The organism is Streptomyces hirsutus (assembly GCF_001418415.1).
GTDB lineage: Bacteria > Actinomycetota > Actinomycetes > Streptomycetales > Streptomycetaceae > Streptomyces > Streptomyces hirsutus.
Genome location: NZ_LIQT01000287.1, coordinates 1 through 44,123, shown reverse-complemented (window position 1 = coordinate 44,123; position 44,123 = coordinate 1). Strand labels below are relative to the sequence as shown.

Sequence of the window (44,123 nt, the reverse complement as noted above, 5' to 3'; positions counted from 1 at the left end):
CCGGTGCACCGGTGAGACACAGAAGGACGCCGACAGCGCCCGCTACGACTTCACCGTCCAGGGGAACCTGGTGCCCCGGTCCGGCCAGGACCTGGGCCTGGCGCCCGCCGCGACCGACGGCTCGGGCGCTCTCGTCCTCAAGGCCCGCGACGACACGGACGTCCAGCGCTGGGCGATCGACACCTCGGAGCCCGACCTCCAGGTGAAGATCGTCACCTGGGGCCCCGTCGAGAACGGGGAAGAGGACGGGGACGAGGAGAACGACTAGGCGGACCGGGCCGGCCGGACGCTCACAGGTCCTCCGCCGGCCCCAGCTCGGCCCAGATGGTCTTGCCCTCGGCGGTGTGTCTGCTGCCCCACCGCCGGGTGAGCTGGGCGACCAGGAGCAGCCCCCGGCCGCCCTCGTCCCAGGTCTTGGCACGCCGCAGGTGCGGGGCGGTGTGGCTGGCGTCGGACACCTCGCAGATCAGCGTCGACGCGTCGCAGATCAGCCGGAGCCGGATCGGCGGCGCGCCGTAACGGATCGCGTTGGTGACCAGCTCGCTCACCACCAGCTCGACGGTGAACGACATGTCGGTCAGCTCCCACACGCCCAGCTGGTCGAGGACCCGCTTGCGGACCGGCGCGACGAGCGCCGGGTCGGCCGGGATGTCCCAGGTGGCCACCCGGGAGGACGGCAGCCCGCGGGTACGGGTCAGCAGCAGCGCCACGTCGTCCCTGGCGCGACCCGGAGGGAGCATGGCGTGCAGAACACGGTCGCAGGCCTCGTCGAGCGCCCCGGAGGCCGCGTGGGACAGGGCGTCGCAGAGCAGGTGAAGGCCCGCGTCCGTTCCGCCTCCCCGGCCGTCGACAAGACCGTCCGTGTAGAAACCCAGCACACTGCCCTCGGGCAGCTCCAGCTCCACGGACTCGAAGGGCAGCCCGCCCAGGCCCAGCGGAGGCCCGGACGGCATGTCCAGTATGCGGACCGACCCGTCCGGCGGGACCAGGACCGGTGGCGGATGCCCCGCCCTCGACAGGGTGCAGCGCCGTGACACCGGGTCGTACACCGCGTACAGGCAGGTCGCACCGACCTCGCCGGGGCCGGCGTCGCCGCCCGACTCGTGCGAGAGATGCAGGACCAGGTCGTCGAGGTGGGTGAGCAGTTCCTCCGGGGCCAGGTCGATGTCGGCGAGGGTGCGGACGGCCGTACGCAGCCGGCCCGTCGTCGCCGACGCCTGGATGCCGTGGCCGACGACGTCCCCCACCACCATGGCCACCCGCATCCCGGACAGCGGGATCACGTCGAACCAGTCGCCGCCCACGCCGGTGCGCGCGGCCGGCAGATACCGGGAGGCGGCGTCCACCGCCGCGGTCCGGGGCAGGCCGCGGGGGAGCAGACTGCGCTGGAGGGTGAGGGTCGTCTCGCGTTCGCGGGAGTAGCGGCGGGCGTTGTCGATGCAGACGGCCGCACGCGCGGTGATCTCCTCGGCCAGCAGTACGTCGTCGTGGGTGAAGGGCTCGGGATGCCGGAAGCGGGTGAAGGCCGCGACGCCGAGGGTGACACCGCGGGCCCGGAGGGGGACGGACAGGATCGAGTGGACACCGAACTCCCGGACCTGCCGGGCGTGGGCTTCGTCGACCGCGAGCCACGGATCGAGATCACCGGAGGGGACCGAGGCGACGACGCTGTGGCCGGCGATCAGGGAGTCGGCCTGGGGTGCGGCGGCCGGGTAGACGACCACCTCGCCCAGGTCGGTGACCGACTCGGGGTTGCCCGCCGTGCGGGACCGATGGGTGAGCCGGCGCAGCGAGACCGGAAGGATGAGCGGACCGGTGGGGTCGGCACCCTGGTCGTGCTCGAGCAGGTCGACGCTGACGAAGTCGGCGAGCGCGGGAACACAGACCTCTGTCAGTTCCTGCGCCGTCCGGGTGACGTCGAGGGTGGTGCCGATGCGTATGCTGGCCTCGTTGACCAGCTGCAGCCGTGCCCGCGCCCTGTTCTGCTCGGTGAAGTCATGGGCCGTCACGCAGACACCGACGATCCGGCCGGAGTCGTCGGTGAGCGGTGCGATACGGGCCAGCCAGGTGTCCTCGTGGCTCTCTCCGCGGACCCGCAGACGCGTCTGCACGTCGTGGCCCCGGCCCGTCCGCAGCACCTGGCGCATGTGCTGCTCCAGCTCCCTGGCCCGGTGCCGGCCGCCGATGTCGCCGGGCTGCAGACCGCGCAGATGGGTGGCCGGCAGCCCGAGGAGCTCCGCCATCGCGTCGTTGGCACCGCGCAGGCGCAGGTCCTCGCCGAAGACGACGGTGGCGCACGGGGACTGGAGCATGGCCGCCCAGAGCAGCGGATCGCCGACCGGATCGGTGTCGCCGGACCGCAGCGGGGTGACGGCCAGCCAGTCGTCGGCCTCACCGTCCTCCGGCCGGCCGCGGTGGGCGAGCAGCCATACGGTGACGGTGCCGCCGTCCCGGTGCCGGAGCGCGAGCGTGCCGCTCCAACGCCTGTCGCCCGGCGGCCGGGGCGCCTGCGCCCCGTCGGCGAGCAGGCGGGCCGCCGGGCGGCCGACCACGTCCTCGGCCCGGTGGCCCAGCAGCCGCTGGGCGGCCTTGTTCCACCGGGTGACGGTGCCGTCGGCGGCGATGACGGCCCGAGCCGTCACCGGATCGTCGAACGGGTCGTCCGCCCTCATCGTCGCCACTCCATCGCGCACACTCACCGTGAACTGGTCGATCGCCAGAGTTCCACCCTAGTGCGTCCGAGGCGGGTGCGGACCGGAACCCCGTCCGGGCGGAGGGGCACGGGCGGGGCGCGAAGGACGGGAGCGACGCCCGGGACGGCCACCGGGGGAGGCCTGTTCCGGACCTCGGCCCCGGTTCCCGTCCCGGTCTCCGCCCCGACAGGCGCCTGGTGCCCGTTCGGGCGCGTCCGGCGCCGGTCCGGCAGGCAGCCGGCACACGTCCGTCGTCCGACGGCGTCCGTCACCAGTCCCGTCCCGCCTGTTGACGGAGTGTCACATCTGCCACAACGATGTCCCTGTACGGATGGGAGCGCTCCCATCCGTAGTCGCCGCCGTGTCCTCCCACCAGAGGAGCCCAGACGTGAACAGACGCAGAACCGCGCTGCTGTCCCTGACCGGCCTGCTGGCGACCGCGCTCACCGCGCTGCCCGCCGCCCCGGCCGGGGCCGACGAGGTCGAGCAGGTCCGCAACGGCACCTTCGACACCACCACCGAACCCTGGTGGGCCTCCGCCGGTGTCACCACGAGCCTGTCCGACGGCCGCCTGTGCGCCGACGTCCCCGGCGGCACCACCAACCGGTGGGACGCCGCCCTCGGCCAGAACGACATCACCCTCGTGAAGGGGGAGTCCTACCGCTTCTCCTTCGCCGCGACCGGCGCACCCGCGGGCCACGTGGTCCGGGCGGTCGTCGGCCTGTCGGTGGCCCCGTACGACGCCTACTACGAGGTGTCCCCGCAGCTCGGCGTCTCCGGCGACACGTACTCGTACACCTTCACGGCGCCTGCGGACACCGAGCGGGGCCAGGTCGCTCTCCAGCTCGGCGGCAGTCCCGACCCCTGGCGCTTCTGCGTGGACGACGTGTCCCTGCTGGGCGGCGTGGAGCCCGAGCCGTACGAGCCCGACACCGGCCCCCGGGTCCGCGTCAACCAGGTCGCCTACCTCCCCGCCGGCCCGAAGAACGCCACCCTGGTCACCGGGGCGACCGAGCGGCTGCCCTGGCAGCTGAAGGACGCCGGCGGCAGGGTCGTCCGGCAGGGCAGGACCGTGCCGCGCGGCGTGGACGACTCCTCCGGGCAGAACGTCCACTCCATCGACTTCGGCGCCCACCGTGCGCGGGGCACCGGCTACACCCTGGCCGTGGACGGCGAGACCAGCCGGCCCTTCGACATCGACGCCGGCGCCTACGAGCGGCTGCGGCTGGACTCGGCGAAGTACTACTACACCCAGCGCAGCGGCATCGAGATCCGCGACGACCTGCGCCCCGGCTACGCCCGCCCGGCCGGACACGTGGACGCGGCGCCCAACCAGGGCGACGGCAGGGTGCCCTGCCGGCCGGGCGTCTGCGACTACACCCTCGACGTCACCGGCGGCTGGTACGACGCCGGCGACCACGGCAAGTACGTCGTCAACGGCGGCATCAGCACCTGGGAGGTGCTCAGCACCTACGAACGCGCCCGGCACGCCCGCACCGGACAGGCGGACAAGCTGGGCGACGGCACGCTGAACATCCCGGAGAGCGGCAACGGGGTGCCCGACATCCTCGACGAGGCCCGCTGGGAGCTGGAGTTCCTGCTGAAGATGCAGGTGCCCGAGGGAGAGCCGCTGGCCGGGATGGCCCACCACAAGATCCACGACGAGCAGTGGACCGGGCTGCCGCTGCTGCCCGGCGACGACCCGCAGAAGCGCGAACTGCACCCGCCGAGCACCGCCGCCACCCTGAACCTCGCGGCCACGGCCGCCCAGGCGGCCCGTCTGTACCGGCCCTACGACGGGAAGTTCGCGGCCGAGGCCCTGGCCGCCGCGCGCACCGCCTGGACGGCCGCGCTCGCCCATCCCGGGGAGTACGCGAGCCCGGACGACGGCGTCGGCGGCGGCGCCTATCCGGACGACGAGGTGAGCGACGAGTTCTACTGGGCGGCGGCCGAGCTGTATCTCACCACGGGGGAGCGGCGGTTCGAGGAGTACGTCCTGAAGTCCCCGGTGCACACCGCCGACATCTTCGGCCCCCTCGGCTTCGACTGGTCGCGCACCGCGGCGGCCGGCCGGCTCGACCTCGCGACGGTGCCGAACGGGCTCCCGGGCCGGGACAAGGTCCGCAGCTCCGTCGTCAAGGGCGCCGACCGCTACCTGGCCACGCTGACGGCACACCCGTACGGCATGCCGTACGCGCCGGCCGGCAACGTCTACGACTGGGGTTCCAGTCACCAGGTCCTCAACAACGCGGTCGTCCTCGCCACCGCCTACGACCTCACCGGTGCCGCGAAGTACCGGGACGGCGCGCTGCAGAGCATGGACTACATCCTCGGCCGCAACGCCCTGAACATCTCCTACGTCACCGGGTACGGCGAGGTCAGCGCGCAGAACCAGCACAGCCGCTGGTACGCCCGCCAGCTCGACCCGGCGCTGCCGAACCCGCCCGCCGGGACCCTCTCCGGCGGACCCAACTCGAGCATCCAGGACCCCTACGCCCAGTCGATGCTCCAGGGCTGCGTCGGCCAGTTCTGCTTCATCGACGACATCCAGTCCTGGTCCACCAACGAGCACACCGTCAACTGGAACGCGGCCCTGACCCGCATGGCCTCCTTCGTGGCCGACCAGAGGTAGCGGACCGGAGTGCCGCACCGGTGCCGGAGGTGTCGTCCCGAGGAACGGGACGACACCTCCGGCACACCCTTTTCGGTACCGCCGCACACCCGCTCTGAACTGGTGGTATTTACGATCGAGTACCCGAGCGGTACCGTGATGGCATGCCTGCTCTGAATGTGGAGTTCAGTGACCGTGAACTCGAGGACCTGCGGCAGATCGCCAAGGAGCGCGGTACATCGATGAAGGCGCTGGTGCGGGAGGCGGCCGCGGCCGACATCGCCCGCCACCGGGCACTCCAGGAAGGCGCGGAGGCATTCCGCCGGTTCTTCGCCTCGCACGCCGACGAATTCGCCGCCGCCTTCCCGGACGACGAACCGCGGGCCGGGGACGCGGGGCGGGCCGCCTGACCGATGGCATCCGTTCTGCACATCGACGTGCCCTGGCTGCTCCAGCGGCACGAGGAGGTCCTCCCGGACCAGCCCACCGTCAACGACTTCTCGGCGCTGGTCGCCGCCGTCGCCCGGCACCGCGTCGACCCGCCCCGTCTCGGCGTGGACTCGGACGCGGCCTGGCGGGCCGCCGCCCTGCTGCACACTCTCGCCCTGCTCCGCCCCCTGCCGTCGGCCAACGCCCGCTTCGCCTGCGCCACGGCGGTGGCGTACATGTTCGTCAGCGGCGTCGGCATCGACCCGCCCTACGGCGCGATCGTCGACCTCGCCCGCGATCTGATGTCCGGAACGACGGATGTCTACGGAGCCGCGGACCGGCTCCGCTCCTGGCAGATCTGACACCACCACCGGAATGCGAGAACCGGGGAACCCCGGGAAAACGCAGGTGGAAAGCCGATGCGGGCGACTCCGGGCACGTTTTTCCTTTTGACTTCCTGTCAACGAGCGGAGGTTTCCCCGGTGCCTTGTTGGCCGTGCGCCGGTTGTGCGAGAGTGAGCCCCCCGTGAGGGGGTAAAATCCGGGGTTGCACGCGCGTTGATGAACCGGGTCCGCTTTCACCGTCGGTGAATTCGCGCCCTCCCGCGCAACGCCGCCAAAAAGGTATGGACCACGTGGGGCTTCCCTTTTCGGCGTCAGAACTTCTGTGTCACCTGCGTGTGGGAAGGAACCATCTCAGTGCCCACCCCTCATTCCTCCCGGTCTCCTCATCCCCCTCCCGGAGGGGACCCGGGGGAGTCCGACGAGTCCCTCGCCGCACGGTTGCGAGGCAGTCCGGAGGGTGAAGCCACCCACTCCGTCGCGCTGCTGGCGGCACGTCACTGGCGGGCCGTGCACGACTACGCGACCATCTGCCTCGCCTCGTCGGGGCCGACCGCCGCCATGGTCACCGCGGCGGCGCAGCACCGCGTACTGAACCGGGTCGCCCTCGGCGAACCGGCCGTCGCCCTGCGCCCCGTGCTGCTGGTGGCCGTACGGGACACGGTCCGGGAATGGGCTTCGGACGACCGGACCGCCGGTGCCCTGCCGGAGCTGCTGAAACCGGCCGGCGGACGCGGCATGCGCGCGGCCAGGACGATGACGCCGGAGAACCGCACGCTCGCCCAGCGCTCGTTCCGGTCCCTGCCCGCCCTCGCCCGCTGCGTGCTCTGGCACGTCGAGGTAGAGGCCGAACCCGTATCCGTCCCGGCCGGCCTCCTCGGCATCGATCCCGCCGTCGCCTCGGGAACGCTCCAACAGGCGCGTGACACCTTCCGCCAGGGCTGTGTCCACGCCCATCAGGAACTCGCGCCGATGAAGGACTGCCGGTTCTACAACCGGCTCCTCGACGTCCCCATCCGCCGCGGCGGGACCCTGCTCCCCGATGTCCAGCAGCACCTGGCGGAATGCCGCTACTGCCGGAACGCGGCCGAGCAGCTGAGCCATTTCGAGGGCGAGCTCGGCACGCTCATCGCCGAGGCCGTTCTCGGCTGGGGCGCCCGCCGCTACCTCGACTCGCGCCCCGGCCGGGCGACCCCGGGCCCGCGCGGCGGCCGCACCACCCGCCGCGGACACCGGTCGGGCGGCAGCCGGCATCGCCTGCTGTCCCGGATCCCCGCTCCCGCCCGCCTCACCGGTCTCGGACTCCCGGATGCCGTGCGCTCCACCAGGACCCTGCTCACCGGCCTCGGCGCCGTCTCGGCCGGCGTGCTGGTGAGCGTGCTCATCGCCGGGGGCTCCTCACCCGACGGCAGCGGCACCGACCCGACCGGCGCCACCAGCACGGCGGGCGGCCGGGGGGTCGTACCGACCGAGTCCCCGCCGGGCGTGGCCGGACTGCCCACGGGTCCGCAGCCGGCCCTCCTGCGCAACGTCGCCTCCGGCCTGTGCCTCGACACCCGGGGCGAGCCCCAGGACGGCGCCGGCGCCCGGCTCACGGGCTGCTCCTCGGGGCTGAGCCAGCAGTGGACCTACGAGGAGGACGGACTGCTGCGCAGCGTGGCCGACCCGGGCCTGTGCCTGGACGCGCACAAGGACGCCGGGGTCGTCGTCCTCGCCACCTGCGCCGACGCCGGCGAGAACCGCGCCGACGACGTCCGCTACGACCTCACCGGGCAGGGCGAGTTGCTGCCCCGCTGGGACGAACGGCTGGCGCTCACCCCGGTCGCCCCCGATGCGAACGCCGACATCGTCATCAGGGTGCGGGACCGGACCGAGGACCAGCGCTGGGTGACCGAGCCGGTGGCCTCGGCCGAGAAGGCCCTGTCGATCAGCCCCACCCGCACCCCGGCGGCACGGCATCCGGAGCAGGCCGGGCCGGTTGTGTGAACGGCGCGCGGTGCCCGGCCGGGTCAGCCGGTGCCCTCCACGAGGTCGCCGGGCCCGATCGTGGCCGGGGTGGCGTGCCCGGACAGGGCGAGGGTCAGGTCCAGCTCGGCGAGCAGGCAGCGGATCACGTGCTCGACGCCCGCCTGCCCGTCGAGGCCGAGCCCGTAGACGTACGGCCGTCCGACGAGTACGGCCCGCGCGCCGAGGGCGAGCGCCTTGAAGACGTCGTCGCCGGTGCGGACACCGCTGTCGAACAGCACGGTCAGCCGGTCGCCGACGGCGGCCACCACCCCGGGCAGCGCGTCCGCCGCCGCGACGGCCCCGGCCACCTGACGGCCGCCGTGGTTGGACACCACCACCCCGTCCATCCCGGCATCGGCCGCGAGCCGGGCGTCGTCCGGGTGCAGCACACCCTTGAGGAGGATCGGGCCGTCCCAGTTCTCCCGCAGGAACGCGAGGTCGGGCCAGGTCTTGGCGGGGTCGGAGAACATGCCGACGAAATGCATCACCGCCGCGTTCGGATCCTCGTGCACGGGCTTGGCCAGACCGGCCCGGAACGCGGGGTCCGAGAAGTAGTTGGCGGTACCCACCCCGTGCAGGAACGGCAGAAAGGCCTGATCCAGATCGCGCGGCCGCCAGGACAGCAGGGGGGTGTCCAGGGTGACCACCAAAGCCGTGAACCCGGCGGCCCCGGCCCGGCCCAGGAAGCTCCGGGCGACCTCGGGGTCCTTCGGCCAGTACAGCTGGAACCAGCGCTCCGCGTCACCCATCGCCTCCGCGACCTGCTCCATCGGCGTGCTGGACGCGGAGGACAGCACGAACGGCACACCCTGCGCCGCGGCGGCCCGCGCCGCGGCCGGCTCGGCGTCCGGGTGCATCAGCGACAGCACCCCGACCGGCGCCAGCGCGAGCGGCGCCGGCAGCGCGCGGCCGAGCACCTCCACCGACAGATCACGCTCGTGCACGTCCCGCAGCATGCGCGGCACGATCCGGTGGCGGGCGAGAGCCGCCCGGTTGGCGCGCGCGGTACTGCCGTCGCCCGCGCTGCCCGCCACATAACCGACCGGACCCGGCCCGAGCCGCCGCTCGGTCAGCTCCTCCAGCCGGGTCAGGTCCGTGGGCAGCCGGGGCACGGCACCCGTCATCCCGTTCAGGTAGATCTCGTACTGGAAGTCCGCCCAGTTCCCGGCCATACGCCGTCCCCACCTCTCCTCGTCCAGCCGACTGAATCATGAACAGAAGGCGTCGCGGAACGGTCCGTCGGGAACGGAAACGGAATGTTTCAGGCCTATTGCGTAACAGTGGGAATTCGGCCATCTGGCCACTTCGCGCAAGCGCCGCCCGTGCGGTTGCTGGGTTCGCGCTCGCGCATTCCGTGACTTCGCGCCACTGATTCAATACGCAATGTTACCGAAAGCGGCCCGGTCGACGTGTGTTTCCGCGGCGGACTCGGCAGACTCCCGCTCGCCGGTTCGGCACCACCGAGCACGGGCCGGCGACTCGTCGAAACGAGCGGAAGGATGCACACGATGCGGAACACCGCGCGCTGGGCCACCACCATCGGCCTGACCGCCGCAGCCGTCTGCGCACCTCTGTCCGGGGCCGCGTCGGCCGCGCCGGGCGGCGCACCCTCCGCGCTCTACGCCCCGTCGGCCCTGGTGCTCACCATGGGCCACGGAGAGAGCGCCATGACCGTCACACCGGAGCGCGCGGTCACCCTGACCTGTGCCCCCGGCCCCTCCGGCACCCACCCGGCCGCGGCCGCGGCGTGCGGGGAGCTGGCCGAGGTGGACGGCGATCTGCAGGCCCTCACGGTGAGAGACGGCGTGTTCTGCACCCAGCAGTACGACCCGGTCGTCGTCACCGTCGACGGGGTGTGGCAGGGGCAGCGGCTCTCGTACGAGCGCACCTTCGCCAACGAGTGCGTGATGAACGCCCACGGTTCGGGCGTCCTCACGTTCTGAGACCGGGACCGCACGGTTCCCGTGACCGCGTGGCGGTCGGGTACTGGGGAGTGCCGACCTCCTCGCGGAACGTGCGGCCCCGCAAGGGGAGGCCGGCGGGCGGAGTGGGGCCGCCCGCCGGCCTCCGGCGTGTCCGGGGGCGGGTGTCCGGGCCCGTGGCCGCGGTGTCCGCCCGCGTCACGCCAACTGACGCCGCACCAGCTCGTGCAGCCGGCCGCCCGGTTCGGCGAGCAGCCGGGCCGGAGGCCCCTGCTGGACCACCTTGCCCTCCTCCATCACCACCACCCGGTCCGCGTCCAGCACGGTGGACAGCCGGTGGGCGATGACGACCCGGGTCGCCCGGAGCGCCTTGGTGCTCTCGATCACCGTGCGCTGCGTCTCGTTGTCCAGGGCGCTGGTCGCCTCGTCGAAGAAGAGGATGCGCGGCCGGCGGATCAGCGCCTGGGCGATCATCAGCCGCTGCCGCTGGCCGCCGGAGACCGCGCCGCTGCCCGAGACGATGGTGTGCAGTCCCATCGGCATCCGTTTGATGTCCTCGGCGAGCCCCGCCATCTCGGCCGCCGCCATCGCCTCCTCGGGCGTGTACGGCTCGGTGCCGCAGATGACGTCCAGGACGGAGCCGGTGAACGGCTGGGCGTGCTGGAGCACCACCCCGCACTGGCGGCGCACCGCCGACCGGTCGAGCGCGGCCAGGTCCTGACCGTCGTACAGCACACTCCCCGACAGCGGCCGGTCGAAGCCGATGAGCAGCCGCAGCAGCGTGGACTTGCCGCAGCCGCTGGGGCCGACGACCGCCACGAACTCGCCCGGCCGGACCTCGAAGGAGACGTCGTCGAGGACCAGCGGGCCGTCGTCCGAGTACCGGAAGGACACCCGCCGCGCCTCGATCGCCCCGCTCAGCGGGCCCGGCCGGGTACTGGCCGCCCGCACCTCGGGCGTTGCGTCCAGCACCGGCCGGATCTGCTCGAACAGTGGCAACGCGGCCACCCCGGAGACGAACGCGCCGGTCAGCTGGGTGACCGAGGTCAGCACCATCGTCACCGACGTGTTGAAGGTGAGGAACTCGGCCGCCGTCATCGAACCGCGCGCCGGACCCGCCAGCAGCATGAACATCGCCAGCGTGCACAGCGGCAGATAGACCGCGCCCAGCACCGCCGTCAGATTCTTGATCCGGCCGGCCTTCTGCTGGAGCTCCCGGCTGCGGGCGAACTCGGACGCCCACGCCCCGTACGCGTAGTTCTCCGCCGCCGCCACCCGCAGCTTGGGCAGGCCGCGCAGCGTCTGGAAGGCCTGGTTGTTCAGCTTGTTGGTGAGCACCACCAGGCGCCGCTGCCACCGCACCTGCCACAGTCCGAGCCCCGTGAACACCGCGGCGACGGCGAGCAGCATCCCGATCGCGGCCAGGGCCATCGGCACGCTGAACCACAGCAGCAGCCCCAGGTTCACCGCGCCGACGGTGACGGACTGGGCGACCGTCGGTCCGACACCGGCCAGCAGCCGGCGGATGGCGCTGATGCCCATGGCCGCGCTCGCCAGCTCGCCCGTCGAACGCTCGGTGAAGAACGACGTCGGCAGTCGCAGCAGCCTGTCCCACACGGCGGGCTGGAGCGTGGCCTCCACCCGGCCCTCCAGCCGTAGCAGGGTGAGGTTCTGCAGCAGCATGAAGGCGGCGGCGACCACACTGCTGAGGATCACCGCGAGACACACCTGCACGATCAGCCCGGTCTGCGCCTTCGGCACGAACTCACCGAGCACCTTCCCGGTCGCGAGGGGTACAAGGGCCCCGAGCGCCACGGTCACCAGCCCGCTGAGCAGCAGCCCGGTCAGATCGCCCCGGGTGCCCGCCATGCAGAACCGCATCAGCCGCAGCGGACCGAGCCGCCGTTCGGGCAACGGCCGGTAGAACATCACCGCGTGCGGCTCGAACTCCGCGGCGTTGGCCTTCTCCACCGGTGTCTCGCGCCCCGTCGCGGGATGCACCGCGACATAGCCGCCGCGCCGCCACAGCAGCGCCACCGGCGCCCCGGACAGCGCCCGGTGCCCCACCAGCGGCCCGACGTCGTCCCGCCACCAGCGGCCGTCCAGCCGTACGGCGCGCGTGCGCAGCCGGGACGCGAGGGCGATCCGCTCGACCGGATCGAGACGGTCGCCGCCGGTGCCCGACCGGGCCGGCGTGGCGAGCGGGATCCCGGCCGCCTCGGCGACCAGCCTGCAGGCCGCGTACGTGGCGTCCGCGTCGGCCGCGGTCGTCCCCTTCGACGACCGCTTGCCGATCGAGGCGAGCAGCGTCCGGTCGGCCTGGGCGCGGACCGCCTCACCGGCCCTGATGCCCTCCGCGGTCCGCGTCTCGTGGGTGTGCTCGAGCTGCTCGATCCAGCGGTCCAGCGTGGTCATCAGCCGGTACTGCTGCTCGACCAGGCTCTGCCACAACGCGGGGTCCATCAGCAGGTCGGCCGCCGCCTCGGCCCCGTACAGCGAGCCGTACTGCACACTGCCCGGCGGCACCTGCATCCAGAACACGTCGTCGTCGCCGGGCGCGGCGGTCCCCTCGGTGGCCATCGGCGCCTGGAACAGCACCGACAGACTGCGGCCGACACCGAGGGCGAGGGCGTACTCCAGCGGGCTGCTCGTCGGCGGGACGTACTGCGGGGTTCCGTACTCGTCGTACGACCAGGTCTGGGTGCCCGCCCCCCGGTACAGCTCGCGCAGGCCGATCCGGTGCACCACGCAGTCCCGCAGCGGGCGGGCCACCAGCGTGTGCCGCGGCCCCGCCCCCGGACCGAGCAGCAGCGAGCCCGCCTCCAGCCGGCCCAGATGGTGCCAGTGGCCCTGCTCCTCGGCGTCGACCGCGAACAGGTCCACCGAGCCCGAGACGATCAGCCACAGAGTCTGCGGCCCCGTCAGGTCCAGCCGGCCGAACCCGGCACAGTCCACCCGGGTGCCCAGCGCCCCGAGGGCGCCCAGCACGAGGTCGTCCCCGTGCCCCTCCCGCACGGTCGTCGTCATCTCAGCGCTCCCTGACCAGCGCGGCGTACGCGCCACCGCGCGCCACCAACTCCTCGTGCCGCCCGCGCTCCACGACCGTGCCGTGGTCGAGGACGACGATCTCGTCGCTGTCCCGGACCGTGCTCAGCCGGTGCGCGATCACCACACAGGCACAACCGCGGCGGCGCAGGTTGTCCATCACTACCAGCTCGGTCTCGGCGTCCAGCGCGCTGGTCACCTCGTCCAGGACCAGGATGCTCGGCCGCCGCACCAGCGCCCGCGCGATCTCCAGCCGCTGGCGCTGCCCGCCGGAGAAGTTCCGGCCGTCCTGCTCGACCCGGCTGTGGATGCCGCCGGGCCGGCGGGCGATCACGTCGTACAGGGCCGCGTCGCGAAGCGCCTCCACCACCGCCTCGTCCGGGATCGACGGGTCCCACAGCGCCACGTTGTCGCGGACGGTGCCCTCGAAGAGGAACACGTCCTGGTCGACGAAGGACACGGAAGCGGCCAGCGCCCCGCGCGGAATGTCCTCGATGCGCCGGTCGTCGATCCGGATCACTCCTTCCCAGGGCGCGTACAGCCCCGAGATCAGGCGCGACACCGTCGACTTGCCGCTGCCGGAGCCGCCGACCAGCGCCACCTGCCGGCCGGGGCCGACCGTCAGGTCGAAACCGGTCAGCAGCGGCTTGTCCAGCGGGTTGTAGCCGAAGGTGATGTTCTGCAGCTCCACATGCCCGTGCAGCCGGCGCGTCGAGTCGCCGGCGCCGGCACGGTCGTGGAGCGGGTCGGCCCGGAAGTTCTCCACGTCCTTCAGCCGGGCCACGTCGGCCGCGAAGTCCTGGATGCGGCCCGCGACCCCGTTCAGCCGGGTCAGCGGTGCCGTGAACCGGGCGACCAGCGCCTGGAAGGCGACCAGCAGACCGACCGTGATGTGCCCCTCGACCGCCCGCATGCCGCCGATCCACAGGATCAGCGCGCTGTTCAGGGTGGCGAGCGTCGGCGCGACCACGCCGAGCCAGGCGGTCGGCACCCCGAGCCGCTGCTGCTCCTCCAGCGTGGTGGCGTGCTGTCCCGCCCACTTGCGGAAGTAGCCGTCCTCACCGCCGGTCGCCTTCATCGTCTCGATCAGCTGCAGACCGGTGTACGCCGTGTTGGTGAGCCGCGCGGTGTCCGCGCGCAGTTTCGCCGTACGGGTCGCGCGCAGCCGGATGACGATCCGCATCGCCAGGACGTTCAGCAGCGCCACCCCCACCCCGACGAAGGTCAGCTGCGGGTCGTACGTGTACAGCAGCACCGCGTACAGCACGACCACCACCACGTCCACGCCGGCCGCCGAGAGGTCGCGGGACAGCGTCTCGGCCACGGCGTCGTTGGACTGCAGCCGCTGCACCAGGTCCGCCGGACTGCGCTGGCCGAAGAACGTCACCGGCAGCCGCAGCAGATGCCGCAGGAAGCGGGCGCTGGACAGGGTGGAGGAGATGATCCGGCCGCGCAGCAGATTGGCCTGCTGGAGCCAGGTCAGCACCAGGGTGAGCAGGACGCAGGCACCCATCGACGTGAACAGCACGCCCAGCATCGACGTCCGCCGGCCGATCAGGAACTCGTCGATGAAGGTGCGGCTGAGCCCGGGGACCGCCGCGCCGACCGCCACCAGCAGCAGGCTCGACAGCACCACCGCGGGCATCGTCCCCGCGGTGCCGCGCAGCCGGGCCGGCATCGCGCCGAGGACGCCCGGCCTGCGGCCGCCCCGGGTGAACTGCGGCCCGGGTTCCAGGACCAGGACGACACCGGTGAAACTTCCGTCGAACTCCTCCAGCGGCACGAAGCGGCGGCCCTTGCCCGGGTCGTTGACGAACACTCCGCGCCGTCCGAACCGGCGGCCCATGCCGTCGTAGACGACGTAGTGGTTGAACTCCCAGAAGAGGATGGCCGGCGCCGCGACCTCGGCGAGCGCGGCCAGGTCCATCTGCATGCCCTTGGCGGTCAGCCCGTAACTGCGGGCCGCCTTCAGCAGGTTGCCGGCCCGGGAGCCGTCCCGGGAGACACCGCAGGCGATCCGCAGTTCCTCCAGCGGGACATGGCGGCCGTAGTGGCCGAGCACCATCGCCAGCGAGGCGGCGCCGCACTCCACGGCCTCCATCTGGAGCACGGTGGGTGTCCGTACGGTTCTTCCGCGCGCCGTGGGCACCTTGCGCCGGGCCGGGGCGGCCCGCCGGCGGCCGCGGGTCTCCTGGGGGGTCGTCGTCATGGCAGCAGCCAGTCGACGGGGCGTTCGTCGGACAGCCGGACGGAGCCCGAGGCCAGGGTCATCGAAGTCAGGGGGAACGGCGGGCCGTCCGCCGAGGACCACGTGTAACCGCTCTTCGTGGCGGACGACTTCTCCAGTTCGACCGTGACGGCCACCGGCCTGCCCCTCTCCGTGAACTGTTCGCCCAGCTGACCGTCCCCGAGGAAGGCGGCGATCTGCCGGGCCGACTGCCCGGTGCGGTCCACCGACTTCACTCTGCCGCGCAGCACCCCGTACTCCTGGCTCGGCACCGACTGCACGGTGAGATCGACGGCCGCGCGCGCGGGGATGCCGGCCGCGCTCTCGGCGGGGACGTACACCGTCGCGTACAACGGGTCGTCGGACCCGGAGACCTTCTCCACGGCGGCGACGTCCGCGCCGGTCCGGATGATCTGCCCGACGTCGGCGGCGAGCGTGGTGACCCGGCCCGCGTCGAGGGTCCGGACGACCGTGTCACCCCGCTCGGTACGGATTTCGAGGACGGGGGATTCGGCGGGCAGCCGCTCGCCCTGCTTCACGAGGACCGCGGTGACCTGGCCGGCGACCGGGCTCTGCAGTACGTAACTGCCCTGCCCGTGCGTCAGGACGGCGGGTGCGGTCACCGTGGAGGTCACCGATCCGGTCACCGCCCACACCGAGGCGGCGGCCATGGCGACCACGGTCACGGCGAGCACGAGCCAGCCCTGCGGCCGGGCGAAGCGCACCGGGAGGTCGAGCTCCTCGGGCGACTGGAGCTTGGCGAGGGCCTGTTGGCGGAACTGCACGGTTCTTCCCTCACCTGTGTGAACTCTGCGAAGGACGGAGACGGACTGCGAGGACCGGGACGGACTGCGAGGACCGGGGCGGGCTGCGAAGGGCCGCCGAGGACGGCGGGGCATGACGGAGGCAACGCCGAGCCCCGGAGCCGGGGGGCGGCTCCGGGGCTCGGCGGCGCAAGGGCGCGATCAGAGACCGGCGACCAGGTTCGTGACCGGAGCGGTGTTCAGGCCGGTCACACCCTCCACGGTGCCGACGGCCGTGTCGACCAGGCCGGAGACCGGGGCGATGCCGTCCACCGCGCCCGTGAGGGTGTTCACGGCGTTCACGGACAGGCCGCCGGAGACGTTGTCGAGCTCGGCGTCGGAGATCTCGACGGTCTCGACCTGGGGGGTGGAGTTCATGATGGAACTTCCCTTCGTATGGATATGTCACAAGGGGGAGCGGCCCTCCGGGGACAGAGCGAAGGCCGCGGCCGCGGGCACCGGACCCCCGTCACCGGGTGTCCGGAACGGCCCTGCGGTGCGATGGATCAAAGCACGCCCCGGCTCCGGCCCTCCACTCGGCCAAACCCCTCACCAGGCACTTTGTGGCCGTGTCACGCCCAAGAGTGCAGACAGGGCAACGGCCCGGTGGCGACTTCTTCACAGGGGTCACCGCATCGCCCCCTCCTACGGGTTGCGCCCCTCGGGAGGGAATCCGGCACAACGGCCCCAAAGGCATGAGTGGGACGGCCGGCTTGTGGAGGGCTCCCGGCTCCGGTGACCGGGCTGGGCATGCGATGTGCAGATTCGCCGAAGCCGGGATTCCGCATCCCGGGAGGGACGGAGCGTGCGTGTCCGGTCGCGGTGCGTGTCGCCTCTGGGGGAGGCGCCCTATGCCGGGCCGGACGCGCCGGTCGGCCGATTCCGTGTCCCAAACCGGTTGACCGCAAACGGATTTGAACGCCCGGCGGGACCCGTGCGTACCAACAGCCATCCAGGCGCCCCCGACAGCCGCCGGACGGCGGCACGACTCCGGTCCCCCCAGGAGGTCGAGAAGTTTGAGTCACAAGCGAATTCCGAAGCGCAAGGCCGCGATAGCGGTGGGCGGTGCGGTGGCGCTCGGCGCCGCCGTGATCCTGCTCCCCCACGCCAACGCGTCACAGGACGGCGCGTCGAGCGACGCGGCGACCGCGCCGAAGACCCTCAAGGCGACGGATGCCTCGGACCTCGCCTCACAGCTCGCCGGGCTCCTCGGCGACGCGTTCGCCGGCTCCTACTACGACGGCGACAAGCAGCAGCTCGTCGTCAACGTCGTACCCGGCGACAACAACAACGTGATCGTGCAGGCGAAGAAGGCGGGCGCGACCGTCCGCGAGGTCGACAACAGCATGACCGAACTGGCCGAGGGCAAGCGGACGCTGAAGACCGAGGCCACCATCCCCGGCACCTCGTGGGCCGTCGACCCGCGCACCAACAAGATCCTGGTCACCGCCGACTCCACGGTGACCGGCGAGAAGTGGGACAGACTGGAGTCCACCGTGCAGGGCCTCGGCTCCGGCATGGCGACCATCAAGAAGTCCGAGGGCACGTTCAGGACCTTCGCCTCGGGCGGGGACGCGATCTTCTCCGGCGGCGCACGCTGCTCGCTCGGCTTCAACGTCACCGCGGACGACGGCGCGCCCGCCTTCCTGACCGCAGGTCACTGCGCGGTCGCGGCCGACGAGTGGTCCGACGCGCAGAACGGTCAGCCGATCGCCACCGTCGACCAGGCGGTCTTCCCCGGCGAGGGCGACTTCGCACTCGTCCGGTACGACGACCCGGCCACCGAGGCGCCGAGCGACGTCGACGTGGGCGGCCAGACGGTCCAGATCACCGAGGCCGCGGAAGCCACCGTCGGTCAGGAGGTGTTCCGGATGGGAAGCACCACCGGGCTCGCCGACGGCCAGGTCCTCGGACTCGACGCCACGGTGAACTACCCGGAGGGCACGGTCACCGGTCTCATCCAGACCGACGTCTGTGCCGAGCCCGGTGACAGCGGCGGCTCGATGTTCACCCAGGACGGTCTCGCGATCGGTCTGACCTCGGGCGGCAGCGGCGACTGCACCGTCGGCGGCGAGACCTTCTTCCAGCCGGTCACCACCGCCCTGGCGGCGGTCGGCGCGACCCTCGGCGAGGCCGGCGCGGGCGCCGGAGCCGGCGACCAGGCGGGTGGCGAAGAGGCCGGTGGTGAGGACGCCGGAGCCGGCGAGGCCGGAGGAGAGGGCGCCGGTGCGGACGACCAGGCCGGCGAAGTCGGCGGCGAGGAAGCGGGCCAGGACGACGGAACCGGTTACGGTGCCGGCCAGGGCGCCGAGGACGGCGCGGGCGACGACGGCCTGACCGAGACCCACTGACCGGATCCCGTCGACGGCCCCCCGGCGTTCCTGCCCCCAGCCCTGAACGCCCCCGGCACAGCCGAGGACGGGCCGAAGACGGGCCGGCCGGACCGGGCCCACCTCCGCCCCCGGTCCACCACGGCACACCGTGGTGGACCGGGGGCGGCGGCACGCCATACGCACAGGCGTCCCGCACGCCGACGGCCGAGGCGCGCAGCACCTGGCTGCCGGCGGCGCGGCCGGCGGATCCGGCTCCGAAGGCGGCGGATGCCCCCCGGACACGTCGGCCGCCTCCTCGCACGGCCACGTCACCGGTCCCGGGAAACCCGCTCTCCTCCCTGCGGGCGCGTCGCGCACGGCGGGCGCGGCAGCCCTGCCGTGCATCGCCCCGCCGCCGGCTGTCCGCCCCGCCGGAGGGCGGCGTGATGCCGCGGGGGGCTGCGCAAGTGTCGTACAAGCGCTGTAATGGCCAACGTGGTCGGTCAGGACGCTGCGGGACGCAGCACGAGGACGCTGCGCGCGGAAGGCGCCCTCGCGACGATCACCACCGAGCCGGAGGCGCCGGACCGGGTGCGCAGGGTCCTGGAGCAGGCCCTGGTCTTCGCCGGCGCCGCCCTCGTCGCCGTGTACACGCCCAGTGAGGACGGCGAGCAGCTATGCCTGGTGGAGTCGGCCGGTGTCCCGCGGACCCTGTGCGGGGTGCGGGACAGCTATTCCGTCGCCGGGCACTCCCCGGCCGCCGAGGCCGCACGCGGCGGCCAGCCGGTGTGGCTCGGCCCCGAGGAACTCGCCGCCCAGGCCCAGGCACGGCGCGTCCCGGCCCGCGACTTCTCCCTCGCCGCCCTGCCCGTGCGGCACGGGGCCGGCGGCTGCCTGCTCGCCGTCAGCGAGCGCCCCGGCGGCTTCGACCCCGACGACCGCGTCTGCCTCGGGCTCGTCGCCGACGCGGTCGTCCTCCCCGGGCAGCAGCCCACGGCCGACGGTGACGGTGAACCGGCGCCGGATGCCTTCGTCCTCGCCATGGACACCGGACGGGTCCGGGTGGGCGACGACATCCTGGGCCTCTTCGGCCTCGGCCCGGACGACTTCGACGGCCGCGTCGAGACCCTCATGGGCCTGACGGTGCCGGAGGACCTGCCTTCCGTGATGTCGGTCGTCGAGTCCGACCACATGACCATCGGCGAGCGCGAGCTGGATTTCCGGGTCGAGCAGCCCGCCGGCCCGCCGAAGTGGCTCAGACTGCGCGGCCGGCTGCTGCAGGGAGGGGAGGGCCGGCCGGCCCGCCTGGTGGGCTCCGTCGCCGACGCCTCCACACTGCGCGCCGACGTCACCGACGTGGCCCGGGTGCAGCGCCTGGCCACCGCACTCGCCGCGGCGGTCACCGTCCGCGAGGTCGGCAAGGCCGTGGTCGCGGCCCTGCGCGGGCCGCTCAGAGCCGACCGGATCGCGGTCGCCGAACTGGAGGGCGACCGGCTCGTCGTCGTCGTTCTCGACCCGCCGGAACCGGACGCCTGGCCGGACCTGTGGCGTGCCGAGTGGCGCGCCGAGTGGCCCGACGCGCCCGTGCGCACCATGCCCACCCTCGCCGCCGTCCTGCGCGAGGGCCGGGCCCGGATCTGGTCCGCGGACAGCGCCCTGGAGACCTCCCTCGCCGAGGTCGGGCCGGGCGGTCTCGCCATGCTGCCGCTGTCCGCCGGCAACCGGACGGCCGGCGCCTGCCTCATCGGCTGGGACGCCCCGCACGACTTCGGAGCCGACGAGCGTGCCCTGCTCACCGCCGCCGCCGGTCTCGCCGGACAGGCCCTCATGCGGGCCCGTGCCTTCGACGCCGAGCACGAACTGGTCGGCATGCTCCAGCGCCAGCTGCTGCCGCGCCGGCTGCCCCGGCTGCCCGGCGCGGTCGCCGTCGCCCGCTATCTGCCCAGCACCGCGGGCCTCGAACTCGGCGGCGACTGGTACGACGTGATCCCGCTGCCCGACAACCACGTCGCCCTGGTCATCGGCGACGTCCAGGGCCACAGCGCCGGCGCCGCCACCCTCATGGGGCAGATGCGCACCGCGCTGCGCGCCTACGCCGTCGAGGGGCACACACCCGACGTGGTGGTGTCGCACGCCAACCGGCTGCTCGTGGACATGGAGAGCGACCTCTTTGCCACCTGCTGCTATGTCGAGATCGACCTGGAACAGGGCTCCGGCTGGTGCGTACGCGCCGGACATCTGCCGCCGGTGCTGCGCCACCCGGACGGCAGCACCGAGATCGCGGAGTCGGAGGGCGGACCACCGCTCGGCGTCATGGCCCAGGCCGACTTCCCGATGAGCCCCCTGAGGCTGCGGCCCGGCACGGTGGTCGCCCTCACCACGGACGGCCTGGTCGAGTCCGTCGAGGCCGACATCGACGAGGGCATGGACCACCTCGCCCGCCGGCTGGCCACCGCCGACCCGGCCGACCTGGGGCTGGTCGCCGACGGCCTGCTCGGCAGGGCCCCGCGCAGTGACGACGTCGCCCTGCTGCTGATGCGCTACGAGGGCATGACCCTGCGCCCGCTGCGGGAGACCTGGACGGTGTGGCGGGTGCCGCAGGCCGTCGGCCACGCCCGCCGCTTCACCCGGCGCACCCTGCGCTCCTGGGGCGTGAGCGAGGACCTCGACACCGCCCTGCTCGTCGTTTCCGAACTGGTCACCAACGCGCTCGTGCACACCGAGGGGCAGGTCCGCCTCGACCTCACCCTCGTCGGCGACCGGCTCCGCCTCGCGGTCGCCGACGCATCGCCCCGCAGTCCCGCCAAGCCGAACAGCATCGGCTGGGAAGCCACCGGCGGCCGCGGCATCCTGCTCGTCGAGGCCCTGTCGGCGGCCTGGGGGACGCTGCCGGTCAGCGGCGGCAAACAGGTGTGGGCGGAACTCGGCACGCACCGGTGAGCAGGCGCGGTTCCGGCCGTCGACAACACTCCCGACACGACCGTCATCCCTTCGGGTGACACGCCGCCGCGTGCGCGTCCCGGTCCCGGGCCCGCCGCCACCGGCCCGGTCCGCCTCCGTATCCATACCCGCCCTGCCTGGACCGCACCGAGGCAACCCGCCGCCCGCGCAAGGGCGTTGACGCGCGGGCCCGGGACGGGCCGACGTGCCCGACGGACGGGCCGGGCGTCCCCGCGCGGCACGAATCAGTGGTCATCGGCCGAAAACACCGTGCCTGGACGGGTCTCGTTGGGGATTTCGTAATGAACCGTTAAAACAAGTGATGTTCCATGTGCCGCGCACCACTAGGGTGAGGCAGATGAAGGCTCTCGTGCTGTCCGGCGGCGCCGGCACCCGGCTGAGGCCGATCACCCACACCTCGGCGAAACAGTTGGTCCCCGTGGCCAACAAGCCCGTGCTCTTCTACGGGCTGGAATCGATCGCGGACGCCGGCATCACCGACGTCGGAATGATCGTCGGCGACACGGCCGAGGAGATCGAGAACGCGGTGGGCGACGGATCGAAGTTCGGCCTGCGCATCACCTACATCCCCCAGGAACGGCCCCTGGGGCTGGCCCACGCCGTGCTGATCGCCCGCGACTGGCTCGGGGACGACGACTTCGTGATGTACCTCGGCGACAACTTCATCGTCGGCGGCATCACCGGACTCGTCGACGAGTTCCGCCGGCACCGGCCCGACGCCCAGATCCTGCTCACCCACGTCGCCGACCCCCGCTCCTTCGGCGTCGCCGAGCTCGACGCGAGCGGACAGGTGATCGGCCTCGAGGAGAAACCCGAGCGTCCCAAGAGCGACCTCGCCCTGGTCGGCGTCTACCTGTTCACCCCCGCCATCCACGACGCGGTGCGCGCCGTCAAGCCCTCCTGGCGCGGCGAACTCGAGATCACCCACGCCATCCAGCACCTGATCGACTCCCGCGCCGACGTGCGCTGCACGGTCATCCACGGCTACTGGAAGGACACCGGCAACGTCGTCGACATGCTGGAGGTCAACCGGTCGGTCCTCGAGGGGATCGAGCGCCGGATCGACGGCGAGGTGGACGAAGCCTCCGAGACCATCGGCCGGGTGGTGGTCGAGGAAGGGGCCCGCATCAGCAACTCGCGCATCGTCGGCCCCGCCGTCATCGGCGCCGGCACGGTGGTCAGCGACTCCTACGTCGGACCCTTCACCTCCGTCGCGGAGAACTGCCGGATCACCGACAGCGAACTCGAATTCTCCATCGTGCTGCGGGACTCCTCGATCGACGGCGTCCGCCGCATCGAGTCCTCACTGATCGGCCGCCACGTCGAGGTGACCCCGGCCCCCAGCGTCCCCAGTGCCCACCGATTCGTCCTCGGAGACCACAGCAAGGTGCAGATCCACACATGAACCTCCTCGTCACCGGAGCCGCCGGCTTCATCGGCTCCCGCTACGTCCGTACGCTGCTCGCCGCCGACGCGCCCGACGCCGCCGACGCGCCGAGGATCACGGTGCTGGACGCGCTCACCTACGCCGGCACCCTCGACAACCTCGAACTCGACCACCCCCGGCTGGAGTTCGTCCACGGCGACATCCGTGACGCCGATCTCGTCAGCAAACTGACCGCCGAGGCGGACCAGGTGGTCCACTTCGCCGCCGAGTCGCACGTCGACCGCTCCATCCTCACCGCCTCCGACTTCGTCCTCACCAACGTGCTCGGCACCCAGGTCCTCCTCGACGCCGCCCTGCGCCACGGCGTGGACACCTTCGTGCACGTCTCCACCGACGAGGTCTACGGGTCGATCGCGTCGGGCTCGGCGACCGAGGCGTACCCGCTCGAACCCAGCTCCCCGTACTCCGCCTCCAAGGCCTCCTCCGACCTGCTCGCCCTCGCCTACCACCGCACCCACGGCCTGGACGTCCGCGTCACCCGCTGCTCCAACAACTACGGCCCGCACCAGTTCCCCGAGAAGGTGATCCCGCTCTTCGTCACCAACCTCCTCGACGGAGCGAAGGTCCCGCTCTACGGCGACGGCCTCAACGTCCGCGACTGGCTGTACGTCGACGACCACTGCGCCGGCATCGACCTCGTGCGGACCCGGGGCAGGGCCGGCGAGGTCTACAACCTCGGCGGCGGCACCGAACTCACCAACAAGGACCTCACCGGCCTCCTCCTCGAAGCCTGCGGCGCCGGGTGGGACCGGGTCGAGCACGTCGAGGACCGCAAGGGCCACGACCTGCGCTACTCCGTCGACTGGACCAAGGCCCGCGACGAACTCGGCTACCGCCCCCGCCACGACTTCACCACCGGCCTCGCCGAGACCGTCGCCTGGTACCGCGACAACCGTGCCTGGTGGGAGCCGCTCAAGCAGCGCGTCAGCGGAGGAAAGCCATGAAATGGCTGGTCACCGGAGCGGGCGGGATGCTCGGCCGGGACACCGTCGACGAACTGACCCGGCGCGGCGAGCAGGTGACCGGCCTCGACCGGGCCGCCCTCGACATCACCCGGGCCGAGGCCGTCGAGCGCGCGCTGTCCGAGCACCGCCCCGGCATCGTGGTCAACTGCGCCGCTTACACCGCCGTCGACGACGCCGAGACCGACGAGGAGCGCGCCACCCTGATCAACGGCGACGGACCGCGCCTGCTGGCCCGCGCCTGCGCCGCGCACGGCGCCCGGCTGATCCACGTCTCCACCGACTACGTCTTCTCCGGCGACGCCCGCGCCACCCCCTATCCCGAGGACCACCCGACCGCCCCGCGCACCGCCTACGGCCGCTCCAAGCTGGCCGGCGAGCACGCCGTGCTGGAGGAGCTGCCCGGCGCGAGCGCCGTCGTGCGCACCGCCTGGCTGTACGGAGTCCACGGCACCAGCTTCGTGCGGACGATGATCGGTCTCGAGGCCCGCCGTCCCACCGTCGACGTCGTCGACGACCAGCGCGGGCAGCCCACCTGGAGCGCGGACGTCGCCGCCCGCATGGCCGACCTCGGCCCCCGCGTCGGCGACGACGTGCACGGCGTCCTGCACGCCACCAGCTCCGGCGAGGCCACCTGGTACGACCTGGCCCGGGAGGTGTTCCGGCTGATCGGCGCCGACCCCGACCGGGTGCGGCCCACCACCGGAGCGGCCTTTCCCCGGCCCGCACCGCGCCCCGCGTACAGCGTCCTCGCGCACGACCGCTGGCAGGACATCGGCCTGCCGGCACCGCGTGACTGGCGCGTCGCCCTGCACGAAGCACTGCCCCGCATCCGCAAGGAGAGTCCCCTTCGTGAAACGCCATGAGTTCCTGCGCGCACTGCACAAGGCCAGCGCCAACCGCAACTACCTGGAGATCGGCGTCAACGACGGCCGCAGCCTGCGCCTGTCACGCGTCCCCAGCATCGCGGTCGACCCCGCCTTCAAGGTCGTCTCGGAACTGAAGTGCGACGTCCACCTGGTCAAGGCCACCAGTGACGACTTCTTCGCCCGCGACAACCCGCTGGCCCACCTCAAGGGCGGCCGGCACCCGCTGCGCAACCTCCGCCGCGGCCGCAGCCCCATCGGGCACTGGCGGCGCACCACGCTCGACCTGTCCTTCATCGACGGCATGCACCTGTTCGAATACGCCCTGCGCGACTTCATGAACGTCGAGAAGCACTCCGACTGGTCCAGCGTGATCGTCCTCGACGACATGCTGCCGCGCAGCGTCGACGAGGCCGCCCGGGACCGCCACACCACGGCCTGGACCGGCGACGTCTACAAGATCACCGAGGTGCTGGCGCGCTACCGCCCCGATCTGGTGACGGTTCTCGTCGACACCCAGCCCACCGGCCAGCTCGTGGTCTTCGGTGCAGACCCGGACAACACCGTGCTGCACGACAAGTACGACGAGATCATGGCCGAGTACAAGGTGCCCGACCCGCAGAAGGTGCCCGAGACGATCCTGGAGCGGGCCGGCGCGGTGCCCCCCGAGGCGCTGCTCGAGGCCGGCTTCTGGCGTCCGCTCACCCAGGCCCGCAACCGCGGTCTGCCGCGGCGCCTGGGCTGGGAGCCCCTGCGCCGCGCGCTCGACCAGGTCGGCGTCAGCCGCTGAGCCCCCTGCCGCGCAGCTCCTCGTAGCGTGCGCGGCAGGCCTCGTACGACGGCAGCAGGCCGAGGCGCTCCGCCTCGGCCAGTGTCGGCGCCTGCTCGTCCTTCGGCGACAGCACCGGGTCGATGCCCTGCGGCCATTCGATGCCCAGGGCCGGGTCCAGCGGGTGCACCCCGTGCTCGCGGCCCGGCGCGTAACCCGTCGAGCACAGGTACACCACCGTCGCGTCGTCGGTGAGCGCCATGAAAGCGTGCCCCAGTCCCTCGGCGAGGAACACCGCGTGCCGGCTGTCGTCGTCCAGCCGCACGGCCTCCCAGCTCCCGTACGCCGGTGACCCCACCCGCAGGTCCACCACCACGTCGAGCACCGCGCCGCGCACACAGGTCACGTACTTGGCCTGGCCGGGCGGCACGTCCGCGAAATGCACCCCGCGCAGCACGCCGCGGCGCGACACCGAGCAGTTGGCCTGCGCCAGCGACAGGTCGTACCCCGTCGCCTCGCGGAAATCCTCACCGCGGAACCACTCGTGGAAACTGCCCCGGTCGTCCGGGAACACCTTGGGCTCCAGTACCCAGGCACCCTCCAGGTCCAGTGCGCGCACCGGTCACCGCCTCCCCTTGATCAGCGGCGCCACCCTCGCACGGGCGGCGCCGAGCACCCGCCGCGCCCTGCGCAGCAGCTTCTCTCCGGTACCGGGGCGCGGAACCTGCACCACCAGCACCCCGCCCCGGCCGACGCGGAGCGCGAACGGCAGCCCGCCGAACCGCGGTTCGGCGGCCTCCGGGTCCAGACAGAGCGCCACCCGCCAGACACCGCGGGGAAGACCCGGGGGCAGCGTCGCCTCCAGCCGCGACCCCGGCCGTTCCGGCTCGGCCGTCAGCGCGCCCGGCGCGTACAGGGTCCGGCCCGCGGAGGTGAACCGGAGCCGCACCGCAGTGCCGTCCGCCGTGTGCAGCGGAATCCGGGCGTGCAGGCGCGCCCCGGACACCGAGACGTCCGGCCGCCGCACCTGACCGAGGCCGAGCCGTCTGCCCTTCACCCCGACGTCCAGGGAGAGGTTGCCGTGCGGCTCCGTCCAGTACGGCAGGACCGCCCGGCCCGCCGTCACCCCCGCGTACGGTTCCGGGCGGGTGGCGCGCGGGGCCGGACCCAGGCGGCACTCCTTGGTCCAGCCGCCCAGCTTGAGCCGTACGACGGCGTCCCAGGCCCCGTCACCCGGCAGCACGGCCGGGTCGACCGTGGCCGTGGCCCGCAGCATCAGCCGCACCCGCTCCCCGCCGTCGACCGCAACCGTCTCCCGGGTGAACTCCACGGGCTGGAAGTACTGGGCGGAGCTGGCGCGTTCACGCAGCAGCAGATCGGCGGTGGCCTGGTCGAAGCGGGCCACGGTCTCCGTTCCGATCCACGCCACCGCCTCCTCCACGTTCTTCGGCGTATCGGTCAGCGGGGCACGGTCGGCAGCGGCGGGGAACGTCATCGGCGCGCCCCCGGAGGCGTATTCGGCGGTGAAGCCGAGGCGCAGCGAACCGCCCTCCCACTCCACGCTCGTGGGCGCCGCGGCCGGCACGACCCCCGCCTCCCACTCGGCGAGCGCCACCACGTCGTCGTAACGGTCCGCCGCCGTCAGCGAGGCGACGACCTGCTGCGTCGGCTGCAGCCCGGCCGCGACGGCGGGCCCGAACCGCTCGACCACCACCTTGTGGATCTCCCCGAACAGCTCTCTGCGGTAGTCGTCCGGCAGGCCCAGCAGTCGCTTGGCGCGCAGCCGTTCCACCATCTCCACCCGCAGCCAGCGGCGGAACAGTCGGTCACGCACCGGGCCGGGCTCTGTGTAGCGCTCGACCACGTCGAGCGCCTCGCGGAGGTTGGTGAAGTAGCCCACCGGGTCGAAGCGCTGGAAACCGGCGTTGGAGGCGTCGTCGCGCCGGATGTGGTAGTAGCAGACGTAGTCGCTGAGGACGGAGACGTTGGCCGCGCGCAGATACGCCTCGGTGACGAAGACGTGGTCCTCCAGGCGCCGCCGCCCCTCGGGGAACCGCAGCCCGATCTCGTCGAGGAACGCCCGGCGGAACATCTTGTGCGGGGTGAGGCTGTCGATCAGCGGAGCGTTCTCCACAGTGGCCCGCGGATGGTTGCGGCGGAACAGTTCCACCGGCACACTGCGGTTCTTGCCGGCCATCTTGCCCACGACGACATCCGCGCCGTTGGCGACCCCGTACGCGTACATCCGCTCCAGGGCCTCGACGCCCAGGTAGTCGTCGTTGTCGACGAACATCACGAACTCGCCCCGGGCGGCGGCGATCCCGACGTTGCGCGGCTTGCCGGACCAGCCGGAGTTCTCCTGGTGGATCACCCGCATCCGGGGGTCCTCGGCGGCCAGCCGGTCGAGCCGTGCGGGAGTCCCGTCGGTGGAGCCGTCGTCGACGAAGATCGCCTCGTACTCTTCGGGAGGCAGGGACTGCCGTCGCAGCGAGGAGACGCAGTCCTCGATGTAGGTCCCCGGGTTGTACACGGGGACGATGACGCTGACCTTGACCGGCATCTGGATGTGTGGCCCTTCGGGTCGCTTGCCGTCGGACGGGCGGCTTGGTGCGCGTTGCCCGATCGTAACCCCGTGGTCACCCCGGTCCCGCCTTTCAAACGCCGTCGAGACCGTGCCGTGATCGTCCTTCGCACGCCGGGTCGATCGGCGTACGGAAAAGGGTATGTGAGGAGTGATCAGCTCTTGAAGGGCCGACGCTCGGAGGACCGGACCGCCTCGTGTCGGTGGAAGCGGTCCGGACACTGCGAGTAGATGCGCTTTTCACGGACCTCCTTCCGTGCTCGGAGGTGCTACGGGGCCGATTACCCGCATCGGTACGGTTCACACATACCTTTTGTATCTATTTGTCGACCCTGATATCAGGTGCGGCACCGCCTGCGGAGCCGTGCGACCAGCAGGCCCAGGACGACGGCGCCCGCAAGCGCCGCGGCGGCCCGCTTGGCGACCGGCAGACCGGCGGTGCGCAGCAGGTCGAGGGGCTCTTCCGGCGGGGCCTCGGCACGCCGGACGGCCTGCGGCGCACCCGTCGCGACAGCCGCCTCCGACGTAGCGGCCGCCCCGGTCTCTCCGGCCGTGCCGGGCGGCTGCGTCAGCTGTTCGGAGAGGCAGGCGGCGAACCGGCCGATGATCCGCTCGCCGACCTCCGCCAGCACCCCGCGACCGAACTGCGCCGGCCGCCCGGTCACCGTCAGGTCGGTACGCACCGACACCGCCGTGCCGCCGTCCTGCTCGCCGAGCGTCGCCGTGACGGTCGCCCGCGCGGTGCCCTGGCCCCTGGTCTCCCGGCCGCTGGCGACCAGCACCATCCGGTGGGCCGTCTCGTCCCGTTCCTCGAAGACGGCCGTCCCCCGGTAGGTCACGGTGACCGGCCCCACCTTGACCTTGACCGAGCCGGTCACCGTCTTGCCGTCGTACTCCTCGACGGTGGCCCCCGGCAGGCACGGTGCGACCCGTTCGATGTCGAGGAGCGCCGGCCAGGCGTCGTCGACCGGGACGGGAACGGTGAACTCGTGATGCAGTTCCATGTCTTCCACCTCGCGGTTCGGTTCTCGGGTGACCAGGAAAGGGGGCAGGGGCCGAGGGCTCGACCGGGCCCGGGCGGTTCAAGGGCTTCAGGGCGTGGGCACGGGCGGATGGACCGCTCCCTCGGTCGCGGACAGCGGTGCGCCCGTGCCGCCCCAGCGCAGCGCGACGATCTCGGCGGCCACCGACACCGCCACCTCCTCGGGCGTACGGGCCCCGAGGTCGAGCCCGACCGGTGAGCGCAGCCGGGACAGCTCGTCCCCGGTGAGCCCGGCCTCGACCAGCCGGTCCCTCCGGTCCGTGTGGGTGCGGCGACTGCCCATCGCGCCGATGTAGGCGGCCGGCCGGCGCAGTGCCTCCAGGAGCAGCGGCACATCGAACTTCGGGTCGTGGGTGAGGACGCAGATCACCGTGCGCTCGTCGGTCTCCGTGCCCTGCAGATACCGGTGCGGCCAGTCCACGACCACCTCGACGCCCTCCGGGAAGCGGCGGGGCGTGGCGAACACGGGGCGGGCGTCGCAGACGGTGACCCGGTAGCCGAGGAAGGCGCCGATCCGGGCCACGGCCGCCGCGTAGTCGATCGCCCCGAAGACCAGCATGCGCGGCGGCGGCGCGAAGGACTGCAGGAACACACTCACCGCGTCCTCCCGGCGCTGCCCCCGGGGCCCGTAGTGGCGCAGCCCCGTGGCGCCGAGAGCGAGTTCGCCGCGCGCGTCGGCGGTGACCGCCGCGTCCAGGCCGGTCGTCCCCAGGGTGCCCGCCAGCCGGTCCCGCCACACGGCCAGCGTGGCCCCGCGCGGCGCGGGACCGTCGGTCACCGTCGCCACGGTCACCGGCTCGCCCGCGGCGACCGACTCCGCGACGGCGCCGAACGCCGGGTCCCGCTCCGGCGTCACCGGGCGCACGAGCAGGGTGATCTCGCCGCCGCAGGTCAGGCCGACCGCGAAGGCGTCGTCGTCGCTGTAGCCGAAGGTCTCCAGCCGGGCTTCGCCGTCGCCGACGACCTCCCGGGCCAGTTCGAACACCGCGCCCTCGACGCACCCACCGGACACACTGCCCACCACCTCGTCGTCCGGCCCCACGGCCATCGCCGCGCCCGGATCACGCGGTGTGCTGCGGCTCGCGCCGACCACGGTGGCGAGGCCGAACGGCCGGCCCGCGGCGTACCAGCCGGTGAGCGCCGGGAGGATGTCACGCACGGCGGGTTCCTTCCCGGGAGAGGGCGGCCGGGGCGGATGCGGCGGCCCGGCCGGGGGAGGCCCGGTCGGGCGGGGCACCCCGTACCACCGCCGCCAGGTTCTCCAGGGCGGCCAGGCTGTGGCCCTCGACGAACGCGTCCACGCTCGGCAGCGCCGCCGCCATCCCCGCCGCCAGCGGGGCGTAATCGGGACGTGCCTTGAGCGGATTGGCCCAGATCACCCGGTGGGCCAGCCGGTGCAGGCGGCGCATCTGGGCCGCGAGGAGCTCGGGGTCGCCGCGTTCCCAGCCGTCCGACAGCAGCACCACCACGGCGCCGCGGGCCATGCCCCGCTGCCCCCAGCGGTCGAGGAACTCCCGCAGCAGCACACCGAGCCTGGTCCCGCCACGCCAGTCGGGTACCGCGGCCCAGGCCGCGCTCAGGGCCGGGCCGGGGTCCCGGTGGGACAGCTCCCGGGTCACCCGGGTCAGCCGGGTGCCGATCGTGAACACCTCCGCCGTCCGGCCCCGTACGGCGGCGTGCGCGAAGCGCAGCAGCGCGTCCGCGTACGGCGCCATCGACCCGCTGACGTCGACGAGCAACACCAGACGGCGTGGCCGTTCGGCCCGGACCCGGCGCCGCAGCCGGGCCGGTTCGCCGCCCTGCCGCAGCAGCTCCCGCACGGTCCGGTGCGGATCCACGTCCCCGCGCCGGGCGGGCCGGCGCCGTGCCGTGCGCCGGACCTCGCCGCGCGGTGCCAGCGCTGCCAGCAGCCGCCGCACCTGCTCCCGCTCGGCGGCGGCCAGGTCCGCGAGGTCGCGGTGGCGGAGCGTCTCGGTGGAACTGGCCCGCGTGGCCAGGGGCGGCCCCGGACGCTCCTTCGCCGTGCCGCCCGCACGGCGGCCCGCGGCGTCGCGCACCACGAGCCGCTGCCTCGGGCGGGGAGCGGCCGGTGCCGGTGGTCCGCCGGGCTCGCCGGTGCCGAAGTACGCGGCGAAGACCCGGTCGTACCGCTCCAGGTCGTCCGGTCCGGCGCACAGTGTCAGCCGCCCCGCCCAGTACACGTCCGTCCGCGCCCCGGGCCGCAGGGCGTCCACCGCGCGCAGGAACGTGTGCACCCGCTCCGCGCTCGCGTCGGCGCCCGCCGCGCGCAGGGCGCGGGCGAACCCGAGAAGCACCGCGACCGCTTCGGGCGGGTCACCGGCCCGCACGTCCTCCGCCCGTACGCCGTCGTCCCGCATGTCCCGCTCCTCGTCCGGCGTCGGGCGTCCCCGCGCAGCCCCACCGGTCACATCCGCCACGCCTGCCATGTCCGTCACGTCCCTCGTGCGGCGAGTACCGCCGCCAGGTCGAGTCCACGCGCCCGCTCGGTGTCCTCCCGGTACTTCAGCGCCGACCCCAGCGTCGCGACGGCGAGGTCCGCGTCGACCTCGCTCGCCCCGAGCGCGTCCAGGGCCTGCGCCCAGTCGATCGTCTCGGCCACCCCCGGCGGCTTGAGCAGGTCCTGCGTGCGCAGCGCCTGCACCAGCGCGGTCACCTGCTCGGCCAGCCGCGCCGACACCCCGGGCAGCCGGCGCCGGACGATGGCCAGCTCGCGGGCGAAGTCCGGATGGCCGAACCAGTGGTACAGACAGCGCCGCTTGAGCGCGTCGTGCACCTCCCGGGTGCGGTTCGACGTCAGCACGACCACCGGGGGCACCTCGGCCCGTACGGTGCCCAGCTCCGGAATCGTCACCGAGAACTCCGACAGCAGCTCCAGCAGGAACGCCTCGAACTCGTCGTCGGCCCGGTCGATCTCGTCGACGAGCAGCACGCACGGCTGTGTCTGAAGGGCGCGCAGCAGGGGCCGGGCGATCAGGAAGCGGCGGTCGTACAGCTCGCCCTCCAGCCGGTCGGCGTCCGTGATCCCGGTCGCCTCGGCGGCCCGCAGATGCAGCAGCTGACGGGGGAAGTCCCAGTCGTAGAGGGCCTGGGAGGCGTCGATGCCCTCGTGGCACTGGAGCCGGATCAGCGGCGCGTCCAGTGCCTCGGCGAGGGCGGTCGCCAGCGCGGTCTTGCCGACGCCCGGGTCGCCCTCGCAGAACACCGGCCGGTGCAGCTTCAGGGCGAGGAAGCAGGCCATGGCCAGCCCGTCGTCGACCAGATACCCCGTCGCCTCCAGACGGGCCCGCACCTCCTCCGGCCCGGAAGCAGCCCGGTCCGGCCCGCCCGCTGCCGGGCCCGGCCCGGCAGCCGCCCCGCCCGGTCCGCCGGGCCCCGGCCCGTCGCTCCCCACTGCGCCGCTGATCGGCCTCACCCCATTCCGGCCGCGGTCAGCACCGCCCGCCGGGTGAGCACCTGCGCCAGGTGAGCCCGGTACTCGGACGAACCCGAGGTGTCCCGGGGCGGCTGGGTGCCCTCCGCCGCCGACTGCGCGGCCCGCGCCACGGCCTGCGTGTCGTCGCAGCCGGCCAGGGCCCGCTCGGCCGCCGTGGCCCGCAGCGGGGTCGCGCCCATGTTGACCAGCCCGACCCGCGCCTCGGCGATCCGCCCGTTGTCGCGGCGCACCAGCGCCGCCACACCGACGATCGCGTAGGACTGCGCCACCCGGTGGAACTTCTCGTAGTGGAAGCCCCAGCCGTCCGCCTTCGGCACCCGCACCTCGACCAGCAACTCGTCGGGCTCCAGCACCGTCTCCAGATAGTTCACGAAGAACTCACGGGCCGGGACCGTGCGCCGGCCGCCGGGACCCGCGACGACCAGTTCACCGTCCATGGCGAGCACCGCCGCGGGCAGGTCCGCCGCCGGGTCCGCGTGCGCCAGCGAGCCGCCGAAGGTGCCCCGGTGCCGTACGGCCGGGTCGGCGACCGTGCGGGTGACGGCGGCCAGCAGCCCCGCGTGCCGGCGCACCAGCGGGTCGCGGACGACCTCGTGGTGCGTGGTCATCGCGCCGATGACGAGCGTGTCGCCGTCCTCGCGCACCCCGCGCAGCCCGGGGACGCGGCCGACGTCCACCACCAGTTCCGGGAAGGCCAGCCGCAGCCTGAGCAGCGGCAGCAGGCTCTGCCCGCCGGCCAGCACCTTCGCGTCCTCACCGCCGTCGGCGAGCACGCGCAGCGCCTCGTCGAGGCTGGTGGGCCGGGCGTAGTCGAATGCCGGGGGGATCATGCGGAGGCCTCCTTCGCCGAGTGCACTGCCCGCCACACCCGCTCGGGCGTGCACGGCATCGTCACGTCGTTCACCCCGAGCGGCCGCAGCGCGTCCACGACCGCGCCGACCACGGCGGGCGTCGAGGCGATCGTCCCCGCCTCGCCGACGCCCTTGACGCCCAGCGGGTTGGAGGTCGCCGGCGTCTCGGTCCGCTCCGTGACGAACTCCGGCAGATCACCGGCCACCGGGACCAGGTAGTCGGCCATCGTGCCCGTGACCAGGTTGCCCTCGTCGTCGTACAGGGCCTCCTCGTACAGCGCCTGCGCGATGCCCTGGGCGAGGCCGCCGTGCACCTGGCCCTCCACGATCACCGGGTTGATCACCCGGCCCACGTCGTCGACGCAGACGTAGGAGCGGATCCGGGTCCGCCCGGTCTCCGTGTCGACCTCGACGGCGCACAGGTGAGTGCCGTGCGGGTACGAGAAGTTCTCCGGGTCGACCAAGTGCTCGGCGTTGATGGTGGGCTCCATGCCGTCCGGCACGTCGTGCGAGGTGAACGTCTCGAACGCGATCTCCTGGATCGTCTTCCGCGCCTCGGGCGAGCCCTTGACGGTGAACACACCGTCGGTGAAGTCCAGGTCGTTCTCGTTCGCCTCCAGCAGGTGCGCGGCGACCTTTCGGGCCTTCTCCACCACCTTCTCGGCCGCGCGGTGCACCGCCGACCCGCCGACCACCAGCGACCGCGAGCCGTACGTGTCCATGCCCTGAGGGGCCGCCCTGGTGTCGCCGTGCACCACCTCGATGTCCTCGAACGGCACGCCCAGCACGTCGGCGGCGATCTGGCTCCAGCTCGTCACGTGCCCCTGCCCGTGCGGGCTGGTGCCGGTGACCACCTCGACCTTGCCGGTGGGCAGCATGCGGATGCTCGCCGCCTCCCAGCCGCCGGCCCCGTAGCGCAGGTCCCGCAGCACCCGGCTCGGGGCGAGCCCGCACATCTCCGTGTACGTCGAGACGCCGATGCCGAGCCGTACGGTGTCGCCGCGCTCGTTGCGTTTCTGCTGCTCGGCGCGCAGCTCGTCGTACCCGAACAGCGCGAGCGCCTTCTCGGTGGCCGCCTCGTAGTTGCCGCTGTCGTACGTCAGACCCGCGATCGAGTCGTACGGGAACTCCTCGTGCCGGATCCAGTTCCTGCGCCGCACCTCGACCGGGTCGAGGCCGAGCTCGGCCGCCAGCTCGTCCATGATCCGCTCGATGGCGAACGTGGCCTCCGGGCGCCCGGCGCCGCGGTACGCGTCCGTCGGCGTCTTCGTCGTGAACACACCCGTACAGGTGAAGTCGTAGGCGTCCATCTTGTAGATCGCCGGGTACATGAACGCGCCGAGGATCGGGATGCCGGGCGTGACCAGCATCAGATAGGCACCCATGTCGGCGAGCAGCTCGACCTTCAGGCCCAGGAGCCTGCCCTCGCCGGTGGCGGCGACCTCGATGTCCTGGATCATGCCGCGGCCGTGGTGGGTGGCCAGATAGCCCTCGGAACGCGACTCGGTCCACTTCACCGGGCGGCCCAGCCGCCGGGCCACCTCCAGCGCGACGGCCTCCTCGCCGTACACCTGGAGCTTGGAGCCGAACCCGCCGCCCACGTCCGGGGCGATCACCCGCAGCTTCTGCTCGGGGATCCCCGTGACCATCGCCAGCATCACCCGAAGGATGTGCGGGACCTGGGTCGCCGAGTAGACCGTGTATTCGCCGGAGGCGGCGAGCGGGGTGACGACGACCGCGCGCGGCTCCATCGCGTTCGCGATCAGCCGCTGCTGGTGGAAGCGGCGGGTGACGACCACGTCGGCACGCCGCTTGACCGCCTCGTAGTCCTCGCCCGTCTTCAGCGGCCACACGTAACTGCGGTTGGTGCCCTTGTCCGCGTGGACCAGCGGAGCGTCCTCGGCGAGCGCCGCCTCCAGGTCGAGCACCGGGGGCAGCGGCTCGTAGTCGACCTCGACCGCCTCCAGCGCGTCGGCCGCCGCGTACCGGTCGCGGGCCACCACGACCGCCACCGGGTCGCCCGCGTGCCGCACCTCGTCGACCGCGACCGGCGGATGGTCCGGCAGCACGATGTCCTCGGTGACCGGCCAGGCGCAGGGCAGCGAACCGAGCCCCTCGGCCAGGTCACGGCCGCTGAACGCGGCGACCACACCGGGGCGTTCGAGGGCGGGGGAGACGTCGACCCGCTCGATGCGGGCGTGCGCCATGGGGCTGCGCAGGAACGCGATGTGCAGCAGACCGGTGACGGAGATGTTGTCGGTCCAGTTGGTCTGCCCGGTGACCAGCCGGGCGTCCTCCTTGCGGAGCCGGCCCCGGCCCACCTCACGCTCGGTGTCCCGGTCGGTGCTCTGATCCGTCATGCCGTGACCTCCTCCGATGCGGCGGCAGCGGCGAGCACCGCGCGGACGATGTTCTGGTAACCGGTGCAGCGGCACATGTTGCCCTCGAGCGCCTCGCGCACCTCGTCCGCGTCGGGGTCCGGGTTCTCGCGCAGCAGATCGCGCGCTGCCATGATCATCCCGGGGGTGCAGTAGCCGCACTGCAGCGCGTGCTGCTCGTGGAAGGCCCGTTGCAGCGGTGTCCACTCGCCGTCCCGGGCCAGCCCTTGGACGGTGGTCACCTCGCCGCCGTCGGCCTGGACGGCCAGCACCGAGCAGCTCTTCACGCTCGCGCCGTCCAGTTCGACCGTGCAGGCGCCGCAGCTCGAGGTGTCGCAGCCGACCGGGGTGCCGGTCAGACCGAGCCGGTCGCGCAGATAATGAACCAGCAGCAGACGGGGTTCCACCTCGTCCTCGTACGCCGTGCCGTCCACTTTCACCGAGATGTGAGCCATGTGCCCTCCAGAGACCGTGCGGGCGGATACGGAGTATCGGCGGACCTTGGGGTGACGAAGGTCACTCTAGGGCCGGTCCCGTGGGACGGCGAGTGGTGCGGCGCGGCTCTGTCGAGCGTCGATCGATTGCACTTCTTCAGCGTGTGCATGACATGGTTCCGTGTGTGTCGTCGCCCGCACCCGCGCTCCACGACCGGAGGGCGGGTGCCCGGCCGTGCCCTGTGCTCCTCGGCGTCCGGCCGAACCGGACCGCTCACTCGTCCCAGGCCTGGATCATCGTCTGCTCGGTGATCCTTCCGTCCCGCAGCGAGACCATCGACTCCGCGTACACCCGCACCCCGTCCGGGTACACACAGGTCTCGCTGAAGGCGGCCTGGTCGTCCTGGACGACGCACCGCTCCAGCCGGTGGGTCATGTCACGGCTGTAGACGTCGTCGAGCATGGCGGAGATCTCGTCCCGGCCGTGCAGGACCATGGGGTGGCTGGGCTGGGTGTTGCGGTCCACGATGCGCAGCTCGGCGTCGTCCGCGTAGAGCGCCGTCAGGGGGGCGGCCGTCGGGGACTCGAGCCCTCGGCGCAATGCGTCGGTGCCGAAGCGGGGTGCTGCCGAGGTTGCCATGATGACCTCCTTCGAGGGCCTCGGCCCGGTCCGGAGCGGGCCACGCCGGGCCTCATCTACGAGCCTCCTCCCGCCCGATGGGTACGGCAAGCCCGGACCGCCCGCTCCGCCGGCCCCGGAACAGCCCCCACCGTCCGGACCTGACGGCCGCGCCCTGCGCGCCGTCCCGGGACGGCGCGCACCGCTCGCCGGGTGTCACCCGCTGGTCGCCAGGAACTGCGTCGCCGCCAGCTCCGCGTACAGCGGATCGGCGGTCACCAGTTCCCGGTGCGTACCGACCGCGCGGACCCGGCCCGCGTCCATCACCACGATCCGGTCGGCCATCGTCACCGTCGACAGCCGGTGGGCGACCACCAGCACCGTCGTCGTCCGGGCCACCTCGGCGACGGTGTCGCGCAGCGCGGCCTCGTTCACCGCGTCGAGCTGCGAGGTGGCCTCGTCGAGCAGCAGCAGCCGGGGACGGCGCAGCAGCGCGCGGGCGATCGCGACCCGCTGGCGCTCCCCGCCGGACAGCTTGGTGCCACGGTGCCCGACCAGTGTGCCGAGCCCCTCGGGGAGCCTGGCCACCAGACCGTCGAGCCGGGTCGTCTTCACCACCCGCGCCACCTCGTCGTCGTCCGCCTCCCGGTTCCCGAGCAGCAGGTTGTCGCGCAGGGAACCCGACAGGACGGGCGCGTCCTGTTCCACGTAGCCGATCGAGGACCGCAGCCGCGACAGCTCCCAGTCGGCCAGCTCCCGCCCGTCGAGGGTGATCGTCCCGGAATCCGGGTCGTAGAAGCGCTCGATGAGGGAGAAGACGGTGGTCTTGCCCGCGCCGGACGGGCCGACGAACGCGGTCATGCCCCGGGCGGGCACGGTGAACGTCACCCCGTGGTGCACGTACGGCAGATCGTCCGCGTAGCGGAAACGCACGTCCTCGAAGGCGAGCGCGGCGGGCGCGGCACCCGGCGTGGGCAGGGGCGCGGGCCCGGCGGCGGGCTCGGCGGGCAGCCGCAGCGCCTCCTGGATCCGGGCCAGAGCGGCGCTGCCCGTCTGGTACTGCGTGATCGCGCCCACGACACTCTGGATCGGCATCATGAGGTAGAAGACGAACAGCAGGAACGCCACCAGCGTGCCGATGTCGATGGCGCCCGTCGCCACCCGGGCCCCGCCCACCGCGAGCACCGTGATGAACGCGACCTGCATCGCGAGCCCCGCCGTGTTGCCCGCCGCCGCCGACCACTTGGCGGCCCGCACGCTCTGCCGCCACGACTCCTCGGCCGCCTCGTGCAGCACGCGCTCCTCCCGCGGTTCGGCACCGGACGCCTTCACCGTGCGCAGCGCGCCCAGCACCCGCTCCAGCGAGGCCCCCATCACGCCGACCGCGTCCTGCGCCCGCCGGCTGGCCCGGCTGATGTGCGGCACGATCAGCGTGAGGATCGTCCCGGCGCCCACGATCACGGCCAGGGTGACCCCCAGCAGCACCGGATCGACGAAACCCATCAGGGCGATGGTCGCGATCAGCGTCAGACCGCCCGTGCCGAGGCCCACCAGCGAGTCCGTGGTGACCTCCCGCAGCAGTGTGGTGTCGGAGGTGATGCGGGCCATCAGGTCACCCGGCTCGCTGCGGTCCACGGCCGTGATCCGCAGCCGCAGCAGATACGACGACAACGAGCGCCGCGCCCCCAGCACCACCGACTCGGCGGTACGCCGCAGCACGTACGAACCCAGCGCGCCCAGCGCGGCGTTGGCTATGACGAGGGCCGACATCAGCACCAGCGCGCCGGTGATGGCCCGCTCGTCGGACAGGTCGTCGATGAGGTCGCGGGCGACCAGCGGCAGCATCAGGCCGGTCGCCCCCGTCAGCAGGGACAGCGCGGCGCCGCCCAGCAGGGCCCACCGGTGCGGCCGTACGTAACCGAGGAGCGCCCGCCAGGCGGGCGGGCCGGACTTCTGCGCTGCGATGCTCACGTCGCTCCCTCGGCGTCGGGCGGAGCGTTCAGGCTACGTCGCCGCGGTCCGCCCGCGGCCCGCCGGGTCCGCCCCGCGCACCCGGCACGAAACCCCGGCCTCCACGTTCCGACCTGCCGTGGAGCCCACCGGCCGGGTCCCGTACGGGTCGCGTAGGGTCGGGAGGACGTACCACCGGGAGATGAAGGAGCCAGCACCATGGCGCAGGAAGTACGCGGCGTGATCGCACCGGGCAAGGACGAGCCGGTACGCATCGAGACGATCGTCGTACCCGACCCGGGGCCGGGTGAGGCGGTCGTCCGCATCCAGGCCTGCGGGGTGTGCCACACCGACCTGCACTACAAGCAGGGTGGCATCAACGACGACTTCCCCTTCCTCCTCGGCCACGAGGCCGCGGGTGTCGTGGAGTCGGTGGGCGACGACGTCACCGACGTCGCCCCCGGTGACTTCGTCGTCCTCAACTGGCGTGCGGTGTGCGGCAAGTGCCGCGCCTGTATGCGCGGACGCCCCTGGTACTGCTTCGACACGCACAACGCCAAGCAGAAGATGACCCTCGCCTCGACGGGCCAGGAACTCTCCCCGGCCCTGGGCATCGGAGCCTTCGCCGAGAAGACCCTCGTCGCCGCCGGCCAGTGCACCAAGGTCGACCCCGAAGTCTCCCCGCAGGTCGCCGGCCTGCTGGGCTGCGGCGTGATGGCCGGCATCGGCGCCGCGATCAACACCGGCAACGTCGGCCGCGGCGACAGCGTCGCCGTCATCGGCTGCGGCGGCGTCGGCGACGCGGCCATCGCCGGGGCCCGGCTCGCCGGAGCGGCGAAGATCATCGCCGTCGACATCGACGACCGCAAGCTGGAGACCGCCCGCTCCATGGGCGCCACCCACACCGTCAACTCCCGTACCTCCGACCCCGTCGAGGCGATCCGCGGACTCACCGGCGGCTTCGGCGCCGACGTCGTCATCGAGGCCGTCGGCCGCCCCGAGACGTACCAGCAGGCCTTCTACGCCCGCGACCTGGCCGGCACGGTCGTCCTCGTCGGCGTGCCCACTCCGGAGATGAAGCTCGAACTGCCGCTCCTCGACGTGTTCGGCCGCGGCGGCTCCCTGAAGTCGTCCTGGTACGGCGACTGCCTGCCCTCGCGGGACTTCCCGATGCTGGTCGACCTGCATCAGCAGGGCCGCCTGGACCTCGGCGCGTTCGTCACCGAGACCATCCAGCTCGACGAGGTGGAGAAGGCCTTCGAGCGGATGCACAAGGGCGACGTCCTGCGCTCGGTGGTGGTGCTCTGATGACCGCCCGCATCGAACACCTCGTCACCTCGGGGCAGTTCAGCCTCGACGGCGGCACCTGGGACGTCGACAACAACGTGTGGATCGTCGGCGACGACCACGAGGTGATCGTCATCGACGCCGCCCACGACGCCGACGCCATCGCCGAGGCCGTGGGCGACCGCCGCCTGAAGGCGATCGTGTGCACCCACGCCCACAACGACCACATCGACGCCGCGCCGGCCCTCGCCGACCGCACCGGGGCCACCATCTGGCTGCACCACGACGACCTGCCGCTGTGGAAGCAGACCCACCCGGACCGCGACCCCGACGCCTGGCTGGTCGACGGCCAGGTGATCGAGGCGGCCGGCGCCGACCTCACGGTGCTGCACACACCGGGGCACGCGCCCGGCGCGGTCTGCCTGTACGACCCGGGGCTCGCCACCGTGTTCACCGGCGACACCCTGTTCCAGGGCGGTCCCGGCGCCACCGGCCGCTCGTTCTCCCACTTCCCGACGATCGTCGACTCGATCCGGGAGCGGCTGCTCACGCTTCCGCCGGAGACGAAGGTACGCACCGGCCACGGCGACTCGACCACCATCGGCGCGGAGGCCCCGCACCTCGAGGAGTGGATCGCCCGCGGCCACTGAGGCCGCTCCGGTGACTTCGCCCGGTCACGTCCGACCGGGCGATCCCCGGGAAAAGGCGACAGAGGATGTCCGGCTTACCCGTCACTCTCGTAGTGACAGCAGATCGCTGTCACGCGTGACGGGAGGCCGGACATGCCGGAGTCGACCATCGGGTCGTCGCAGAACAAGGTCGCACTGGTCGCGGGAGCGACCCGGGGGGCCGGACGGGGCATCGCCGTCGAACTGGGCGCGGCGGGCGCCACCGTCTACGTCACCGGACGCAGCACCCGCGCCGAGCGCTCCGAGTACGACCGCCCCGAGACCATCGAGGACACCGCCGACCTGGTCACCGAGGCCGGCGGACGGGGCATCGCCGTCCCCACCGACCACCTGGACCCCGCCCAGGTCAAGGCCCTCGTCGACCGCATCGCCGCCGAGCAGGGCCGCCTCGACGTCCTCGTCAACGACATCTGGGGCGGCGAGAAGCTCTTCGAGTGGGACGTTCCCGTCTGGGAGCACGACCTCGACAAGGGGCTGCGCCTGCTGCGGCTCGCGGTGGACACGCACGCCGTCACCAGTCACCATGCCCTGCCGCTGCTGCTGCGCCACCCCGGCGGCCTGGTCGTGGAGGTCACCGACGGCACCGCGGACTACAACCGCGACACCTACCGCGTCTCCTTCTTCTACGACCTCGCCAAGACGGCCGTCCTGCGCATGGCCTTCGCCCTCGGCCACGAAATCGGCCCGCGCGGCGCCACGGCCCTCGCGCTCACCCCGGGCTGGCTCCGCTCGGAGATCATGCTCGACGAGTTCGGGGTGAGGGAGGACAACTGGCGGGACGCCCTGACCCGCGTCCCCCACTTCGCCATCTCGGAGACCCCGCGCTACGTGGGGCGGGCCGTCGCCGCGCTCGCCGCCGACCCGGGGGTGTCCCGTTTCAACGGCACCTCCCTCTCCAGCGGCGGTCTCGCCCGGGAGTACGGCTTCACCGACCTCGACGGCAGCCGCCCGGACGCCTGGCGCTACCTCGTCGAGGTCCAGGACCCGGGCAAGCCTGCGGACGTCACGGGGTACCGCTGACGCCCTGCCCCTCCCGCGGTGATCGTCCGGCGCAGTACCGTCCCCGCATGACGACGGACACACGGCGTTTCGAGGGATACGGCGTTCTCATCACGGGCGCGGCACGCGGCATCGGGGCGGCGACCGCCCTGCGGTTCGCGGAGGAGGGGGCGCGTGTCCTGGTTGCCGACGTGGACGGCGCCGAGGCCGGGCGCACCGCGTCGGCGCTCCGCGAGAGAGGCCTGCCGGCCGAGGGCGTCACCTGCGACGTGGCGGACCGCACGTCGGTCGAAGCGGCCGTCGCGCATGCCGTGGACGCCTTCGGCTCGCTCGACGTCCTGGTCAACAACGCCGCCCACTGCACACCGGACGCCCCCCTCTTCGAGGATCAGCCGGACGAGGCCTGGGCCCGCGACCTCGACGTCACCCTCACCGGCGCCCACCGCTGCTGCCGCGCCGCGCTCCCGCATCTCGCCGCCTCCGGCCGGGGTGCCATCGTCGCCATCGGTTCCGTCAACGGCATCCAGGACTTCGGCAACCACGGGTACAGCGCGGCCAAGGCGGGTCTCGCCTCCCTCACCCGTACCCTCGCCGGTCACGCCGGGCCCCGGGGCGTCCGGGTCAACCTCGTCGCTCCGGGCACGGTGCGCACCAGGGCGTGGGAGGGCAGGGACGAGGACCTCGCGGCGGTGCGCGGGCTCTACCCGCTGGGCCGGGTGGGCGAACCGGAGGACATCGCGGCCGCCGTGGCCTTCCTCGCCTCCTGCGACGCGTCGTGGATCACCGGCGCCACCCTGGTGGTCGACGGCGGCGTCACGGCGGTCAACGCGGGATTCCGTCAGGCGCTGGCGGGGCCGGAGAGCTGAGCCGGGTCCCCGCCGCGGCGGGGACCCGGCTCACGGGTCGGAGGTCTCGGAGAGCCGGTGGACCCGGAGATCAGGGGGTCGGGGCGTCCCCGAAGTCCGGGATCTCCAGCCTGGTGCCGCCCTGCAGCGCCGACTGGTGGGCGACGATGCCGGGCAGGGTGTAGCGGGCGGCGACCCACGCGTTCACCGAGGGCAGGGTGCGGGTGCTCACGGCGGTCACGAAGTCGTCCACGAGGTAGTGGTGGCTGCCCTCGTGGCCGTTGGGCAGCAGGTCGAACGCGCGGGGGAGCCGGGACCGGTCGTGCACCGCCGCCGATCCCGAGGTGAAGGCGGAGCGCAGCTCCGGCGCCACGTGCTGGAGGGACGGGTCGTCGGGGGAGAGGGTCTCCTTGGGCTGCAGCAGCTCGCTGATGTCCTGGACGCCGCTCTTGTCCTGCCACAGCGTGACCGTGGCGAGCTGCTCCATGCTCGCCTCCGTACCGAAGAACCGGAACCGCGATTCCCTGATGTGCGAGGGATAGCCGACCCGCCGGAACTCGTTCGTGCGGAACGCGCCGCCGCCCGCCACCTCGAACAGGGCCGTGGCGTTGGAGAAGTCGTTGTCGAACCGGCTGACCTCCTTGTCGAAGACGCCGTCGCCCCGTTCGTCCCTGACGCCGATCGCGGAGACACCGACCGCGTGCGTCCGCCAGGCACCCAGCACCCCGCCCACCGCGTGGGTCGGGTACAGCATCGGGGGATAGCTGGCGGTGGCCTTCCAGTTGTCGCCGCCGCTGTACCGGTACGCCTCGTAGAAGCCGAGGTCCATGTCGTGGACGTAGTCGCCCTCGGCGTAGAACAGCCGCCCGAAGGCACCTTCGGCGATCCGGTCGCGGGCGTGGACCGTCGCCGGGTGGTACTGGCTGGTCTCACCCATCATGTACGTCAGACCGGTCGTCTCGACCGCGTCGATGATCGCCGCGATCTCCTCCGTACGGATCGCCATGGGGACCGCCGAGTACACGTGCTTGCCCGCGTCGAGGCCCTGGAGCACCAGGGGGCCGTGGGTCCAGCGCTGGGTGAAGATCGCGACCGCGTCGATCTCCGGCGACTCCAGCATGGCCTCGTACGACGGGAAGGTGCCGGCGAGTCCCTGCGCGGCGGCGAGCTGCCGGGCCCGCTCGGGCAGCAGGTCGGTGACGTGGACGTCGCCGACGCCGGGGTGCGCCTGGAACAGGGTGGCGAACTGGCCGGAGAACTGGCCGGCGCCGACGATGCCGAGCGAGAACGTCATGGGATGCGTGCCCTTTCACGGGGAGGGAACGAGGCCGAGCTGCGACGCGCACACGCCGGCCGCGTAGTGGGTGATCGGGGAGCTGAGGTCGGGAAGTCCTTTCGGCCGGTGGCCGCGTCCTCGGTGCCCTTCGGAGGGTCGGGGAACACGATGCCGCAACGGCCCCCCGTGCGGGGGCACTTGTCCGACACCGGATGGTTCCTCATGCCCTCAGGGGATTCCGCCGGGTCGCGGACCGTGCGGGTTCTCGCACCCGCCGCCCTCCGTCGGCCGCGCCGGCCGGGGAGAGGCCGAGGGGGCGGGG

At 72.8% G+C, this 44,123-nt stretch carries 33 protein-coding genes and 1 pseudogene; 16 read left to right on the top strand and 18 right to left on the bottom strand.

Annotation, left to right across the window (positions count from 1 at the left end):
* Positions 1-268: pseudogene (locus tag AOK11_RS21410) on the top strand (hypothetical protein); the annotation flags it as partial.
* Positions 269-290: 22 nt separating this feature from the next.
* Here the strand turns inward: AOK11_RS21410 and AOK11_RS21405 are convergent.
* On the bottom strand, positions 291-2,672 hold the full coding sequence (locus tag AOK11_RS21405) for a SpoIIE family protein phosphatase (RefSeq protein WP_055595344.1): 2,382 nt from the start codon (positions 2,670-2,672) through the stop codon (positions 291-293).
* Between the two features lie 409 nt (positions 2,673-3,081).
* On the opposite strand from AOK11_RS21405, the gene AOK11_RS21400 reads away from it, so the two are divergent.
* The 4 genes from AOK11_RS21400 (at position 3,082) to AOK11_RS21385 (ending at position 8,061) form a co-directional block, all read left to right on the top strand.
* Positions 3,082-5,325: a glycoside hydrolase family 9 protein gene (locus tag AOK11_RS21400; protein WP_055595343.1), complete on the top strand. Its 2,244-nt coding sequence runs from the start codon at positions 3,082-3,084 to the stop codon at positions 5,323-5,325.
* A gap of 143 nt (positions 5,326-5,468) precedes the next feature.
* Entirely contained in the window at positions 5,469-5,714 is a 246-nt protein-coding gene (locus AOK11_RS21395; protein WP_055595342.1) for a hypothetical protein, read from the top strand.
* Between the two features lie 3 nt (positions 5,715-5,717).
* On the top strand, positions 5,718-6,095 hold the full coding sequence (locus AOK11_RS21390) for a hypothetical protein (protein ID WP_055595341.1): 378 nt from the start codon (positions 5,718-5,720) through the stop codon (positions 6,093-6,095).
* 337 nt (positions 6,096-6,432) lie between these two features.
* Entirely contained in the window at positions 6,433-8,061 is a 1,629-nt protein-coding gene (locus AOK11_RS21385) for an RICIN domain-containing protein (protein ID WP_055595340.1), read from the top strand.
* A gap of 23 nt (positions 8,062-8,084) precedes the next feature.
* Here the strand turns inward: AOK11_RS21385 and AOK11_RS21380 are convergent, their stop codons facing one another.
* Entirely contained in the window at positions 8,085-9,254 is a 1,170-nt protein-coding gene (locus AOK11_RS21380; RefSeq protein WP_055595339.1) for an alpha-hydroxy-acid oxidizing protein, read from the bottom strand.
* A 336-nt stretch (positions 9,255-9,590) separates the two neighbouring features.
* Here AOK11_RS21380 and AOK11_RS21375 point away from each other — a divergent pair, with 336 nt between their 5' ends.
* Positions 9,591-10,025: a subtilase-type protease inhibitor gene (locus AOK11_RS21375; protein WP_055595346.1), complete on the top strand. Its 435-nt coding sequence runs from the start codon at positions 9,591-9,593 to the stop codon at positions 10,023-10,025.
* Positions 10,026-10,202: 177 nt separating this feature from the next.
* Here AOK11_RS21375 and AOK11_RS21370 read toward each other — a convergent pair whose 3' ends face one another.
* The 4 genes from AOK11_RS21370 to AOK11_RS21355 form a co-directional block, all read right to left on the bottom strand.
* Complete coding sequence (locus tag AOK11_RS21370) at positions 10,203-13,031, bottom strand: NHLP bacteriocin export ABC transporter permease/ATPase subunit (protein ID WP_055595338.1); 2,829 nt, start codon at positions 13,029-13,031, stop codon at positions 10,203-10,205.
* 1 nt (position 13,032) lies between these two features.
* A complete protein-coding gene (locus AOK11_RS21365; protein WP_055595337.1) occupies positions 13,033-15,258 on the bottom strand; it encodes an NHLP family bacteriocin export ABC transporter peptidase/permease/ATPase subunit in 2,226 nt (741 codons plus the stop codon).
* Positions 15,255-16,061 (bottom strand): biotin/lipoyl-containing protein, encoded by an 807-nt coding sequence (locus tag AOK11_RS21360; RefSeq protein ID WP_055595336.1) that lies wholly within the window; start codon positions 16,059-16,061, stop codon positions 15,255-15,257. The genes AOK11_RS21365 and AOK11_RS21360 overlap by 4 nt, the downstream gene beginning before the upstream one ends.
* Before the next feature lie 180 nt (positions 16,062-16,241).
* The gene (locus AOK11_RS21355; protein WP_055595335.1) at positions 16,242-16,457 is read right to left on the bottom strand and encodes a hypothetical protein; all 216 of its coding nucleotides are present in this window, start codon (positions 16,455-16,457) and stop codon (positions 16,242-16,244) included.
* Positions 16,458-17,095: 638 nt separating this feature from the next.
* On the opposite strand from AOK11_RS21355, the gene AOK11_RS21350 reads away from it, so the two are divergent.
* The 6 genes from AOK11_RS21350 to AOK11_RS21325 all read left to right on the top strand — a co-directional run bounded on the left by AOK11_RS21350 (position 17,096) and on the right by AOK11_RS21325 (position 25,417).
* Positions 17,096-18,430 carry a S1 family peptidase gene (locus AOK11_RS21350; protein WP_055595334.1) on the top strand — a complete coding sequence of 445 codons (1,335 nt, stop codon included), beginning with the start codon at positions 17,096-17,098 and terminating at the stop codon, positions 18,428-18,430.
* A 447-nt stretch (positions 18,431-18,877) separates the two neighbouring features.
* The gene (locus AOK11_RS21345) at positions 18,878-21,331 is read left to right on the top strand and encodes a SpoIIE family protein phosphatase (RefSeq protein ID WP_055595333.1); all 2,454 of its coding nucleotides are present in this window, start codon (positions 18,878-18,880) and stop codon (positions 21,329-21,331) included.
* Between the two features lie 358 nt (positions 21,332-21,689).
* Positions 21,690-22,757, top strand: a complete 1,068-nt coding sequence (locus AOK11_RS21340) for a glucose-1-phosphate thymidylyltransferase (RefSeq protein WP_055595332.1) — start codon at positions 21,690-21,692, stop codon at positions 22,755-22,757.
* Positions 22,754-23,743, top strand: a complete 990-nt coding sequence (gene rfbB, locus AOK11_RS21335; RefSeq protein ID WP_055595331.1) for a dTDP-glucose 4,6-dehydratase — start codon at positions 22,754-22,756, stop codon at positions 23,741-23,743. Before AOK11_RS21340 ends, rfbB begins: the two co-directional genes overlap by 4 nt.
* The gene (gene rfbD / locus AOK11_RS21330) at positions 23,740-24,627 is read left to right on the top strand and encodes a dTDP-4-dehydrorhamnose reductase (protein WP_055595330.1); all 888 of its coding nucleotides are present in this window, start codon (positions 23,740-23,742) and stop codon (positions 24,625-24,627) included. Before rfbB ends, rfbD begins: the two co-directional genes overlap by 4 nt.
* On the top strand, positions 24,614-25,417 hold the full coding sequence (locus AOK11_RS21325; RefSeq protein WP_055595329.1) for a class I SAM-dependent methyltransferase: 804 nt from the start codon (positions 24,614-24,616) through the stop codon (positions 25,415-25,417). Before rfbD ends, AOK11_RS21325 begins: the two co-directional genes overlap by 14 nt.
* Here the strand turns inward: AOK11_RS21325 and rfbC are convergent.
* The 11 genes from rfbC to AOK11_RS21270 form a co-directional block, all read right to left on the bottom strand.
* Positions 25,407-26,015 carry a dTDP-4-dehydrorhamnose 3,5-epimerase gene (gene rfbC, locus AOK11_RS21320; protein WP_055595328.1) on the bottom strand — a complete coding sequence of 203 codons (609 nt, stop codon included), beginning with the start codon at positions 26,013-26,015 and terminating at the stop codon, positions 25,407-25,409. The two genes, AOK11_RS21325 and rfbC, sit on opposite strands and share 11 nt — an antisense overlap.
* A gap of 3 nt (positions 26,016-26,018) precedes the next feature.
* Positions 26,019-27,956 (bottom strand): glycosyltransferase family 2 protein, encoded by a 1,938-nt coding sequence (locus AOK11_RS21315; protein WP_055595327.1) that lies wholly within the window; start codon positions 27,954-27,956, stop codon positions 26,019-26,021.
* Between the two features lie 359 nt (positions 27,957-28,315).
* Entirely contained in the window at positions 28,316-28,981 is a 666-nt protein-coding gene (locus AOK11_RS21310; protein WP_055595326.1) for an SRPBCC family protein, read from the bottom strand.
* Positions 28,982-29,068: 87 nt separating this feature from the next.
* A complete protein-coding gene (locus AOK11_RS21305; protein ID WP_055595325.1) occupies positions 29,069-30,178 on the bottom strand; it encodes an XdhC family protein in 1,110 nt (369 codons plus the stop codon).
* The gene (locus tag AOK11_RS21300; RefSeq protein ID WP_079034996.1) at positions 30,171-31,397 is read right to left on the bottom strand and encodes a vWA domain-containing protein; all 1,227 of its coding nucleotides are present in this window, start codon (positions 31,395-31,397) and stop codon (positions 30,171-30,173) included. The genes AOK11_RS21305 and AOK11_RS21300 overlap by 8 nt, the downstream gene beginning before the upstream one ends.
* Positions 31,398-31,471: 74 nt before the next feature.
* Positions 31,472-32,329, bottom strand: a complete 858-nt coding sequence (locus tag AOK11_RS21295) for an AAA family ATPase (protein ID WP_055595324.1) — start codon at positions 32,327-32,329, stop codon at positions 31,472-31,474.
* A gap of 119 nt (positions 32,330-32,448) precedes the next feature.
* Complete coding sequence (locus tag AOK11_RS21290) at positions 32,449-33,303, bottom strand: FAD binding domain-containing protein (RefSeq protein WP_055595323.1); 855 nt, start codon at positions 33,301-33,303, stop codon at positions 32,449-32,451.
* On the bottom strand, positions 33,300-35,684 hold the full coding sequence (locus AOK11_RS21285; RefSeq protein WP_055595322.1) for a xanthine dehydrogenase family protein molybdopterin-binding subunit: 2,385 nt from the start codon (positions 35,682-35,684) through the stop codon (positions 33,300-33,302). Before AOK11_RS21285 ends, AOK11_RS21290 begins: the two co-directional genes overlap by 4 nt.
* Entirely contained in the window at positions 35,681-36,157 is a 477-nt protein-coding gene (locus AOK11_RS21280) for a (2Fe-2S)-binding protein (RefSeq protein ID WP_055595321.1), read from the bottom strand. The genes AOK11_RS21285 and AOK11_RS21280 overlap by 4 nt, the downstream gene beginning before the upstream one ends.
* A 253-nt stretch (positions 36,158-36,410) precedes the next feature.
* Positions 36,411-36,776 (bottom strand): nuclear transport factor 2 family protein, encoded by a 366-nt coding sequence (locus AOK11_RS21275; protein WP_055595320.1) that lies wholly within the window; start codon positions 36,774-36,776, stop codon positions 36,411-36,413.
* A 195-nt stretch (positions 36,777-36,971) separates the two neighbouring features.
* Entirely contained in the window at positions 36,972-38,726 is a 1,755-nt protein-coding gene (locus tag AOK11_RS21270) for an ABC transporter ATP-binding protein (protein WP_055595319.1), read from the bottom strand.
* Positions 38,727-38,924: 198 nt separating this feature from the next.
* Here AOK11_RS21270 and AOK11_RS21265 point away from each other — a divergent pair, with 198 nt between their 5' ends.
* The 4 genes from AOK11_RS21265 to AOK11_RS21250 all read left to right on the top strand — a co-directional run bounded on the left by AOK11_RS21265 (position 38,925) and on the right by AOK11_RS21250 (position 42,546).
* A complete protein-coding gene (locus AOK11_RS21265; RefSeq protein ID WP_055595318.1) occupies positions 38,925-40,013 on the top strand; it encodes an S-(hydroxymethyl)mycothiol dehydrogenase in 1,089 nt (362 codons plus the stop codon).
* Entirely contained in the window at positions 40,013-40,642 is a 630-nt protein-coding gene (locus tag AOK11_RS21260) for an MBL fold metallo-hydrolase (RefSeq protein WP_055595317.1), read from the top strand. Before AOK11_RS21265 ends, AOK11_RS21260 begins: the two co-directional genes overlap by 1 nt.
* A gap of 132 nt (positions 40,643-40,774) precedes the next feature.
* Positions 40,775-41,701, top strand: coding sequence for an SDR family oxidoreductase (locus tag AOK11_RS21255; protein WP_055595316.1), 927 nt, complete (start codon positions 40,775-40,777; stop codon positions 41,699-41,701).
* A 47-nt stretch (positions 41,702-41,748) separates the two neighbouring features.
* The gene (locus AOK11_RS21250) at positions 41,749-42,546 is read left to right on the top strand and encodes an SDR family NAD(P)-dependent oxidoreductase (protein ID WP_055595315.1); all 798 of its coding nucleotides are present in this window, start codon (positions 41,749-41,751) and stop codon (positions 42,544-42,546) included.
* Between the two features lie 70 nt (positions 42,547-42,616).
* Here the strand turns inward: AOK11_RS21250 and AOK11_RS21245 are convergent, their stop codons facing one another.
* Positions 42,617-43,819 (bottom strand): Gfo/Idh/MocA family protein, encoded by a 1,203-nt coding sequence (locus tag AOK11_RS21245; protein WP_055595314.1) that lies wholly within the window; start codon positions 43,817-43,819, stop codon positions 42,617-42,619.
* Positions 43,820-44,123: the final 304 nt, after the last annotated feature.

Bases quoted from the DNA above. Each gene is read 5' to 3' on its own strand.
- AOK11_RS21265 (WP_055595318.1), top strand. From the start codon at position 38,925: ATGGCGCAGGAAGTACGCGGCGTGATCGCACCGGGCAAGGACGAGCCG.
- AOK11_RS21300 (WP_079034996.1), bottom strand. From the start codon at position 31,397: ATGCGGGACGACGGCGTACGGGCGGAGGACGTGCGGGCCGGTGACCCG.
- AOK11_RS21380 (WP_055595339.1), bottom strand. From the start codon at position 9,254: ATGGCCGGGAACTGGGCGGACTTCCAGTACGAGATCTACCTGAACGGG.
- AOK11_RS21370 (WP_055595338.1), bottom strand. From the start codon at position 13,031: ATGACGACGACCGTGCGGGAGGGGCACGGGGACGACCTCGTGCTGGGC.
- rfbD (WP_055595330.1), top strand. From the start codon at position 23,740: ATGAAATGGCTGGTCACCGGAGCGGGCGGGATGCTCGGCCGGGACACC.
- AOK11_RS21375 (WP_055595346.1), top strand. From the start codon at position 9,591: ATGCGGAACACCGCGCGCTGGGCCACCACCATCGGCCTGACCGCCGCA.
- AOK11_RS21345 (WP_055595333.1), top strand. From the start codon at position 18,878: ATGGCCAACGTGGTCGGTCAGGACGCTGCGGGACGCAGCACGAGGACG.
- AOK11_RS21280 (WP_055595321.1), bottom strand. From the start codon at position 36,157: ATGGCTCACATCTCGGTGAAAGTGGACGGCACGGCGTACGAGGACGAG.
- AOK11_RS21365 (WP_055595337.1), bottom strand. From the start codon at position 15,258: ATGACGACGACCCCCCAGGAGACCCGCGGCCGCCGGCGGGCCGCCCCG.
- AOK11_RS21290 (WP_055595323.1), bottom strand. From the start codon at position 33,303: ATGATCCCCCCGGCATTCGACTACGCCCGGCCCACCAGCCTCGACGAG.
- AOK11_RS21245 (WP_055595314.1), bottom strand. From the start codon at position 43,819: ATGACGTTCTCGCTCGGCATCGTCGGCGCCGGCCAGTTCTCCGGCCAG.
- AOK11_RS21340 (WP_055595332.1), top strand. From the start codon at position 21,690: ATGAAGGCTCTCGTGCTGTCCGGCGGCGCCGGCACCCGGCTGAGGCCG.
- AOK11_RS21260 (WP_055595317.1), top strand. From the start codon at position 40,013: ATGACCGCCCGCATCGAACACCTCGTCACCTCGGGGCAGTTCAGCCTC.
- AOK11_RS21405 (WP_055595344.1), bottom strand. From the start codon at position 2,672: ATGAGGGCGGACGACCCGTTCGACGATCCGGTGACGGCTCGGGCCGTC.
- AOK11_RS21275 (WP_055595320.1), bottom strand. From the start codon at position 36,776: ATGGCAACCTCGGCAGCACCCCGCTTCGGCACCGACGCATTGCGCCGA.
- AOK11_RS21390 (WP_055595341.1), top strand. From the start codon at position 5,718: ATGGCATCCGTTCTGCACATCGACGTGCCCTGGCTGCTCCAGCGGCAC.
- rfbB (WP_055595331.1), top strand. From the start codon at position 22,754: ATGAACCTCCTCGTCACCGGAGCCGCCGGCTTCATCGGCTCCCGCTAC.
- AOK11_RS21285 (WP_055595322.1), bottom strand. From the start codon at position 35,684: ATGACGGATCAGAGCACCGACCGGGACACCGAGCGTGAGGTGGGCCGG.
- AOK11_RS21395 (WP_055595342.1), top strand. From the start codon at position 5,469: ATGCCTGCTCTGAATGTGGAGTTCAGTGACCGTGAACTCGAGGACCTG.
- AOK11_RS21315 (WP_055595327.1), bottom strand. From the start codon at position 27,956: ATGCCGGTCAAGGTCAGCGTCATCGTCCCCGTGTACAACCCGGGGACC.
- AOK11_RS21250 (WP_055595315.1), top strand. From the start codon at position 41,749: ATGACGACGGACACACGGCGTTTCGAGGGATACGGCGTTCTCATCACG.
- AOK11_RS21355 (WP_055595335.1), bottom strand. From the start codon at position 16,457: ATGAACTCCACCCCCCAGGTCGAGACCGTCGAGATCTCCGACGCCGAG.
- AOK11_RS21255 (WP_055595316.1), top strand. From the start codon at position 40,775: ATGCCGGAGTCGACCATCGGGTCGTCGCAGAACAAGGTCGCACTGGTC.
- AOK11_RS21310 (WP_055595326.1), bottom strand. From the start codon at position 28,981: ATGGAACTGCATCACGAGTTCACCGTTCCCGTCCCGGTCGACGACGCC.